Below are 57,671 nucleotides of genomic sequence, written 5' to 3'. Positions count from 1 at the left end.
ATCTCACCGCCCTCGCGGAGCGGCTGGGCATCGGGCTCCCCACGGCCAGTCGGCTCTGCGACCGGCTGGAGGCGGCCGGCCTGCTGGAGCGTTCGCCGCGTTCCCGCGATCGCCGTGAGGTGCGCCTGGAGCTCACGGCGCACGCGCGGCGCGTCCTCGGAGACGTGGCGCGACGCCGGGCACGGGCACTGGCCACGGCCCTCCGGCGCATGGGGCCGGACGACCGGGCGGCGCTGACGCAGGGCCTGCGGGCGCTGCGGGCGGTACTGGACGGGGGAGCGCCGGTGCGGGGCGCCGAGGCGGAGTGACCGGCCGGGGCGGTGCCGGGCGGGGGCGTCGCTCGCGAGTCCGGACCGCCGCGTCAGCGTCCGTGCCAGTCCAGGCACACGATCAGGGCGTCGTCGTCCGGGGCGGGCCGGCCGCGGTGGCCGGACAGTTCCCGCAGGATGGCGCGGGGAACGTCGGCGGCGGGCAGCAGGCGCGTCGACTGGATCGCCCGTGCCAGCGCGGTGTCCCCGTACGCCTCGCCCTGGGCATCGGCGACGGCGTAGACCCCGTCGCTGACGAAGACCAGCCGGTCGCCCGGCCGCACGTGGAACTCCTGGGCCACGTAGTCGGTCTCCTCGAACATGCCGAGCGGCAGCTGGGCGTCGAAGACGACCCGCTCCACGGTCCCGCCCCGCAGACGCAGCATCTGCGGGGATCCGGCGTCCACCACCGTCACGCGTCCGGTGGCCAGCTCGAAGTCGAACATCAGCACCGACAGGTAGCAGCGGCCACGGTAGTGGGCGTAGACCGCCTGATCGGCCAGAGCCGCCTGGTCCGCGAGGGAAATGCCGGCCCGCCGGGCGTTGCGCAGGGCGTTGATGGCCAGGTTCGTGAGCAGGGAGGCCTCTATCCCCTCGCCCATCCCGTTGGTGACGTACAGCATGAGGTGGTCGGCGGTCGCGGACCAGTCGAAGTTGTCACCGAAGATCCCGTAAGCGGGCTCCAGCTGGGCGCCCAGCTCGTACTCGGGGCGGGCGCACGACGCGCCGGGCAGCAGCTGCCACTGCATCTCGGCGGCCAGGGTGAGCCGGTCCTTGCGGCGCGCCCGCAGGTACAGGTCGGTGTCGCGCCCGGCGACGACCACCTCATGGGCGAGCACTTCGGCGATCTCGGCCAGCTCCGTCAGCCCGTCGGGGGTGAGTGCGCCCTCCGGCAGGGTCACCGACAACACGCCGAGCCGGTCGCCGCGCACGGTCACGGGCAGATGGACCCGGGCCAGCCCCTCCGGCTCCGGCTCGACGAACGGCTCCTGAGCGCCGAACGCGCGGCCGGCCGCGCTGCCGTGGACCGCCAGCGGCTCCAGCGCATGCGGCGGCACGGGAACCGGCTGGAGCACCGTCATTCCGTAGTCCGCCATGAACAACTCGGCGGACCGGGCCGCGTACTCCTCGGTGAGCACACGGCGCAGGGCGTCGAGCAACTCGTGCGGTGCCGCCGTCCGCAGGGCGCGTTCAGCGGCCACAAATCTGTTCACGATGGAAAGAACACCAATCCTTCGGTCGGACCTCGGTCGCACGCGGCACTCGATGTCTGCGCGCCGGCCGTGGGGGACATCTGTCATCTGTCCGCGTCCCTAGTAGGCTGCCAACCGTCCCGAAGCCTGCGAGAGTGTGACAGTGAGCGCCTTCCGACACCAGCCACAGCCCGATGAGGTCGCCCGGGTGACCTCCACGGCCGGTGAGCTGCTGGAAGTGCTCTGGGGTCGTGCCTCCACCGCGCCCGCCTCCGCGTCGCAGCTGCGCGTGCTGCTCATCCTGGAGCACCACGAGGGCATCAACCTGCGCACCCTGGCCGATTCCCTGGCGTCCACCCCGCCGTCCACCAGCCGGCTGTGCGACCGGTTGCAGGCCGCCGGTTTCGTCGACCGCGTGGTCAGCGCCACCGACCGGCGAGAGGTGCGGTTGTACCTGAGCAGCCGGGGGCGAGCCTTCCTCGACGACCTGCGGGCGCGCAGGGAGAGGGAGCTGCAGGAAGTCCTGACACTGATGCCCGCCGCCAAGCGGGCCGCGCTCCTGGAAGGGCTGGAGGCGTTCTGCGCCGCTGCGGCCATGCAGATACACGACGACGCCGAGGGGTCCGGAAGCCGGACCGCCTGATGCGCCGGGCGCCCTACCGGGCCCGTCGGCGCCATGGGGCGCCGGCGGCCGGGACAGGCAGCGGCCCGCGTCCACCGGAACATCACAGATCCTTCCCCGTGCCCGTCCGACACGGTTACTTTGTTGCCTCGTGGCTATAGTTGTCAAACGGCAACTGCCACTCTCGTTCCTCACACTCTTCTTCCTCTCCGTTCACGGATACCCCGAACGCCGCCGAGCCTGTCCGGGCCGACGGCTGCCGGGTGGCCGTCGCGCCGGCGCGACCGGATACCCTTGAGCGGCGCCGGGCATGTCCGGGCCACCGGCGGGTAGACGTGGGCCCATGAACGGGGGAACGCGTATGGACCCGGTCACATCGGGACCCGGTGGTGACGGTGTGACCGGTCCCGAACCGATGCACGAGATCGTCCCGCTGGACGGCCAGGGTGGCTGCATCGCCGAGGCACGTCGCCACGCGGCCGACTTCCTCGCCCGGGTGCAGCGCGAGTACGGGTTGCCGGTGTCGGACCGGGCGATGGACCTGACCCGGCTGGTGGTCAGCGAGCTCGTGACCAACGCACGCAAGTACGCGCCGGGTCCGGTGCTGCTGGAACTACGCCTCGTCGGCGGACTCGTCGAGGTGGTCGTGTGGGACGGTGATCCGACGCTGCCGATGGCGCGGCCGGCCGACCCGGGCCGGGTCGGGCAGCACGGACTGGAGATCGTGATGGCGGTCGTCCAGGGCTTCGAGGTGCAGAGGGACACGGTGGGCAAGCGCGTCACCGCCCGAATCGCCCTGGCCGACGACCCGGACGACACCCGCACCGGCCGCTCCCCCCGCTAGCCTCACGGCGCGCCGTCCGCGCGCAGGGCCCTGGCGCGGGAATCGGTGAAGGTGAAGTGCTCCCGGGTGCCGGTGAGGGCGAACAGCCGCTCGACCGTCGGATGGAGGGGGCCGAGCAGGAGCAGCGCGCGGTTCGTCTCCCGGTGGCGGCGCCAGGCGTCGAGGAGGGCGTTGAGCAGTCCGCTGTCGGCGAAGGTGACCTGGGAGATGTCCACCAGGGTCACGGGGCGCGCCGAGTCGTCGGCCTCGGCCCAGGCGGCCTGCAGCAGATCGCTCTCCTCGTAGTCGATCTCGCCGCGCACCGTGATCTCGAAGACTCGGTCATGGCAGGTCAGCCTCACGGTAGCCCTGCGTTCCCACTGCATCGCGTAGTCCCCGTGCGCCGTCGGTCGGTGGCCCGCGCGGCGCGGTGCCGCCAGGCATTGCGTGGTTCTCCTACCCAGCCCCGATCATAAGTTGCCTACCGACAAGTATTCGCCGTGGAGACGGGACGGTCGGTCAGGGCGGCGGTGCCGCGCCGGAGCAGGTGCAAGGAGCGGGGGAAGTCGCGCAGTTGGTGTCCCAGGGCACCGAGTGCGGCGACCACGGAGCGGGCCGGCACGCCCCGCGCCTCAAGGACGCGTGCGGTCCAGTCCAGGAACGTCGTGAAGAGCGCCGGGTCGTCGACGTACAGGGCGGTGGCCAGGAAGTCCACGATGTGGGAGAGGTCCTCGGCGGTCCGCTCGCGCTGCTCGTCACCGTAGGCGCGCAGGGGCGGGAAGAGGTCCTCCAGGGCTGTCATGGTCTGCCTGACGAGAGGGACGCGGGACCGGGCGACGAACGTGTACTCCTGGTCGGCCAGATGGGGCAGGTCGTCCACCACCTGCCGGGCCGCCGCCGGGTCCGGCGCGGGCAGGCCCTCGGCGAGTACGGCCGCCGCGGCCCGGGCGTCGGGCGCCCATCTGTCGGCGCCCAGCGCGTGGGCGTAGCGGCCGTCCGGCCCGAAGGCCCGCCCGCCGGCCATGACCGGGACGCCTATGGCCTGGCAGGCGGTGACGGCGGCGTGCGCGGCGGGCAGGCGCGTGGCGAGGGAGCCGGACAGCAGCACTGCCTCGGACCCGGTGCTGTGCAGGTGCGAGACGAGGTGGTGGGTGGGGGTCTGGGCACCGAGGTAGTCCACGCGCCAGCCCCGCAGGCGCAGCACCTCGGCGAGCAGACGTGCCGGAAGGGCGTGCCACTCACCGTCGACACAACTGACCGTGACACGCCCCCGGGGCGTCCCGCCCGCACCGGTCCCGCGGTGCCTGTCGTGCGTGAGGCCGCTGATCACCCGTTCGTTGAGCGCGGTCGCGGCATGCTCCTGCGCCACGGTGAGGCGGTCGGCGACCCACTCCCTGCCCACCCTCTCCTGGACCGCGGCGATCACGTCCAGCAGCAGCGTCTCCTCGCCGACGCCGTCGGCCCGGGCACGGCGGACGACGTCGACCGCCCCGTGCTCGTCGCCGTGGACCACGGCCTGCCACAACGCGTCCACCAGGGCGAGCGTCGTCGCCGGGGGAGCGGTCACGGACTGCCCCGGTAGGTCGTGGAACGGGCGCGACCCCGGTCGTCCGCCACCGTCCGGTCCGTCGCGCGGGGCGCGCCGATGGCCACGGTGGCGATGTCGTCGTGGCTGCCCGGCCCCAGCCACTGGGCGGTCAGCATCTGGACCCGCTCGACCACCGCCTCGGCCGGCAGCCCCGCGCACTCCGCGAGGACCCGCTTGAGCCGGTGCTCGCCGAACAGCTCGTCCCCCAGGGGACCGCCGCGGGCTTCGGTGACGCCGTCGGTGTACAGCAGACAGGTCTCCCCGGGGTGCAGCGTCACCCGGGCGGTGGCGGCGGTGACCTTCGGGAGGGCGCCGATGAGCGATCCGCGCGTGGCGGCCTCCTCGACGCTGCCGTCGGCACGGACGATCAGCGGGGGGAGGTGCCCCGCGCTCGTGAGCCGTAGCTCCACCTCACTGCCGCGCCGGCGGACGGACGCCAGGACCAGGGTGGCGAACCGGGTGTGGGGGGAGGACAGCAACGCCTTGTTGAGCAGGGTCAGCATGCGGACGTGGTCGGTGGCCAGCGGCAGCAGCGCGTGCAGCGTGTTGCGGATCTTGCCGGTCAGCACCGCCGCGTCCAGGCCCTTGCCCGCCACGTCCCCGAGCGTGACCAGGCTCTCCTCGGCGGGGCCCGCGCCGGGATGGACGTCGTAGAAGTCGCCCCCGATGTGTTCGTTGTCCCGCGCCGGGCGGTAGGCGCCCGCGTACTCCACCCCGTGCACGCTCTCCAGCCGTGGCGGCAGCAGCTCCCGCATCAGCGTGGCGGTGATCGAGGACTGTTCCGTGTACAGACGGGCGGCCGACAGCGCGGCCCCGGCCCGGGCTGCGAAGAGCCGCGCGAAGAGTTCGTCGTCGTCGCTGAACGCCTGTTCACCGCTGGAGCGGAGGAGGACCAGCGCACCGGCGGACACGCCGTGCCCGGGCAGCGGGGCGACGATGACGGAGCCCACCGGCTCCCGGAAACCCGCCGGACGCGACCAGCCGGGCAGGCGGGCCGGGTCGATCCAGCGCGCGGGTACCGGCGGGAACCCTTGCAGGGCCTCGGCCAGACCGGGGAGGTCGCACACATCGACCGACGCGGTCACCCGGGTCACCGGCCCACCGCGGAAGGCGTACGTGAGCGGGTGCCGGCGGCCCTGCGGAGGGGCGACGAGCACCGCCGCCTCGGCGAGGTGATCGGTGGCCATGCGGGCCGTGGCCTCCAGGCACCGGGTCAGGTTCAGCGTCGACAGCAGCTGGCTGGAGACGTCGGCCAGGAGGGCGGTGCGTCGGCGTGTCCCGGCCAGGGTGGCCTCCGCCAGCCGGCGGTCGGTGTCGTCGACGAGCCACCACACCACGTCGCCCTCGTCCGTCGGGGTCGGGTGTGCCTCGAAGAACCGGTCCGCGACGGCGCCGGACGTCAGGACCGTGGCACCGGACGCCCCGTCCGTGAACCGTCCGTGCGCCTCCGCCAGCCAGGACGGCACGGTGTCGCGGAGCTTGTCCCCGCGGGCGGCGTCGGACCACAACTGCCGGGCCGCGCGGTTCAGTTCGACCAGGGCGCCGTCCCGGTCGGCGACGAGCACCGGGTACGGGGCATGCGCCCAGGCCGCACCGGGGCCGGCCGCGACGCACTGAGGATCGACGGGGGAGCCGCTGGAACCGAGCACACGCGGGGGCGCCGTCCGGGACGCGCCCCACCACCTCTCTGCGACGGAAAACAGATGTCTTATGGCAACAGTCCCGCATGACGCCCCCCGGCGCAAGCAGCCCTCGTCGTTCCCGGTTGACGCGGCCCGGGCGGCGGAGCCCGGCGGTCGTGGGCGGAGCGGGGTGGCTGCCCTCTGGAGCGCGGTCCCCTCATCCCGAGGGGTGAACAGGGCGTGAAGGGGTGCGGCGGGGGAACCCGGCCGTGCCGACGAACGGATCGGAGGACGGCCATGACGGGACACAGTGACGAGCCCGCCGAGCGGTTCGCCCGGGCCCGCGACGAGGAGGAGCCCGGAGCGCACTCGGGCAGCGAGAGCCAGGCCCGCGACCGCACGATTCCGGGCACGGCCAGTGCCAAGGAGGGCTACCAGCCCGACGAGGGCACAGCGGCCGGCGAGCCGCTGCGAGGCGTGCGCGCCGAGGACCGGCCCGGGGAGCGCCGGCCGGGAGAGGAGACCGGCTCCGACCGGTAGGGAGGACGCACCACGCCGGACGGCGCGGTGTCACTCGGCGGGGCCGCCCACGGTGGCGGTCCCGCTGTGCTCACCGCTGTCTGCTCCGCCGCCCGCGCCGGGACGCCGTACGACGAGACTGCTCACCTCGAAGCTCATCTCGGTCGTGCCGGGATCGGGCGGCGGGTGGTAACGCCCCGCGCTCACCGAGAGGTTGACGATGAGGTAGGCGTGCCAGGCGCGGCCCACGCCCCGCCCGTCCGAGAACACCCGCGTGCCGTTCAGCCACCAGACGACCGAACGGCGCCCGAAGTCGGTGCGCAGGTCCACCCAGGCGCCGGGGCCCACGGCGTCGTCGTGCACATAGCGCTCGGCGCCGCGCACATGGTTGGTCAGTTCCAGCAGGTCCGGGTGGTCCGGGTGGTATTCGAAGACGTCGATCTCCTGGTCGCCGTCCCGCCAGGTCCAGATGGCCGGCCAGGCGCCGATCTCCAGGGGGAGCCGGACGCGGGCCTCCAGCACGTCCCCGGGCCGGACCGTGAACCCCTCCTCGCTCCCCTCGGTGGTCAGCAGCCCCGTGTTCCATCTGCCGTCCGGCCGGCGCGTCGCCCGGAAGACCCCGGAGCGGCTGTGGTCGGCGTCGGGCACCAGGTAGTCCAGTTTGTCGTCGCCCGGATTGACCGGGCCGCCGTCCGGGTAGGCCCACGAGCGGCCCGCGACCCACTGCGTCTGCGAAGCGAAGTCCGCCGTGAACACGACGTCGGATCCGGTCGGGCGGCGCGGAGCCGGCAGCGGGCCGCCCGGTGCGTGTTCGTCCATGCCCGATGTCTCACCGGCGGTCGCCCGGTCATGCGCCCGGGCCCCGATCCGGCGCCGAGATTGATCCGTCCGGGTGAACGGCAGTTCAGCGCGGACTGGCGCCCTGGGCGCGCAGCTCCCGCTGGACCGCGTTCACCGGGACGTCCCGCGGCTGTCGCCCCTGGGTCGCGGCCAGGGCCGCGCAGACGCCCGCCGCCTGCCCGGTGGCCATGGAGATCGGCATGACGCGGTAGGAGGAGTGGGCCACGTGGTCGCCGGAGATGCAGCGGCCCGACGAGCGCCGGACGGAGCAGCCGGTCGCGGATCCGTCCGGCGGCTGACCGGCCCGGACGCCCCCGTGACCGGGTCCGCCGAGGGGCGACGCCCCCGGGCGGGTCGGCTGCGGGGTCGCCTCGGACGGTCAGCGGACCACGCGGTGGCTCCTGCCTCCTCGGCGGAAGTGCACCGCCGCGTAGACGAGGTCCAGGACGAGTACGACGGCGCCGATGATCAGGAGGTAGAGCAGACCGTGGACGACGAATCCGATGATGCCCAGGACGACGGCCACGAGGATCAGGAACAGGAACACACTCATCGGGTCTCCCGGCGTTCTTCTGTGCGTCAACGGCGGGCCAGGCGCCGCTCGCCGCCGGCCCCCGGGGTATAGGTCAGCTCGTAGTGGGCGAAGACGTCCGGCTCCTCGGCGACGGGCAGTTCCCCGTCGGTTTCGATCGCCGGGGCCTTCTTGACCTGGTCCTTGCTGTGGGTGACCTTCAGGTAGCCGGGACCGACCGTCGCACCGGGGAGCGGCACGAACACCAGGCGGCGACGGGTGGGCATGCCCACGGTCACCGTGGCGAAGAACGGCTGGTCGGTGGCTGTGTCCACATAGACCGACTCCAGGACGCCGATCTTGTGCCCCTTGGGGTCGACGACGTCATGACCTCGCCACTCGCGGATATCGGATGCCTCGAACATCAGAACCTCCTCTGCGGGGGTACCCACGATCGGGCCGGTGATGTGGCCGCGCCATCCGAATGCCTCAGAAGGCGTACCGGATGCGCAGCCAGGGGACGTGGGACGTCAGGAGGTCCCGCAGGGTCCGCACGGCCTCCGCTTTGACACCAGTGGCGTAGCGGACGTTCAGCGCGCCGTTCTCCGAGCGTTTGCCCTCTTGCAGGGCGGGCTGCCACAGCACTTCCTCGGCGCGGGGGTGCCACCCGAGATTGACCTCGTGCAGCTCCCGGTTGTGCGTGAGCATGATCACTTCGGCGGCCGCCTGCCGCTTGACCCTGTCAGGCAGGGCGTCGTCGAGATGCCGTAGCAGTTCGGTCCAGGCTTCCTGCCAGCCCGGGCGCACCACCACGGGGGAGAGGTTGAAGTGGACTTCGTATCCCGCGTCCAGGAAGTCCGCCGCGGCGGCGATCCGGTCCCCGACCGGGGAGGTCCGCAGGTCCAGCAGGATCGAGTCCGCCGAGGGCATCAGCGAGAAGCGGATGCGCGTGCGGCCCCGCGGGTCCAGGGCCAGCAGGTCGGGGTTGACGAACTTGGTGGCGAACGACGCCTTGGCCGTGGGCCACTGGCGGAAGGCGCGGACGAGATCCGCGGTGTTGTCGCTGACGAGCGCGTCCACCGAACAGTCGCCGTTCTCCCCGATGTCGTAGACCCAGGCCGACGCGTCGCACTGGTTGGGCTCCCGTTTCCGGCCCTGCCGTGCGATGTGCCGTGCCAGGTGGGCGATGATGCCGTCGATGTTGGTGAAGACGGTGATGGGGTTGGCGTATCCCTTGCGCCGGGGCACGTAGCAGTACGCGCAGGCCATCGCGCACCCGTTGGAGGCGCCGGGGCCGATCCAGTCGGCGGACCGCCCGTTGGGCCGCGTCGTCAGTGTCTTCTTCTCGCCCAGGACCAGTGTCTCCCCCTTGACCCGCACCCAGCGCTCGACGTTCCCCTCGTTGCCGTGCAGCCCGGGGATGCGCCAGTGGGACTCCACCTCGATCACCTCGGCCCGCGGGAAGCGGGCGAGGATCTGGCGGCCGCGCGCGGAGGCGGCGGCGCCCGGCTCGGCGTAGACGGTCCGTACCGGCAGGAGGCGGTGGGCCGCCGCGGAGTCACGGAACGGGCAGGGGTGCTCCGGCCCGTGCCCGGGAGCCGTGCCGCCCCGGCCGGTCGTGGGCGCGCCGGGCGCGGCCGTGCCCAGCGCGTCGACATCGAACAGGGTGTCGGGGCCGTCGTCCGGTCCGGCGGAGGGGTACCGCATCTCTGCTCCGCTCGGGAAGGTGCCTGGTGGAGTCCTCACTCCACTGTAGGCATGCGGCGCAGCGGTGGTTCCGCGCGCCGGGCGGGCACAGGAGCAGGTGTCGGTGCTCTCCGCCCGCCACTCCCGGGAACAGGGGTTCCGGCGTGCCGGTGGATTCCGGTGCGTCCTCCTGCCGCCGTGCCGGGAGAGGGCGCGGTCCGCACTCGTGGGCCCGGCCGGCCCTCTCCCGGGCCGCAGAGGTCAGGAGAGCTTGCCGACCGCCGTCCGGGTCGTCGTCTTGAAGGCCTTGACCGGGGCGTCGCGGAACGAGCCCATCTGGGACCACTTCACGACCGTCACGGTCCTGCCGGCGCGGCCGACCGAGAACAGGGCGATGTCGGAGGCGCCCCAGGTCGCGGTGGTGTGGACGCCGTAGACGTGGGCGCCCTCCGCCACCTTGACCTTGCCGTAGTACTTCTTGGCCGCCGTGATGTCCGGGAACTGCGACCGGAGCTTCTTCGCGCAGCCCGCGAGGTCCTTGCGCAGCAGGGCGGCGAAGCCGGCGGCGCGCTGTGCGTCGCGCTCCACCACGGTGACCTGCAGGGCGTTGGTGTCGAGGTCCGTCCAGTAGGCGCGGTGCACGGACACCGACGGCAGGGCGTCCCCGACGCAGATCGGCAGCGGGTCCGGCTGGCCTGCGGTGACCGGGCCGGCGTACCAGGGCGACGACGGGTGGGGCGGCAGGTCCGCCGGGTCGAGGAAGGCGGGTGCGTCGGCGGTACCGGCGGCAGCCGTCGCCGGCACCACCGCCAGCGCCAGGGCGGTGCCGGTGGCCAGGGCCGTCAGAGTGTTACGGAAGCCACGCGTCCGGATCGTCATGCTGTCCCCCTGTGCGGTGTGATGCGCTGGATGCCGGTGAGGACGGGTTCCTCCCGGCCGTCATGTGGAGTACGACCCGTCACGGGAGCGGTTCGTTGTGCGCCCGTGTGGCACGGAACGGTCACGGACGTCACCGTTCGGTGGTTACGCCCGGTTCTCGTCCCGGCCCAGCCGGACGGGCAGGCTCCGGATGCCGCGGGTCACGCGAGCGGGGCTGTACGGCACCCGGTGACCGGCCGGGGCCGGCGGGCGACCCCCGTCCCCGGCTCTACCGACCGCCGGTAGGCGCGCTCACGGCGAGCGGTTTGTTAGGCTCCCCTTGCCTCCCGTGGGGGAAGTCCGGTGGGAGTCCGGCGCTGACCCGCAACGGTGTGCGCGGGGACCTGTGGTCCTCGCGCGAGCCCGATCGCCCGCGGAGGGGTCAGCGACCCGTTTGACTGCTCGCCGCGGACTGCGAGAGGGGGGCCGCGCGGCCGGCACGGCCGTACGGGCTGTCCCTGTCCGACGTCCCGCGGCAGCCCGTGCGAAGGACGGCCCCCCCGTGCGTCGAAGAACGGCCCCCGGCCGGATACCCGCGCTGCCGCTCGGCCTGGGGCCGGCAGCGCTGCTGCTGCTCTCCCTCCTGTGCGGTGTCGCACTCGGGGCCGCCGGAATCGGCTGGGCCGACGTGCTCCGCCTCCTGTGGGCCGGGCTCACGGGCGGCACCGTGCACACGAACGACGCGGCCCCCTACACCATCGTCTGGGACATCCGGCTGCCCCGGGTCCTGCTCGCCGCCGTCGTCGGGGCGGGGCTCGCGGCGGTCGGCGTGGCCGTGCAGGCCATGGTCCGCAACGCGCTGGCCGACCCGTTCGTCCTGGGCATCTCCTCCGGCGCGGCGGTGGGTGCCAACGCCGTCATCCTGCTCGGCGCGCTGGCGGGACTCGGGGTGTGGGCGCTGTCGGTGTCGGCGTTCGCCTCGGCGCTCGCGGCCATGGCCCTCGTGTACGCCGTGGCCCGCTCGCCGCACGGACCGACCCCGCTGCGGCTGATCCTGACGGGCACCGCGCTGGCCTACGGCTTCGAGGCCGTCACCACCGTCATGGTGTTCGGCGCCGCCCGGGGCGAGGCGGCCCGGTCGGCGATGATGTGGCTGCTGGGCAGCCTCGGTGGCGCCACCTGGGCGCAGGTGCCGCTCGCCGCGGTGACCGTGGCCGCCGGATGGGCGTGGCTGCGATGGCGCGCGGAGGCGCTGAACGCGCTCTCCATGGGGGACGAGACCTCGGCCGCCCTCGGCGTCCCACCAGCCCGGCTGCGGCGGGAACTGTTCCTGGTGACCGCGGCCGTCACGGGAACCGTCGTCGCGGTCAGTGGGGCCATCGGCTTCGTCGGGCTGATGGTGCCGCACGTCGTGCGCATGCTGGTCGGTGCCGACCACCGCCGGGTGCTGGCGGTGGCCCCGCTCGCGGGAGCGGTACTGCTGGTGTGGGCGGACGTGCTGTCCCGGCTGCTGCTCGCCCCGGCCGAACTGCCGGTCGGGGTCATCACCGCGGTGGTCGGGGTGCCCGCGTTCCTGCTGCTGATGCGGCGGGGCGGTTACGCGTTCGGAGGGCGCTGAGCGTGCGACTCGACATCGACCAGGTCACGATCGATGCCGCCGGAACCCGGCTGGTCGACCGGATCCTGCTCGCCGTGGACAGCGGGACGTTCGTCGGGCTCGTCGGGCCCAACGGCAGCGGCAAGTCGACCTTGCTGCGCACCGTGTACCGGGCGCTGCGGCCGACCGCCGGGACGGTGCGGCTGGACGGCGACGACCTGCACGCCCTGGACCCGCGGGCCGCCGCCCGGGCGCTCGCCGCGCTGCCCCAGGAGTCCTCGGCCGAGTTCGACTTCACCGTCGCCGAGGTGGTCGCCATGGGGCGGCTGCCGCACCGCGGCCGCACGGCCGCCTCGGACCGGGAGATCTGTGCGCGGGCGATGGACCGCACGGGCGTCGCCCACCTCGCCGACCGGGGGTTCGCCGGCCTGTCCGGAGGCGAGAAACAGCGGGTCCTCATCGCCCGCGCGCTGGCGCAGCAGCCCCGGGTGCTCGTCCTCGACGAACCCACCAACCACCTCGACATCGCCCACCAGTTGGACGTCCTCTCCCTGGTCCGGGCGAGCGGCCTGACCGTGCTGGCCGCGCTGCACGACCTCAACCTCGCCGCCGCCCACTGCGACGTCCTGTACGTCATCGACGCGGGCCGGATCGTCGCCGCCGGACCACCGCACGAGGTGCTGCGACCCGCCCTGCTCGCCGAGGTGTTCGGCGTCCGGGCGCACCCGGTACGGCACCCGGTGACCGGTGCGGTCCAGCTCCTGTTCGACCTGCTCCCGCCCACGACCTGAGGATCACCATGCGCACGCTGCTCACCGCCGTCCTCTGCCTCGCCGCGACCGCCACCGGCTGCGGCGCCACCGTCGAGTCCGCCGAGGACGCGCGGTCCCCGGCCGTCACGCTCACCAACTGCGGTCGTGAGGTGACCTACGACAAGGTCCCCGAGCGCGTCGTCACCAACGACGTCGGCATCACCGAGCTGATGTTCGCGCTCGGCCTGGAGGACCGCATGGCCGGCTTCGCCATGCCCGACGACAAGGGCGACCTGAGCCTTGTGCCGTGGAAGGACGGGTACGACAAGGTGCCCTGGCTGTCCAAGGACCAGCTCACCAAGGAGAACGTCCTCGACGCCCGCGCCGACCTGGTCGTCGCCGGCTGGAACTACGGCTTCCGCGAGGACGGCGGCTTCACCCCCGACGCCCTGGAGAAGCTCGGCATCCCCTCGTACGTCCTCACCGAGTCCTGCCGCAACGGCCGTACGAAGACCTCGCGGGGCATCATGCCGCCCCTGGACGCCCTCTACACCGACCTCACCAACCTCGGCAGGCTGTTCGGTGTCGAGAAGCGGGCCGAAGCGCTGATCGACGGCTTCGAGGAGCAGATCGCCGACGTGCGGGCGAAGGCACCCAAGGGCGCCGGCCGTCCCTCGGTCTTCCTCTACGACAGCGGCCAGGACACACCCTTCACCTCCGGCCGCTACGCCGCCCCCGAACAGATCATCACCGAGGCCGGCGGCGTCAACGTCATGCACGACGTGGCGGACTCCTGGACCACGGCCGGCTGGGAGAGCGTCGTCGAGCGCGACCCGGACGTCATCGTGGTCTGCGACTACGGCGACGTGAGCGCCGAGCGGAAGAAGGAGTTCCTGCTCTCCTACGCCCCGCTGCGCGGCGTCTCCGCCATCAGGCACCGGCGGATCATCGCCCTCGACTACGCCGACCTCGTGGAGAGCCCCCGCAACCCGTCGGCGATCACCCGGCTCGGCGCCTATCTGCGGACGGTGACGGGGGAGGGGTGACCGCCGTCGGAGTGTGGACCGGCCTGTACGACGGCGGTACGGACCGCGGCATCACCGAGCCGCGGTCCGTACCGGGGTGAATCGGCTGGGGCTGTGTGGGGTCAGCCGGTCCGGTTCACCTTCGCCAGGGCCTTGGCCAGGCCGTTGGCCCACAGCTGGTTGACCCGGGAGCGCTCGGTGGCGTTCGGGTACCGGTTGGTGCAGGACGGGCCGGGGCCGCCGCCCGACATCAGTTCGCTGCACGGACCGCTGTAGTGGTCGGGCAGGCCCAGCACGTGGCCGGTCTCGTGGGCGGTGACGCGGATGGAGTCGTACTGCTGGTTCTGCGCGTAGTCCAGGAAGATGTAGCCGCGGCCGTGGCCGTTGGTGGAAGCGTAGGACCCGCGCGGGTCGTTGCCCTCGTAGTAGGTGAAGTCGCCGCTGCCCGAGGTCGCCTGGAGCTTGACGTTCGACACGGAGCTGTTCCAGATGGAGGCGGCGCTCGATATCTGGGAGCGGAAGCTCGGGGCCTGGGAGGCGTTGTAGTAGACGGTCACCACCTTCAGCGAGGGCTGGTCGGCCTGCCGCTCGGCGACCGACTTGAGCACCGCGTCGAAGAACGCCTTGCTGCCGGCGCTGTCGGCCGCGCCCACGAATCCGACGGTGGCGGTGCGGGCCGGTGCCTCGGCGGTGTTCTGGGCGCTCGCCGGGCTCGCGGTACCGAGCGCGGCCGAGGCCAGACCGAGACCGAGGGCCAGGGTCAGGAGTCTTCTGGTCCGCTTCGACCCGGTGCTGCTGCGGAACGACGCCATGGGGGGGCTCCTTCTCGTTCTGTGGGGTGGAACGATCGGTTGCCTGTGAGTCTCGGGCAGCCCAACGGGGCGGGGGATGATGGCAATCGGGGATAGCCCGGGGCTATCGCGGGCCGACTCGTCCCTGTTCGTTGGCACTTGAACATCTGGTGCGGTGCCGTGCGCCGTCCTACGCTCCCCCCATGGAGCTGGAGGTGAGGCACCTGCGCGTCCTGTGCGCCATCGCCGACACCGGCAGTCTGCACAAAGCCGCACGAGAACTCGGCCTGGCGCAGCCCTCGTTGAGCACCCAGCTGCGGCGCATCGAGCGCGCCCTCGGTGCTCAGCTCTTCGTACGCACCCGGACGGGCTGCCGTCCCACCCCGCTGGGGCTCGCCGTGCTGAGCCGGGCCAGGCCCCTGGTCGCGGAGTTCGCGGCGATCGTCACCGAGACCCGGGCGGCGGCCGCCCGCGCCGCCGGCGGGTTCCGGCTGCGCATCGGCGCCACCGCGAGCCGGGCCATCCCGGGCTGGTTACGCCTGCTGAGGGCGCGCGGACCCGGATCCGGCCCGACACTCCAGATGAACGTGTCCGCCAACGCCCTGCTGGCCATGGTCGCCGCCGGCCGGCTGGACATGGCGTTCGTGCACGAGGTGGAGGGCAGCCCGCTGCGCGTCCCTCCCGGCCTGAGCCTGCGGGTGCTCGTCGAGCGCGAACCGCAGTTCGTCACCCTCGCCGCGGACCATCCGGCCGCCACGCAGCAGGAGGTGAGCCTCGCCGACCTGGCCGGTGACCGCTGGATGGTCGACTCCACGGTCGACGGCGAGTGGGACGGGCTGAGCCGGGTCCTGCGGGCCGCGGGCCTCAACTCCGAGATGCTGCACGGCGACTACCTCACCGCCTACTCACTGGCGGCCACCGGCGAGGTCGTCACGGTCAGCCAGCCGACCGCCCACCCCCGTCCCGACCTCGCGATCCGCCCGCTGAAGGGCGACCCGATAGGGGTGCGCCTGCTGCTGGCGGCCCGCACCGAGGCCGAACTGGACGAGGCCTACCCGGAGCTGGAGGAGGCCTACTGGGCCGTGGCCCGGGAGGCGCCGGCCTACCGGGAGTGGCTCAAGCGCGCGGACCCGCGCGGCGCCCGGGGAGGTCTCGCCGTGCCCGCCAGGTGTACCACCGCCGCGGGAACCGCCGACGCGCTGACGTGAATCACCTGCCCGGCGGTCGGAAGGCGAGCGTGTCGCCACCAAGGAGCACGGCCCTCACGCTCATCCGCTGCCTCACCTTCCCGGCGACAGGCGCGAGCGCGGACCGGTCGTGTGCGGGCCGGGACCGGCGTCGTCGATCCCACGCCGTCGTCGGCGCCCGCTCACACGTCCGGCAGCACCAGCCGGACGTCGGAGAAGGCCGGGCCGTCGTCGGCGCCCGCTCACACGTCCGGCAGCACCAGCCGGACGTCGGAGAAGGCCGGGCCGTCGCCGGCGCCCGCTCACACGTCCGGCAGCACCAGCCGGACCTCGGAGAGGGCCAGGCCGTGGGCGCGGATCACGGTCCCGCACGGGCAGCCCAGCGAGATCAGGGACCAGTCGCAGGTCACCGTCCACGGCCCGGTCGTACCCCCGCATCCCGGGCAGTGGACGGTCCGGGCCGTCCACACACCGGGAGCGGGGTGGCCGTGGCGCCGGAACCGGCCCTCGTACCGGATCTGCCAGGGCTCGGCCGGCGGTGTGAGCGGGCCGGCTCCCGGCGGGCTCGGCGCGGCCACGGCGCTGAACACCGTGACAAGACCGGGGAGCACGGCCTCACCCGCCTCGGTCGGCGTGCGTGCCAGGTCGTCCGACGCCCCCGGCCCGGCCCCGTGTCTCGGGGCCGCCGCCGCGGCCGGCGGATTCGGGACGCCGTGCCAGGGCATCAGCGCCCGCGCGCCGGCCGCCGGCAGAGCGGCGGCCGGCGGGCTGACGGCGCCCGCGTCCAGGTGGTGCAGGACGGTACGCAGGACGCGCTGGAGCCGGCGGTCCCGGTCCATGGCCCGGGTCCGCGCCGCCGCGGCCCGCCGGACCGGAAGCGGAGCGGTGAGACGGTCCGGGACGGCCACCGCCGCCCCGGCGTCCTCGTGGGCGGGGCACCACTGTCCGGCAGCCACGAGCCGCAGCGCACGCGCGGACTCCCGTGTCAGGGCTCGCGTCGGCAGCGGGCCGCCGCCGGAGCCGCCCACGGGGGCACCGTGCCTGTCCGTCATGGCATCCAGTCTCCCCGGCCCGGTCTCCGCGCTCCGCCCGGGGCTGACGTGATCCGTCGTCGGTGGTGGGTGCCCTGCCGGCGCCTGGGGGAGCTTCGGGTGCGGGCCACCCTAAGGTGATCAAGTGACGAACTTCAACATCCTTGACGACCACAGCACTTGGCAGAAGGACTTCGAGCTGCGCCTGCACGCCCCCTACACGGCGGCCGGGTTCAGCGTGGCCGCGGCCGAGCGCCTGGTGGCGGACATTCGCGCCCGCGTCGGCGACTGGACCGTCGCCGAGATCACGGACGCCGGGAGCCGGGTCGGCCCCGTCGCTGTGGACGTGGCCGACGACAACGGCGTTCTCGCGGGGAGCATCCGTGACCTCCGCGTCGACCCGCCCCACACCGGCCGAGGGTACGAACAGGCCGCCCGGGACTGGGCCGAGGCGTGGTGCGCGGAGCGGGGCGCGCGCCGGCTCGGCATACGGCTCACCGGGCCGGCCGGTGACCTGTTCGCCGGTTACGGCCTCCGGGGCCAGCTCAGGGCGCGGCGCATCGGCTCGCCGCCCGAGCCGCTCGACGGCGTCACCGCGCGGCCGATGACCCCGGCCGAGTACCCGGCCTGGTACGCCTCCGAGACGGCCGCCTACGTCGCCGGCATCGTCCGGTCGGGGGCCATGGCCGAGGAGGAGGCCGCACGCAAGGCCGACCGGGACTTCGAGGAACTGCTGCCCCAGGGGCTGGAGACGCCCGACAACAGCGTCCTGGTGCTCGAAGCGGCGGGCGAGCCGATCGGCACCGGCTGGTTGAAGCACGGGCATCTGCCGGGGGTGACGTACGGCTACTCGCTGCACGTCCAGGAGCGCCACCGCGGCAAGGGGTACGGGCGGGCCGCGATGGCGGCCGGCGAACGGGTCGCGCTCGCCGCCGGTGACTCGATGCTGATGTTCACCGTGTGGGGCGGCAACGAGGTGGCCATGAACCTGTACACGAGCGCGGGGTACCGCGTCGTGGAGGAACGGCGCTCCCTCGACCTCCCCCACGGCCTTCCCCGCGGCGCGGCCTGACGCGATGCGGCACGGCCCTGCTCCCCGGCCCCGTCCATGGGCGAGGGGCAGGGCCTGTATCCGCTCCCGTTGCTCCTAAATTAGTAATTAATATTGACAGGGTTTCGGCCACGGGCCACAGTCTTCGCCGTGACGTCGGCCTCCCCCAGGGACCCGCCCGGCTCACACCTTCCCGCTTCCCAACCCCCGGGAGAGGCACGTGACTTCCCAGTCGCCCACGCACAGCCCCCCGCGCCAACGGGCCACCAAGCTGGTCCTCGCCGCGGCGATCACGGTCGTCCTCACCGCGGCCGCCGTCCCCCCGGCCACGGCGGACCCCGCGGTGGACCAGGGGGCGCCCGACTTCTACGACAGCGGACTCGCCCCGACGCCCTACATGGGCTGGAACACGTACTACGGACTCGGCGCCCCCACCGAGACCGAGGTGCGCGCGGTCGCCGACAAGCTGGTCGGCAGCGGTCTGCGCGACAGCGGCTACGACATCGTCTGGCTCGACGGCGGCTGGCAGGCCGACAATCCCCGTGACGCGCAGGGCCGGCTGGTGGCCAACCCGGACCGCTTCCCGTCCGGCATCCCGGCCCTCGTCACCTACCTCCACCAGCGTGGCCTGCGGGCCGGCATCTACACCGACGCCGGTACCTACGACGGCGGCAAGAGCTGCGGGCTCGGCAGCCGCGGTCACTACGCCGAGGACGCGCGGCAGTTCGCCGACTGGAAGATCGACGCGATCAAGGTCGACTTCCTGTGCGGCATCGGTGAGAAGCTCGATCCCGGGCCCGCGTTCAAGGAGTTCGGCGACGCCGTCGCCAAGTCGGGCCGGAAGATGCTGCTGAACCTGTGCAACCCGCTCACCGACGACTGGGGCCTGCCGCACACGCCCGAGCAGGACGCGCACAACACCTACGCCTACGCCCCGACGATCGCGGACTCCTGGCGCACCGGCACCGACATCGCCTGGGGCACCCCGAGTCCGGGGCAGTGGCCCAACGTCCTGCGCAACATGGACGCCAACGCCTGGCACCCGGAGGCCCAGGGACCCGGTCACTACAACGACCCGGACTACCTCATCCCCATGCGCCGCATGGCCGACGGCTCCCTGGAGCTGACGCAGGAGGAGTCCACCACCCAGTTCGTGATGTGGGCCGAGATGGCCTCCCCGCTCGTCCTCGGTTCCGATCCGCGCACCCTGACGCCGTCGATGATCGAGACGCTCCGCAACCCGGAGATCGTCGCCGTCGACCAGGACCCGCTCGGCATCCAGGGGGTCCGGGTCGCCACGGACTCCGTCGGCGACGTCTACAGCAAGGTCCTGGTTGGACACGGCGAGCGCGCGGTCGTCCTGCTCAACCGCTCCGACCAGCCGGCCGAGCGCACCGTGCGCTTCGCCGACGCCGCCCTCGGCGGGTCCGTCAAGGTGCGCGACCTGCGCGCACGAGCCGACCGCGGCACGCACACCGGGTCGTACACCGTCGAGGTCCCGGCCCACGGCACCGCCTTCCTCAGGCTCACCGGTCAGGACGCGCTGCCCGGCACCAGCCTCGGACGGAAGGCCTCGGCGAGCCCGGCCGTGGTGCGCGACGGCGACACGCTGACCACCTTCTTCCGCGGACCGGGCGGAACGCTCGTCCAGCACACGGCGGACGGCACGGGTCCGGCGCGGACCAGGGACCTCGCGGGCCCGGCCGGCGGACGGATCCTCGGCCAGCCCGCCGCCTACGCCTCCGCCGGCGGCCGTATCGACGTCTTCGTCCGCGGAACCGACGACCGCGCCTACCGCAGGGTCTTCTCCGGCGGGCGCTGGGGTGACTGGCAGGACCTGGGCGGGCGGCTGACCGACGCGCCGACCGTGGCCTTCACCGATCCCGCGCACTGGATCCTCGTCGCGCGCGGCGGCGACGGGAGCGTCGTGCAGCGCGGCCCCTCGTCCGGCTGGTCGTCACTCGGCGTCCCCGGAGGCCGGCCGGTGTACGGCAGGCCGTCCGCGGCCGTCGACGCGGACGGGCGCGTCCACGTCGCCGTACGGGCCGCCGCGGACGACATCTGGACCAGCTCGCGGGACGGGTCGGGACAGTGGTCGGCGTGGAGTTCGCTCGGCGGCACGGTGAGCGGCAGCCCGACGCTCGTCACCGTGGGGGACGCCGTGGTGCTGTACGCGAGGGCGGGTGACTGCACCCTGTGGCAGCAGCGGTACGAGGGCGGCGCGTGGCGGGGCTGGACCAAGCGCCAGGAGTTCCCCAGCGCGGCCTTCGACGGCTCGCTCGGTGCGGTCGCCGGCCCGGACGGCTCGGTCGACGCGGTGTTCCGCGGTGTCGACGGCTACGTCCACAGAACCCAGTTCAAATAAATTAGTAATTAATATTGACGTGGCGGGATCGCCACGCGACTCTGGATCCGCCGTGAACGGGGCCCGGCCGCCCCCAGGGGCCGGCCCCGTCGCGCGCATCCACAGGGAGCCTCCATGACGAACCACCTGCCCGGCCGCCGGCGCTTCCTCGCCGGACTCGGAGCCGCCGGAGCGACCGCACTGCTCAGCGGCTGCGTCACCTCGACCTCCTCCGCGAAGACCTCCTCCAAGGGCCCGGTGACCCTCCAGTCCAACCTGTCCGCACCGCAGGCCAAGGCCGCGATGGAGGACCTCGTCGCCGCCTACGCCAAGAAGGGCGAGGGCCGCGCCAGCCTGAACACCGTGGCCGCGGAGACCTTCCGCACCCAGCTGCCGACCTACCTGACCTCGGCCAACCCGCCGGACGTCTACACCTGGTACCCCGGCTCCGTGGCGGACGCCTACGCCAGGAAGAAGCTGCTCCTCGACCTCGACGACGTCTGGAACACGTCGCCCGACCTCAAGCGGTACTCCAAGGCGCTGCACAGCCTGTGCACCGCGAGCTCCGGCAAGAAGGTCTTCGTCCCGACCACCTACTACTGGTGGGGCATGTTCTACCGGAAGTCGAACTTCGCCAAGTGGGGCGTGAGCGCGCCCTCCTCCTGGGACGAGTTCCTCGACCTGTGCGACAAGCTCAAGTCCAAGGGCGTGGCGCCGATCGGACTCGGCGCGGGCGGCAACACCCCCTGGGTCGCCTCGGCCTGGTTCGACTACCTCGACATCCGCGTCAACGGCGCCGACTACCACCGTCAACTCCTCGCGGGCAAGCACCGCTTCGACGACCCCGAGGTGCGCAAGGTCTTCGACCGCTGGCAGGAGGTGCTGCCGTACTTCGACCCCGACGGCACCGCCCTGGCCTTCCAGGACGCCGGCACCGCCCTGCTCAACGGCCGCACCGGCATGATGCTCATCGGCACCTTCTTCGCCGACGCCACCCCCAAAAAGGCCCTCGACGACATCGACTTCTTCCGCTTCCCCGTCATCGACCCCAAGGTCCCGCTCGCCGAAGAGGCCCCGACCGACGGCTACTTCGCCAGCGCCCGCACCGGACGCGGCGACCAGGTCGCCGACCTGATGAAGTACCTCGCCACCGCCGAGGCGCAGGAGATCTACGTCAAGGGCTCGTCCGGAACCGTCCTGCCCTGCAACCCCGACGCGAAGGACGCGGGCACGGCGCTGGTGAAGAAGGGCCGCGAGCACATCGAGCAGGCGGCCGAGCTGACCCAGTTCTTCAACCGCGACTCCAGCGACGCCCTCCAGCCCACCGCCGACACCGCGCTCACGAAGTTCATCGCCAGGCCGAAGGACATCGCGGGCATCCTCCGGGACTGGCAGCGCGACGCCGAGAAGATCTGGAAAGCCTGACATGGCCGTCCTGACCGCCCCGCACCGCGAGTCCCCGGTCCCGGCGCCGCCCCGGGGGCGCCGGGACCGGGGCCCCCGCCGCACACCGCCGCTGGTCCTCGCCTTCGTCCTCGTCCCCCTGCTCGCCGAGGCCGTCTGGGTCTTCTGGCCCGCGCTGCAAGGCTTCTACCTCGCCCTGACCAGCTGGGACGGCGTCTCCGCGCCGAAGTTCGTCGGCCTCGGCAACTTCCGCGAGATGGCGGGCGACGACGTCTTCCGCAGCGCAGCCGGCCACACCGTCCTGTGGCTGCTCCTCTTCGGCGGCCTGTCCGCCGTACTGGGCCTGGCCGCCGCCCTGCTGCTCCAGCAGGAACGCCGGGGCATCGGCTTCTACCGCGCGGCCCTGTTCCTGCCCGTCGTGTTCTCCCTGGTGGCCACGGCCCTGGTCTGGCAGGCCATCTACCAGCCCGACGGCGTCCTCAACCGCCTCCTGGAGTCCGTCGGCCTGGACAGCCTGCGGCACGCCTGGCTCGCCGACCAGGACACCGCCCTGTACGCCGTGATCGTGCCCGCCCTGTGGCGGCAGATCGGCTATGTGATGGTCCTCTACCTCGCCGGTCTCAAGGGCATCGACCCGGCCCTGTACGAGGCGGCCAAGGTGGACGGCGCCGGCCGGTGGCAGCGCTTCCGACATGTGACGCTGCCTCAGCTCCGCGGCGTCAACGCCGTCGTGGTGTCCGTCATCATCATCGACTCGCTGCGCTCCTTCGACGTGGTCTGGTCGCTGACCCGCGGCGGCCCCTACCACTCCTCCGAACTGCTGAGCACCTACATGTACTCCACCGCCTTCCAGTCCCTCCGCCTCGGATACGGCTCCGCCCTGGCCGTCGTCATCTTCCTGCTGGCCTTCGGAGTCATCGCCTCCTACCTGGTCCGGGCCTTCCGGGAGGCCGACTGATGTCCGCCGCGGAGACCCACACGTCGGCCCGTGCGCTGCGCCGCCGACGGGCCGCCACCGCCGGCTTCCACCTCGGCGCCGGAGCCCTGGCCGTCCTGTGGCTGCTGCCCATCCTCCTGGTCGTGGTCACCAGCCTGCGGTCCTTCAACGACATCGCCGTGCACGGCCTGGGCAGTTGGCCCCGCTCCCTCACCCTGGACAACTTCCGGCAGGCCTGGGTCGACGGCGGCCAGCAGCGCGCCCTGATCAACAGCCTGATCGTCACCGTCCCCTGCGTCCTGGTGACCCTCGCCCTGGCCGCCATGGCGGCGTTCGCCCTCAGCCGCTACGCGATGCCCTTCCGCCGCTCCCTGCTGCTGCTCATGCTCGGCGGCAACCTGCTGCCCCCGCAGATCCTGCTCATCCCGGTCTCCAAGCTCAGCGAGATGATGGGCATCTACGACACCCTGCCCGCCCTGATCGGCGTACAGATCGGCTTCGGCGTCGGCTTCTACGTGTTCGTCCTGCACGGCTTCATGCGCGCGATCCCCGCCGAGATCCAGCAGGCCGCCGTCGTCGACGGCGCCGGGCCCTGGCAGATCTTCTGGCGCGTCATCCTCCCGCTCACCCGGCCCGCGCTCGCCGCGCTCAGCGCGCTGTCCTTCACGTGGATCTTCAACGACCTGCTGTGGGCGATCACCGTCCTGCGCAGCGACAGCAGGATGCCGATCACCGCCGCGCTCATCGGCCTCCAGGGCCAGTACGTGTCCATGTGGAACGTGATCGCCGCCGGATCCGTCATCGCCGCCGCGCCCACCGTGGCCGTCTTCCTCCGCTTCCAGCGCCACTTCGTGGCCGGCCTCAACCTCGGAGCAGTGAAGTGACCCCGCACCAGCGCTGGACGCTGCGCACCGAGCACACCAGCTACACCGTCCGGCTCTCCCCGGACGGCCCCTGGGCGGAACTCCACGCCTGGGGACCGCACGGCGTCGAGGACGGGCCGTCGGCACTGGACTGGTCCCACCGCACCCACTTCATCACCCCGGCGGACGCCGCCCCCGCGGAGTACCTGCCGCACGGACTGCGCCCGTTCACCGGCGCCGACCTCGTCGCCGCCCGGCCCGGCTCCGACCGCGGAGTGTGGTGGAGCTTCCAGGACGCCCGCGAGGAGCCCGGAACGCTCCGGCTCACCTTCACCGACGACCTCCTCGGCCTGCGCACCACCCTGTGCTACGCCACCGTGCCGGGCACCGACGTCCTGCACCGCTGGACCGAACTGACCTGCACGGGCGAGGAGGAACTGCGGCTGGAGCGGCTGGACTCCGCCGCCGTGAACATCCCGGTCACCGCCGCCGCCCGGCTGACGTACCTGACCGGCCAGTGGTCCCAGGAGTTCCAGCACACGCGACTCGACCTGGCCCGGGGCACGTTCACGATGGGCAGCACCCAGGGCGTGCCCGGTCACGCGTACGCCCCCTGGCTCGCCGTGCAGGACGCGACGGCACCCCACGAGGCACCCGCCCCCGCCTACGGCATCGCCCTGGAATGGCCCGGCAACTGGCACATCACCGCACAGGCCGAGCCCGGCGGCGCCGTACGCGTCCGCGCCGGACGCGTGCCGCACGAGGGCGCGGTGCGCCTGGCACCCGGCGACACCCTGACCACGCCCCGCCTCGCCTGCGCCTTCAGCCCGGACGGACTCGACGGACTCTCCCGCGTCTGGCACCACTACGAGCGCCGGCTCGCCGGCGAGCGCCTGCACCGCCCCCGCAAGGTCCTGTACAACTCCTGGGAGGCCACCGGCTTCGACGTCGACGCCGAGAGCCAGCTGGAGCTGGCGAAAGCGGCGGCGGACCTCGGCGCGGAGCTGTTCGTGGTGGACGACGGCTGGTTCACCGGCCGCTCCGACGACACCGGGGGGCTGGGCGACTGGTACCCCGACCCGGCGGCCTTCCCGCACGGCTTCGACCGGTTCGTCGACGACGTCCGCGCCCTCGGGCTGGACTTCGGGCTGTGGATCGAACCCGAGGCCGTCAGCCCCGGCAGCCGCCTGCACGCCGAACACCCGGAGTGGGTGTACCGGATCGACGGCCGCCCGGCCCGCCGCGTCCGCAACCAGCTCCTGCTCGACCTCGGCCGCACCGATGTGCAGGACTTCGTCCTCGCCACCCTGGACCGGCTGCTCACCGGCCACGCCATCGGCTACCTGAAGTGGGACATGAACCGCCCGCCGACCGAGCGCGGCCGGCCGGGCGCAGGTCCCGCGGACCGGCTCGACCTCGACGCCGAGCACGTCCACGGCTACCTCCGCGTCCTGGACCACCTGCGCACCGCGCACCCCCACGTCACCGTCGAGGGGTGCGCGGGCGGCGGCGGCCGGATCGACCACGCCACCCTCGCGCGCACCGACGTCGTCTGGCCCAGCGACAACACCGCGCCCCTGGACCGGCTCCGCGTCCAGTACGGCTTCCTGCACGCCCACGCCCCGCACCTGATGAGCTCCTGGGTCACCGACGCCCCCGGCGTCTTCGACCCCCGCCCGCGCAGCCTCGCCTTCCGGTTCGTCACCGCCATGTGCGGCGTCCTCGGCATCGGCGCCGACCTGCGGGCCTGGACGCCCGGGCAGCGCGCCGAGGCGGCCGGGTGGATCGCCCGGTACAAGGAGGTGCGGGACGTCGTCCACCACGGCGAGGCCCGGCTGCTCGGCTCGCCCGGGGACGCCACCTGCGGAGTGCAGTACGACGCCCCCGACGGGCGCCGTACCGTCGTCGCCGCCTTCAGCACCGGCCCGCTCGACGGCGCCCCGCTCGTGCCGGGCCGCCCCGCCCGGCTGCGGCTGCGCGGCCTGGACCCCACGGCGGTCTACCGGGACGCCGCCACCGCGACCACGTACAGCGGCGCCCATCTGCTGCACTACGGGCTGCCCTGCGCGTGGACCGCCGACCATGACGCCGACCTGGTGGTACTGACACGGCAGTAGCCGCACCCCCGCCGGAAGCCACCCAGACGACAAGGAGCCCCGCCCCATGGATCCCGCACGACGGCACGGCGCCCGCTTCACCGGCCGCACGGCCGTGATCACCGGAGCCGCCTCCGGCATCGGGGCCGCCACCGCCGAACGCCTCGCCCAGGAGGGCGCCGCCGTGGTCCTGGCCGACATCGCCGAGGAACGCGGCGAGGCCGTGGCCGCACGCATCACCGAGGACGGCGGCCGGGCCCGCTTCGTGCCCGCCGACGTCTCGGCCGAGCAGGACTGGCAGCGGATCGTCTCCGCCGCCCACACCTACGGGCCCGTCGACGTGCTGGTCAGCAACGCCTACACGGTCGACGTGACCCCCGCCCACGAGATGACCCTCGCCTCCTGGCAGCGGCAGCTCTCCGTCAACGTCACCGCCGCCTTCCTCGGCTTCCGGGCGGTCCTGCCCGACCTGCGCTCCCGCCGGGGAGCGGTCGTGCTCACGTCCTCCGTGCACGCCCACGCCGGCATCCCCGGTCATCCCGCCTACGCCGCCTCCAAGGGCGCGCTGCTCTCCCTGTGCGGCCAACTCGCCGTCGAGTACGGGCCCGAGGTGCGCGTCAACGCCGTCCTTCCGGGACCGGTGCTGACCGCGGCCTGGGACCGGGTGCCGCCCGAGGAACGCGCGCTGAGCGTCGCCGCGACCGCGGTCCGCCGCTTCGGCACCCCCGAGGAGGTCGCCGCGGCCATCGCCTTCCTCGGCGCCGACGAGGCCTCCTTCATCACCGGCGCGCACCTCGTCGTCGACGGCGGCTGGAGCGTCATCAAGGCGTCCGCATGACCGCCGCCGTCCGCACACGCGGCCCGTGCGCATCCGGCCATACTCGTCCGACACGTGCGCATCCGAACCAGCCCGACCTGTGCGCATCCCGAGAGAAAGGCTGTACGACATGACGCCCTACGCCCGCCGCGGCGTGCACGGCCAGACGGTGGAGGCGCTGGCCCGCCGCATCCTGGGCGGCGAGATCCCCGAGGGGGCCACGCTCGACCTGGTGGCGCTGCAGAGCGAACTGGACGTCAGCCTCACCGCCCTGCGCGAGTCCCTGAAGGTACTGGCCGCCAAGGGCATGGTCGACGCCCGGCAGAAGCGCGGCACCTTCGTCCGGGCCCGCGCCGACTGGAACCTCCTCGACGCCGACGTCCTGCGCTGGCAGTTCGAGGGCGGCGGCGCCGACGGGGCCGACCGGGCGCTGCTGCGCAACCTCGCCGAGGTGCGGGCCATCATCGAACCGGCCGCCGTCCGCCTCGCCGCCGAGCGCCGTACCGACGACGATCTCGCGGCCCTGGACGCCGCCCTCACGGCGATGGGGGAGCACGACACCGACCCCGCCCACGCCGTCGAGGCCGACCTCGCCTTCCACCGCGCCCTGCTCGCCGCCACCCACAACGAACTGCTGGAACGAATGGAGATGGTGATCGAGTCCGGCCTCGCCCACCGCGACCGCCTGGTCCACAGCTCCCCGCACAGCGAGGACCCGGTCCCCGCCCACCGCGCCGTCCTGGACGCCGTACGCGACCAGGACCCGCGGGCCGCCGAGGCCGCCATGCACGCCCTGCTCGAACAGGCCGGGCGCGACCTGGACCGGATCGACGGCCCCGACGACACGAAAGGCACCGGCGGCAAGTGAAGATCGCCCGCATTGAGACGTTCCTGGTACCGCCGCGCTGGCTGTTCTGCCGGATCGAGACCGACGACGGCGTGGTCGGCTGGGGCGAACCCGTCGTGGAGGGGCGCGCCGAGGTGGTCCGCGCCGCCGTGGACGTCCTCGCCGAACAGCTCCTCGGGAAGGACCCGCTGCGCATCGAGGACCACTGGCAGGTGCTCACCAAGGGCGGCTTCTACCGCGGCGGCCCCGTGCTCTCCAGCGCGGTCGCCGGCCTCGACCAGGCCCTGTGGGACATCGCCGGCAAGACCTACGGCGCCCCCGTGCACGCGCTCCTCGGCGGACCCGTGCGCGAACGCGTCCGGGTCTACGCCTGGGTCGGCGGCGACGAGCCCGCCGAGCTCACCGACCAGATAGCGGCCCAGGTGGAGGCCGGCTTCACGGCGGTGAAGATGAACGCCGCCGGGGCCACCTCGCCGCTCACCACCCCGGCCGAGACGGCGGCCGTCGTCGCCCGGGTGGCGGCGGCCCGCGAGGTGCTCGGCCCCGACCGGGACGTCGCCGTCGACTTCCACGGCCGCTTCACCGCCGCGAGCGCCCGCCGCGCCCTCGCCGAACTCGCCCCCCTGCACCCGCTGTTCGTGGAGGAGCCGGTCCTCCCCGAGCACAACCACCTGCTGCCCGGCCTGGTCACCGCCGGCCCGGTGCCGCTGGCCACCGGTGAACGCCTCTACTCCCGCGGCGAGTTCCTGCCCGTGCTCACCGCCGGGATCGCCGTCGCTCAGCCCGACCTGTCCCACGCGGGCGGCATCTCCGAGGTGCACCGCATCGCCGCACTCGCCGACACCTTCGGCGCCCAGCTCGCCCCGCACTGCCCCCTCGGCCCCATCGCCCTCGCCGCCAGCCTCCAGATCGCCTTCGCCACCCCGAACTTCCTCATCCAGGAGCAGAGCCGCGGCATCCACTACAACAAGGACGCCGACCTCCTCTCCTACCTCGCCGACCCCGAACCGTTCCGGTTCGTCGCCGGTCACGCCCGCCGCAACGACGCCCCCGGCCTCGGCATCACCCTCGACGAGGCGGCCGTACGCGCGGCGGACCGCAGCGGGCACGCCTGGCGCAACCCCGTGTGGCGGCACCCCGACGGCTCCTTCGCGGAATGGTGACCCGCGTGCTCGACGTCGTCACCGACCCCGCCCACGGCGGCCGTTGGACCTCGCTGCGCGCGGACGGCCGCGAATGGCTCTGGCACCGCCCCGCACCGCAGCGGGACACGGCCGCCCCCGGTGACGCGTTCGTCGACGCCGGGGGACTGGAGGAGTGCGTGCCCACCGTCCGCGGCCGCCCCGACCACGGCGACGCCTGGTCCCGCCCGTGGACCCGGGACGGCGACACCGAACGCGTCCACTGCGACTCCTTCACCCTGACCCGCACCCTCCGCGCCACGCCCGACGGAGCCCGGGCCGACTACACGCTGACCGCCGAACCGGGCTTCCGCTTCGTGTGGGCGGCCCACGCCCTGCTCGACCTCTCCGCGCACGCCACCCTCCACATGACCGGCGGCGCGACCACCCGCCTGTTCCCCGAGGCCGCCCCCCTGCTGACGGAGCCGTGGCCCGACGGCGCGCCCTGGGTCGAGGGCGCCTGGCCCACCCCGCGCGGGCTGGCCCTCGACCGGCTCGGCCCGGACGACGGCACAGCGGTGGGAGCCGTGGTGGACACACACCTGTGCTGCGTGCACGACGGCCGCGACCGGCTGTCCTTGAGCGTGCAGGTCACCGGACACCCCGTGACCGCTCCACCGGCCGGCGGGGGCTTCGCAGTCGAGCAACCCGTGTCGATCGCCCTGTGGCGCAACCTCGGCGGCTTCCCCGAGGCGAACCCCTACCGCAGCACGGGCGTCGAGCCGATGCTCGGCCGTGTCTTCGACCTCGCCGACGCCGGCCCCGGGGACGCCGCCGAGGTGCCCGCCTCGGGCGAGGCGCACTGGCGACTGACGCTCACCACCGCCTGCCGCTGCCCCTGAACCCCCAGCAAGGAGAACCGGTTCGTGGATCTGCCCGCCGCCCTCGCGGCCCACCGTCTGCTGGCCATCGTCCGTGGACGCGACGCCGACGCCGCGCTGCGCACCGTACTGACCCTGGCCGAGGAGGACATCGACCTCGTCGAGGTGTCGCTCACCGGCACGGACGCCCTCACCGTCATCGCGCGCGCCCGGGAACTCCTCGGCCCCGACCGCCCGTTGGGCGTCGGCACCGTCCTGACCGCCGACGACGCGCGTGCCGCCCACCGCGCGGGGGCGGCCTTCGTGGTCACACCCGGCCTGGGCGAAGCCGTACCCGCGGCACACGACCTGGGCCTGCCGGTGCTCGCCGGGGTGTTCACCCCGACCGACGTGATCGCCGCCCGGGGCATGGGCGCGGCGGCGCTGAAGATCTTCCCGATCGCCCAGGCCGGGGGAGCGGCGTATCTGAAGGCCCTGCGCGGCCCGTTCCCCGACACCGCGTTCGTCCCCGTGGGCGGAGTCGACGAGGCCGCCGCCCGCGCCTGCCTCGCCGCGGGCGCGGCCGCCGTCGGCGTCGGTTCCCCGCTCGTCGGCGACGCCGCCGACGGCGGCAGCCTCGACGCGCTCAGGACCCGCGCCCGCGCCTTCCGCACCGTCGTACGAGAGGTGGCGCCGTGACCGAGGAGCCCCGCCCCACCCGCCCCGACCGCCTCGAACTCGGTGAGGGCATCCGCTGGACCGGCACCGGGATCGTCCTCGTGGACCTCCTCGCCGGTCGCCTCCTCGCGGCCCCCGACGACCCCGCGGCCCCGCTGCGGACGGTCGCGCACCTCCCGGTGCCGCTGGGGGCCGTCGCCCCGGTGGCCGGTCACCCGGGCACCTGGATCGCGGCCGCGGGAACCGGCGTCTGCCTCCTGCGCCCCGACGGTGCCACCCACTGGCTGGCCCGCCCGGAGGACGGCTCCGCGCCGCGCACGCGCATGAACGACGCCGTGGCCGACCCCTCGGGCCGGTTCTGGGTGGGCAGCATGGGCTACGACGCCGACGACGACGCCGGTGCCCTCTACCGCGTCGATCACGACGGCAGGGTCGAACGCGTCCTGGACGGCATCACCGTGCCCAACGGCCCGGTGTTCACCCCGGACGGCCGCTCGATGTACCTGGCCGACAGCGCCCGGGGCGTCGTCCGCCGCTATCCGGTCGACCCCGTGACCGCCCGGCTCGGCAGCCCCGAGGTGTTCGTCACCGTGGACGACGGCAGCCCCGACGGGATGGCGATCGACGCGGAGGGCGCCGTGTGGATCGCCGTCTGGGGCAGCGGAACGGTACGCCGTCACCTTCCCGACGGCACGCTGGACCGCACCCTGCGGCTGCCCGCGAGCCGGCCGGCCGGCGTGTGCCTCGAAGGAGACGTCCTGCACATCACCACCGCTCGGCTGGGCCTGAACCCGCCCGGGCCCCACGACGGCGCCGTGTTCAGCGTCCGGGTCGAGGTGCCGGGCAGCCCGGCCGCGCCCTATCGACCGACCGCCTCCGCCGTCCCGGCGACACCGGCGGTGGCCGGGGGCGGAGCCTCCGGGAGGGGACCCGCATGACCGGTGCCGCGACGGAAGCCCTGACGGGACAGCCGTGGCGCCCCGCCGCCGGGCGCGTGGTGTGCGTCGGCGAGACGATGGCGGCCCTGGTGCCCGATCCGCCGGAACCACTGGAGCGGGCCGGGCGGTTGAGCCTGTCGGTGGCGGGCGCCGAGTCCAACGTGGCCATGTACCTGGCCGACCACGGCGTCCCGGTCGCCTGGCTGTCGGCGCTGGGGGACGACCCCTTGGGCGGACGAGTCCGCGCCACGGTGTCCGCCGCGGGGGTGGACGTCTCGCACGTCCGCACCGACCCCCGGCACCCCACCGGTCTCCTGGTGAAGAGCCCGGGCTCCACCGGCACACGTGTGCACTACTACAGAACCGGTTCGGCGGCTTCCGCGCTCGGCCCGGAACTGCTGGCCGAAGAGCCCGTGCGCTCGGCGGCCCTGCTGCACTTCACCGGCATCACCCCGGCCCTGTCGCCCTCCTGCCGGGAACTGGTCACGAAGGCCCTGGCCAGTCCCGCGGACGCGCGCTCCCACGCGGTCAGCTTCGACGTCAACCACCGCCCCGCCCTGTGGCCCGACGGCACAGCGGCGACCGTGCTGCGCCGGCTGGCCGACCGGGCCGACATCGTCTTCGTCGGCCTCGACGAGGCGCAGGGCCTGTGGGGGGAGGACCTGACGGTCACCGGCGTACGGCACCTGCTGCCGCATCCCCGCGTCCTCGTGGTCAAGGACGGAGCCCGCGCCGCCACCGCCGTCACCGACCACGGCGTCCACACCGTGCCGGCGCTGCGGACGGCGGTGGTCGAACCCGTGGGCGCGGGTGACGCCTTCGCCGCGGGCTTCCTCGCGGGCCTGCTGCGGAGCCTCACGACGGCGCAGGCGCTCCGACTGGGACACATCACGGCGGTGTCGGCGCTGCGGGTGACAGGAGACCACGGCCCACTGCCCCCTCCGGCCCACATCGCACGGCTCCTCGCCCTGCCCGACCCGGAGTGGGAGGCACTCGGCCAGGCTCCGGAGGGAACCGCTCCGCGCACATCAGCGTGAGCCCGATCGTGGTGGCGACGGCGGTCCCGGTGTGTCCTGGTCCCACCGCACGGGCAGGCGGCGGGGCCCGCCGCACGGGGCAGGCCGTGCCATCCGGCCGGGGAATCCGGGTATACACCCCTGGACAGTGACAAACACGTACATACGGTCGCTGCCTGTTCCGGGAGGCACGATGAGCCAGCAGCCAGCCCTTCTCCCTTACGCCGACCCGGCCTTCGTGGCGGATCCCTTCCCCCTCTACCGACGGCTCCGCGAGGAAGGCCCCGTCCGCCGCGCGATCATCGCCGGCGGCCTGGACGCCTGGCTGGTCACCCGCTACGAGGACGGACTCGCCGCCCTGTCCGACCCGAGGCTGAGCAGCGACGTCCGTGACGCCTCGGATCCCCGCCTCGTCGAACAGCTGCCCGAGTTCGAGCGGGAGTCGATGGTGAGCACCATGCTGCGCTCCGACCCGCCCGACCACACCCGGCTGCGCCGCCTGGTGTCGAAGGCGTTCACGGCACGCCGGGTCGCCGGGCTGCGGCCCCGCATTCAGGAGATCACCGACCGGCTCCTCGACGCGGTCGTCCCCACCGGCCGGGCGGAACTCGTGACGGACTTCGCCCTGCCGCTGCCGGTCACCGTCATCAGCGAGCTGCTGGGCGTACCGGTGGACGACAGGTACGACTTCCAGCGGTGGACCGACGCCATGCTGGTACGCGGGGAGAGGATGCCCGACCCGGCCGTGGTCGACGAGGCGTGGCACCAGATGCGCGCCTACGTGACGAAACACCTCGAAGCCAAGCGTGCCCGGCCGGGGGACGACCTTCTCAGCGCGCTGATCGACGCCCACGACCAGGAGCAGCGGCTGAGCCACGACGAGCTGATCGCCATGACGTTCCTGCTGCTGGTGGCGGGCTACATCACGACGGTCAACCTGATCGCCGGCGGCATCGCCGCGCTGCTCGCCCACCCCGGCCAGCTCACCCTCCTGCGGGAGCGCCCGGAACTGCTGCCGGACGCCATCGAGGAGTTCCTGCGCTACGACGGCCCGGTCAGCCCCGGCATCGCCCGCTTCGCACGCGAGGACGTCGAGATCGCCGGCGTGACCGTCCCGCGCGGCGCGACCGTGCTCATCGCGTCCGCGATCGCCGACCGCGACCCGGCACGGTTCCCGGAGCCCGACCGGCTGGACATCACCCGCCGGGACAACGCTCACCTGGCCTTCGGGCACGGCATCCACTACTGCCTGGGCGCGCCGCTGGCCCGGCTGGAGGGCCAGGTCGCCATCGGAACGGTCCTGCGCCGCCTGCCGGACCTGGCCCTGGCCGTGCCGCCGGCGGAGCTCATCTGGCGCCCCGGCGGACTCCGCGGTCCGGCGCGGCTGCCCGTCACGTTCACCCCCGGCCGGCTGGGCTGAGCACCGCCGGTCACTCCCGTCCACCATGGTCGCCCCGAGGCCGATGGCCCGGCTGGACGGTCCCATCGGCCCCCTGCCCCGTCGCAGTCGCGACCTACGGTGGCCACGAGATCACCCGAAGCTACGGGAGAGGACCAGGTGGAGATCATCGCGTACGGCGTCCTCGCCGACGAGGAGCCCCTGCTGCGAGAGGCGTTCGACAAGGCCTTCGCCGACCGTCACGAGCTGCGGTGTCTGGGGCTCTTCCTGGACCGGGACACCGTGCCGACCGCGCTCGGCCACGAGGTGGTGATCAGCGGCGTCAACGACACCCTGGACGCCGAGGTGCTGCGTGCCCTGGCCGAGGGCGGCACCAGGATGATCGCCCAGCGGTCCACCGGCTACAACAACATCGACCTCGGTACCGCCCGGGAACGCGGCCTGTCGGTGGCCCGGGTCTCGTACTACTCGCCGTACTCGGTGGCCGAGTTCGCCTGGACCCTCGCGCTCGCGGTCGACCGCCGGATCGTCCGGGCCGTGCAGCGCACCCGGGAGTTCGACTTCCGGCTCGACGGGCTCATGGGCCGGGACCTGCGGGGCCGCACGGCCGGGGTGGTGGGCACCGGGAAGATCGGCACCGCGTTCGCACGGATCGCCCACGGCTTCGGCATGCGGCTGCTCGGCTGGGACATCGCCGAGCAGCCCGACTGCCTGGCCCTCGGCATGGAGTACGTGCCGCAGAGGCGGCTGTTCGCCGAGGCGGACCTGGTCAGCCTGCACGTGCCCCTGCTGCCCGACACCCACCACCTCGTCGGCGCCGAGGCCCTGGCGCTGATGAAGGACGACGCCCTCCTGATCAACTCCAGCCGGGGCGGTCTCGTGGACACCGACGCCCTCCTGGAAGCCCTGCGGGCGGGGCGGCTGAGCGGCGTCGGGCTCGACGTGTACGAGGAGGAGGCCGGCGTGTTCTTCCTGGACAAGTCGCTGGAGGTCATGACCGACGAACGCCTCGCGCGGCTGATGACCTTCAGCAACGTGCTGGTCACCTCGCACCAGGCGTACTTCACCAAGGACGCCGTCGGCCAGATCGCCGAGACCACGGTGGCCAACGTCGAGGACTACTTCGCGGGCCGGACCAGTGACAACACGCTGGTACGGCCCGTGACGGCGTGACACGCGGTCTCGTGCGCGGATTTGGCCCCCGCTGGTCCGCCGCCCCGGGAGTGGCGGACCAGCGCCTGCGAAGGCGCCGTCGCGGGGTAACCGGAACCTACGCTTCCAGTCGTTCGCGACGGAAGACCTGAGGGTGTGGTCCGCCTCACACCCACCGGATTGACCCGTCGGCGACGCGCTGACCGGGGGAGACGTACGCGATCACGGCAGACCCGGCGTGGCAGCACACCCGCTCGTCCCACTGTCTGGGCGAGCACTGCGCCCCGCACTCGCCGCCGCCGAACATGAAGCGAGAACACCGCGGTCGCACGGTCGACGCGCGCGTAGGCTCTGGACGTGCACGGCCGGCCATGGTGGCGTCGGGCCGGTGCCCGAGGGGTCGGACGAGGGGAGCGTTCCGCGGTGACGCAGGCTCACGAGGAAGAAGTGCTGGACCGGATCGCCAGGGGGCTGGTCTACACGGAGTCGGAAGCGGCCTTCCAGGCCCCTCGGCGCCGCACGGAGGAGATCTTCGAGTACAACCACACGCCACCGAGCCAAGCCGAGAAGCGCCGTGCGCTGCTCGTCGCGATCTTCGGCTCGGTCGGTGAACGCACGGTGCTGCTGCCGCCGTTCCACGCCGGCTTCGGCAGCAACGTCCACATAGGCGACGACTTCTTCGGGAACGTGAACCTCACCTTCGTCGACGACGTGGACATCCGCATCGGCGACGGCGTCATGATCGCGCCCAGCGTCACACTGACCACGACGGGACACCCGGTGCACCCCTCGCGACGCGCCGACTTCGGCCGGTTCTCGGAGCCGATCGTGATCGAGGACAAGGTCTGGATCGGCAGCAACGCGGTGGTCCTGCCGGGTGTCCGCATCGGATACGGCTCGGTCATCGGCGCGGGCAGCGTCGTCAGCCGCGACATCCCCCCGATGACCGTCGCGGTCGGAACGCCGTGCCGGGTGGTCCGCCCCATCACCGAGGAGGACCTCACCACACGCACGACGGGGCATCGGTCCGCCGCCGGGTGCCACCCCGGGACGGACGGCCGTTCTCATCGCCCGTAGGAGCTCCCCCGGCGCAGGGGCCCGACGTCGGCGTGGCGGCCGGGGCGCAGGGCGGCGTGCCGTCGGCCCGGACCGGGACCGTCGCCGGCCGCGAGCCGGTCCGCGACGGCTCCGGTGACGAAGGCGTAGACGGTCTTGTGCAGGACGTCGAGCACGAGTTCAGCGCGGGGCCAGGTGGCGGGCGGAGCGCCCACCCCGGTGGCGTTCTCCAGGATCTGGTCGTTCGTGAGACGCACGACGGCGAACTTGGCGGAGGCGAGCGGTCCGCGCAGACCCGCCTGTGCCATGACCGAGCGCAGCACGCCGAGCGCGGCGGCCTGGCCGTAGTGCATGGCCCAGTTGACCGGCAACGGCTGTGTGCCGGAGCGTTCCGGCAGGCCGGTCAGGCGCTGGAGAACGCGCGCGGGCACATGGGAATCGGGCCGGCCGGTGAGCGCCTGCTCGGCCTTCTCCCCGAGAGTCATCACGACCCCACCGGCGATACCGGCGACCGAGCCCTGCCACAGCGCGCGCCTGATCATGCCCCGACGAGTACCCGAGAGGACCGCGCTCACCCACCCGGGGCGGCCGGCCGACCGCTCCGCCCGGGAACGGGATCGTCAGGACGTCCGCCGCCCACCCGTGTGACCGGTCCGGCTCCCCGTGCCCCGTCAGAGCGGCACGGCAGACGAGTCCAAAACCAAACTTACCTACTCCCAAGGGGTCGGCATGCCCGATTCAGCTCCACGCCACGTCAGCACCCCCCCGGAAACCGGAACCGCCAGGGGCCCTGCCCCCGAGGTGTGGCCCGCGACCGACGGCCCCGTGCGTATCGACGGCTCCTGGACGTCCTGGTCCGGCGCCCACGGCGGATACGTGGCCGCCCTGACGCTCGGCGCCCTGCGCGACTGCCTCCCCGGACGGACCGGTCACCCGGTTCCGGTCCGCACCGTGGGCGCGCACTTCCTGGCCCCGGTGGACCAGCAGCCACTGCGCTTCGCGGCCCGGGTCCTGCGCGAGGGGCGCCGCACATCCATGTCCGCCGTCACCGCGTCCCAGGGCGGCGTCCCTGTCCTGACGGGTTCCGCGGTGTTCGGACGGGGCGGCAGCGGCCCCGCCTACACCGACCTGCCCGCGCCCGCCGTACCGCCCCCCGGGGACTGTCCGCCCTTCGCCCTCCCGGCTGACCTGGCACTGTTCGCCTCTCACCTGGAGATCCGGCCGGCCACCGAGGCCCGGCCCCTCGGCGGTGGAGAGCGCGCCGAACTCCTGGCGTGGATACGCTTCGCCGACCGCAGGCCGCTGGACGCCCGGTCACTGGTGGTCCTCGCCGACGCCCTTCCGCCCGCGCTCTTCGCCCTGTGGACCGTGCCGAGGCCCGTGCCGACCGCCGAACTGACCGTGCACTTCACCGACGCCGTGGACGCCGGCCTCACCTCGGACTGGGCCCTGGTCCGTATCCGCACCGAGCACGCCGGCGGCGGCTGGGCCATCGAGAACAGCGCGCTGTGGTCCACCGACGGCCGACTGCTCGCCCTCGCCCGCCAGGCGCGCGCCGTACGTGAGGGGTCCGGCACCCCACGGCTGGGCTGACCTCGAAGGGGCCGATGCCGCATGTCCCCGACCGCGGGGAAGTGTGTGAGCCGTGGCATTGCCATGCCGCGCGACAAACCATCACGATGAGGTGATTACGGACGTCAAGGAGAGCAGTCCCTCATGGGTGATCATGTGCACGTGCGGCTCAGCCAGGGCTTGAGTGTGTCGGAACAAGGTGAACTGATCGAGCACTCGCGCTGCCGGTGCGGGGCCACATGGACGAAGGTCTTCGAGGCCGACGGCGAGGATCCGGACCGCCCGAGTTCTTCCTGACCCGACGCGGGGGCCCTTCCGGGTCGGGGGGCCATGTGCACGCCAGACACCGGGGCGGAGGGCCGTCGTCGCTGGTGGTGTCGCTGGTCATGCGGTCGCCTCCGGTGCGGGTCCGGTGACGCTCGCCGGGACGTGGCGGGAGCGGGCGGGGGACTGTACGGCCACCATGGCGAGGTCGTCGTGCAGGCGCGGGCCCGCATAACCGCTCAGGTCCTTGCTGATGTCCTGCAGGAGGTCGTGCGGACACTGCCACGCCCAGGTGGCGGCGCGTTCGAGGACGGGGTAGAAGCCCCCGGTCGCGTCGCGGGCCTCGATGAGCCCGTCGGTGTAGAGCAACAACGTGTCCCCTGGCGAGAACGCGAAGGTGGCGAGGGGGAATTCCTCCGCCGTGCTGCCGGCCAGGCCGAGCGGCGGAGCGGGTCGGGTCACGGGCAGGGCGGTCACGGGGCCGCTTCGGTTCACCAGAGGCGGGGGATGTCCGCAACTGACGATCCGGACGGTCTCCTCCGCGTCGGGAAGTTCGACCAACAGGGCTGTGATGAAGCGCTCGGCGCTGTCGGACGCCAGCTCGGCCATCTCGTCCAGGTGTCTGCGGACGCTGCGCTCCAGGGCGGCCGCCAACTCCGGGAGCGTCGCGTGCCGATGGGCCGCCTCGCGGAACGCGCCGAGCAGGGCGGAGGCGTCCTCCAGGGCGGGGAGACCCTTGCCGCGGACGTCGCCTACGAGGATGCGGGTCGCCCGGCCGGTGCGGGCGGCGGCGTACAGGTCACCGCCCACCTGGGCGTGCGCGGTGGCCGCCCGGTACGCCGACGCGATGCGCAAGGAGCCCAGTCTGCGGGGGAGGGGCCGCAGCAGAACCCGTTGGGCCGCCTCGGACACGGCCCGTACCTGCGTGAGTTCTCTCAGGTCACGATCGTGCAGGGCGCGAGCGACGATCACCGAGGCGGAGACGGCCAGCAGGGCGCCGATGTGAAGGGGCAGCAGAGGCGAACGCACCAGCCCGTCGTGCCAGTCGGCGACCACCACAGCCGCGCTGGCGACGATCGCTATGACGACGGTGTACGGGGTCCGCGCGACTGCCGCGGTGAAGGTGGGGGCGGCCACCAGGAGGGGTGAGAGGTGAACGGCGAGCGGGGCGAAGGACGCCGCGAGGGTGATCGCCGCGATCAGCAGGAGAGGTAGGGCGACCTGGGCTCGGGCCCCGTTGACAAGGGGCCTGCCGGTACCTGGGGGACCGAGCCGGAAGCGATGTCCCCACCGGTGCCGGGGCGCCCGCCACGGACGGCCCTCCCTGCCCTCCGTACCCGGTGCCGGGACACCGCGCGAAGGAGATTTCATGAGGGGTCCTGTGAGGGCTCGGACCTCATGGGCGCCCGGGAATCCCTGGCGATGCGGCCGAGCCGTTCCGACGCGTGGATCACGGATCCACCGTCCTTACCGTATTCATGGCACATTCTTGCCGTATTGCGAGAAATGGTTTCCGCTATGCGGACTCAAATGTGCGACGCCCGACGGCGCGAGTCAAGCGCCTGGCCCGCATCGTGGTCTGCCGTGCGCGCACCCCATAACACCCCGGCTCCTTCATGACAAGACTGTACGCATTCGTGAAGTTTGAAGTAGCTTCATGCCACTTAAGTCATCTGTCCATAAAGGTGATGATTTGGAGAGGCAAAGGCAGCAGGCCGAAAGCCTGCCGTCCCACGCGTGCATCCTGGCCGCCGCTCGCGCGGTGGGCCGGGGAGCGTCCCTGCTGTGCGCCCTGCTCGGTGCGGTGGGCCTGTCCGGTTGGATCTCCGGCATCGCGGTACTGAAGGGCGCCCTGCCCGGCGGTACCCCGGCCATGAAGCCGAACACCGCCGTGGCCCTCCTCGCGGTCGGTCTTTCGCTGTTCCTGGCGGCTCGCGGGCCCATGACCCGGCAGACGACCGCCGTGGCTCGCGCGGCCGCGGGCCTGGCCGCCCTGATCGGCGGGCTCACCCTGCTGGAGTACGTCACCGGGACCGGCCTCGGCATCGATCAGCTTCTCTTCGGCGACGACAGCGTCCGGCTGGTGACCGGGGCGCCCGGACGGATGGCACCGAGCGTGGCCGCGGCGCTGACGCTCGCAGGCGCGGCATCCCTGGGCCTGAGCATGCGCCGACTGCCCGCCTGGGCGAGCCAGATCTCGGGCCTGTCCGTCCTCGGCCTGGGCCTGCTGCGCCTCTACGGACTGGCCTACGACGCACCCGAGATGGAACGGTTCGGCGCCTACATGGCCCTGCCCACCGCGCTGGCCCTGGTGCTGGTCGGCATCGCCGCGTTCCTGGCCCGGCCGGACGAGGGCCTCGCGGGACTGCTGATGAACGCGGGCATCATGAGCCCGCTGGGGCGCCGGCTGGTCGCCACCAACCTGATCGTCCCCCTGCTGCTGGGCTGGGCCGTCCTGGCCGGTCAGGACGCCGGGCTGTACGGAGGGCGGCTGGGTACGGCAGTTCTGGTGTGGGGACACGTGACCGTCTTCACCGTGGTCGTCTTCGTCACCCTGCCCGTGGGCCGCCGAGTCGAACTGGCACACGCCCGGGCCGAATGGCAGGTGCGGCAGAACGAGCTGCTGCAGGCGTTCATGGACCACACGCCCGCGACGGTGTTCATCACCGACCTGGACGGCCGCTTCCTGGCGGTCAACTCAAGGTTCGAGGAGAACACCTGCCTGTCGTACGAACAGGTCCTGGGCCGGCGTGCCGAAGACGTTCTGCCGGCCGACCTGGCCCGCCATATGAGCTCCGACGACTTCGGCACGCGGGTGTGCGACACCGCCGTACAGCGGGAGGAGCGTCTGCTGCTGCCGATAGGCCCCCGGGACGTCCTCACCACGTTGTTCCCGCTCACCGACCCGACCGACAGACCCTACGCCGTCTGCGGTGTGGTCATCGACGTCACCGAACGGGTCGCGGCCCAGCGCGAGGTCCAGCGGTCCCACCAGCGGTTCCGCGCGCTCCTGGAGTCCGCACCCGACGCGACCCTCATCACGGACGGCGACGGCAGCATCGTCATGGCCAACGCACAGGTGCAACGGCTCTTCGGCCACAGACCGGACGACCTCGTAGGCACCAAGGTCGCCGACCTGGTGCCCGGCGCCCGGCGCCGCCGACACAGCGCGCTGCTGGGCGCCTACCTGCGACGGCGTGATCCGCAGCCGATCGTCCTGGACCGGGACCTGTACGGCTTGCACCGCGACGGGGCCGAATTCCCCGTCGAGGTCAGCGTCAGCACCCTCCAGGACGAACAGGAGGCCGTGATGTTCATGGCCGTACGGGACATCACGGAACGCCGACAGACCGAAGCGGAACGAGCCGGACGCTACGAGCAGCAGCGACGCATCGCCTACACCCTGCAGCACAGTCTCATGGGCGAGCCGCCCCGGCTGCCGCACCTGCCCAGCGCACACCGTTACCTGGCGTCCGTGCAGGACCCCGGGGTGGGCGGCGACTGGTTCGACATCATCCCCCTGGACGCCCACCGCACCGGCATCGTGATCGGCGACGTCATGGGCCGGGGCCTGGAAGCGGCGGCCGTCATGGGCCAGCTGCGCGCCGCCTCCCACGCACTGGCCCGTACGGGCATACCGCCCAGCCGGCTCATGACCGGCCTGGACGCGTTCGTCGGTGACCTGGCGGACCAGCTCGTCACCTGCGTCTACCTGGTGATCGACCAGGAAGCCCACGAAGTCACCCTGTGCTCGGCCGGACACATGCCGGTCATCGCCCGGCCCCCTGACGGGCCCGCCCACCGGCTGCCGGCACCGGTCGGTGTGCCGCTGGGCGTCAACGAGCTGTCCGGCGCCGCGGTGCCGTTCGAGGAGACGACCCAGCCGCTGCCCCCGGGCAGCACCGTCGCGCTCTACACCGACGGACTCGTCGAGAGGCCCGGCACCGACATCGAGGTGCAGATCGATCTCCTCACCCACACCCTCGACGGCGTGTTGAAGGACGCTCCCACCGACTCGGACACCCTGGACGCGACCGCGGCCCACCTGGTCGGCAGCCTCATCCCGGACACGGCCACCCACGACGACGACGTGACACTGCTCCTGCTCGGGCTGCCCGCACCCCAGCAGTGACACCGTTCAACGGCTCGCCGCGAAGCGCAGTCTGATCGTTCGGGCCTCGGGACGAAGAGCGAACCCGGGCCGCACGTCCGGTCCGCAGGAGCGCGAACCGAGTCCGTGCTGGGCCGCATCGATGATCAGGTGGCTCGTCGTCGACTCGGGAAGCTCGAACGGGTGCCTGGCCCGGGCGGTCTGCCGGGGGGTGTGGCGGCTGAGGGTGAAGCCCGGACGACGCCCGGCCCTGTCCGGGACCGCCTCGACGCGCAGCACCTCGGTGCCGCCGCTCAGCAGCGTCAGCCGGCGCAGTCCCGAGCGGTGCCCGGTCTCCTGGGGGCGCGCGTAGCCGACCGAGAGGTCGCGGACGCCCGCGGTGAAGCGACCAGCGCGCGCCGCACACAGGCTGTCGGGATAGGACTCGAACGGACCGAGACCGAACCACTCGGCGCCGTCGACCGGAGCCGTGCCGTCGGGAAAGCCGAAACGGATCCCGATCCGTGGCCACACCGTGCGCCAGCCTCTCGACGGCTCGATCTCCACGAGCAGTTCCAGCCCGTCGTCGTCCAGGGACCAGACGGACTCCACCGTCACCGAGGAGGCGGAGCCCGCCGCGGCGACCTTGTCGACCGTGCGCAGGGACCGCGGGGCCTGCTCCACGCACACGCGTCGCGTCATCAGCCGGTCCAGGCCGTCGCGGCGCCACAGATCGGCGTGGGACACCCCGGCGATGGCGGCGTCGCTGTCCTCGACCCGGTCGGACGCACTCTCGTCGTTGTCGGTCGGTGCCCGGAACAGTTCCAGCCGTGGGCCCGTCACGGCGCGGCCGGCGAGTCGTACGAGGGATCCGTCGACGAACTCGGCGATCCCCAGCGTCAGGGTCCCGTCTCCCGGCCGCCAGTCGGTCCGGGGCCGGCCCGCCGGAACGGTACGAGGTGCCGAAGCGTCCCGTTGGGCCGTCGCGATGACGTGCCCCTCGGGAGCCCAGGCCGTTCCGGCCGCCAGCACCGCGTCGACCGTGAGCCATGTCTCGGCGTCCCGCGACACCCGGACCGGTGGCAGCGGCACCCGCGCCGAGTCGCCCGGCCCGATGAGCGGGACCTCCAGGTCACCACTGTCCACGGGCACCCCGTCGTGTTCGACCCGCCAGCGGAAGCGCAGGTCGGAGGTGTCGGCGGAGTGCCGCAGGTTCGTGATCGTGACGCCGTCGTCGCCGAAGCCGAAGCGGATCGGCTGCACGACCGCCTTGAACTCGTGGAGGCCGGGCGTCGGCACGTCGTCGCTCAGCAGCATCCCGTCCATCACGAAGTTGCCGTCGTGCACCACCTCCCCGAAGTCGCCGCCATAGGCGTAGTACGGCGTTCCGTCCGGGGCGGATGCCAGGATGCCGTGGTCACGCCACTCCCAGACGAAACCGCCGTGCACGCGCGGGTACGCGTGCACCAGTGCCTCGTACGCGTCGAGTCCTCCCGGCCCGTTGCCCATCGCGTGCGCGTACTCGCACAGCAGGAACGGCTTGGCGCGCTGGCGGGCGCTCTGGGCCGGAGTGCAGTGCGCCAGCGTCGAGCGGGCCCCGTCGGCGCCGATCCGCTCGATCTCCGGCACCGACGCGTACATGCGTGAGTAGACGTCGGTGTACTCGCCGGTGTGGTCACCTTCGTAGTGCACGGGGCGTTCGGTGTCGCGGGCGTGGACCCACGCCGACATGGCGGCGAGGTTGCTTCCCGTCCCCGCTTCGTTGCCGAGCGACCAGATCACGATGCTGGGGTGGTTCTTGTCCCGTTCGACGGTGCGCTGGATGCGGTCGAGGAGCGCCCCGCGCCACCGCGGGTCGTCGGAGGGATTGCCGGCCCAGTCGGCGTCTTCGAAGCCGTGTGTCTCCAGATCGCATTCGAGGACGACCCAGAACCCGAGTTCGTCGGCGAGGTCGAGCAGCCGTGGATGCGGTGGGTAGTGGCTGGTGCGGATGGCGTTCACGTTGAACCGCTTCATCCGGGCCAGGTCCGCTCGGGCGTGCTCCTCGTCGAAGACGCGCCCGCGCTCGGGGTGTGCCTCATGGCGGTTCATCCCGTGGAACACGACGCGGCGGCCGTTGACCAGGAACCGGTCGCCCCTGATCTCGACCGTGCGGAACCCCACGCGCAGGGAGATGCTCTCGGCGGCCGTCGACACGATGGCGTCGTAGAGGCGGGGCCGTTCGGCCGACCAGGGCTCCACGTCGGCGACGCCGAAAGGGGCCACGTCGGCGGGCGTCGTCCAGACCTGCTCGACACCGAGTTCGGGGATGCGCAGGGTGACCGGGAACGCCGCCGCCTCGGCCGTGACCTCGGGGTCGATGCGTCCGCGCCCGTCGTCGATTCCCGTGCGCAACCAGACGTCCTCGATGCCTCCGACAGGCCGGGCGATCACGGTGACGTCCCGGAAGATGCCCGGCAGCCACCACTGGTCCTGGTCCTCCAGGTAACTGGCTGCCGACCACTGGTGCACCCGTACGGCGACGACGTTGTCGCCCGGGCGCACCGCTGAGGTGACGTCGAACTCGTGGGCGAGCCGGCTGCCGCCGGCGCTGCCGATCTCCACGCCGTTCACCCACACCCTGAAGAACGACTCGACCCCGTCGAACCGCAGCACGACGCGCTCGGCGTCCGACCAGTCGGTGGGCAGGCCGAAGTGCCGCCGGTAGTCGCCGGTGGGGTTCTCGTCCGGCACGTGGGGCGGGTCGAGCGGGAACGGGAACCGGATGTTGGTGTAGAGAGGCCGGCCGTAGGCTCCGTCGCCCTGGAGCACCCAGTGGGAGGGAACGGGGATGCTGTCCCAGCCGTCGTCGTCGAACTCCTCCGCCGCGAAGTCCTCGGCCGCCGACGCCGTGGGCGACAGACGGAACCGCCACGGACCGTTCAGCGACTGGGAGGGAGCGTCGGAGTGCAGCCACGACCGCGCGGGACGCAATGCCCCGCGTCCGGGTGCGAGGTCCTGGACATGGGCGGAAGGTCTGGAGGACAAGAGGTCACAACTCTCTCTCGACTGCGAGTGTGCGAGTGTGCGGGCGCTGGGTAGCGGGCTCTGGGTGTGTGGGCGCGTCGAGCGCCGGCGGCGACCGGTCAGCGCACCCTGACGGTGCGGATCTCCCAGGGGGCGAGGTCGAGTCCGAGCCCGTCGCGCACCGGCGTCCCGGACAGGGGCCTGCCCAGCAGGTCAACCGTGGTGGCTTCCGTGAACGGGCCGGTGACGCGGACGTACGACCCCGTGTCGCTCATCGCTGTCAGCCGGATCTCGGTACCGGCTCCGCGATCGGCGTCGGTGACCCGGCGAACGGCCGAGACGAGGACGTTCGTGCCGTCGACCCGGATGCCGGTGGCGTCCGGGGGCAGGTCACCCCCGGCGGGGGCGGTCCCACGGGTGACGAGGACGTCGTTGCGGAACTCCTCGGCGCGCGCGACCGCCTCCGCACCCTCCCAGCCGGCCGCAGAGGGCAGCACCGCGAGACGGTTCTCGATGCGCATGCCCAGGTCCTGTGCACCCGGTGCGGGGATCTCGCTCGCCGCGGGCTCGTCACGGAGAGGATGGATGTTGACGCTGATCGAGCCGATGGCGCGCAGCAGGGTCAGGGCGAGTTCGGAGCCGCCGTCGACGAGTTCGTACTCACTGGAGTGGGCGAGCAGGACGTGTGCGGCGCCGGCCGACACGAAGGTGCTCGCGGGGAAGGTCGGGATCGGGAACTCGCCCCAGCCGCCTTCGGCACTGAGTCCGCGTTCGGTGACGGCGAACTGCCCGGCGGAGGCCGACGTGTCCACGGGTTCGGGCAGCGGCACGTGGAAGCGCAGCCGGTGGTCGGCGGACTGGTTGAGGAACGCGGTGGAGACACGGACGAACGGCTCTCCGGCACGCACTTCGACCAGCGTCTCGACCGGAGTCGGCACGGTCCGGCCGCTGCGCAGGTCGCGGTCGCAGGAGAGCTCCGCGGGCCACTCGTAGACACGGGTGACGCGCGCTCTCGAACGCAGCGGGCCGCTCTCCAGGAGCTCGACGCCGATCTCCGCGGGCTCCGACACGAGCACGTCCCGGGCCGGAGGAGCGTAGTTGTAGCTGTCGCCGCGGTCACCGCCGTCGACGAGCCGGCCGACCCCGCTCAGCACGGTGCCGTCGGCTCCGGTCACCTTCAGCGTGCCGTCTTCGGCGACTTCGACCTCGACCAGCCCGTTCGACAGTGTGCGGGCCGTCGCCGTCGCCGGTGCGGGTGTCGCCGCGGGGGCGGCAGGCCGCTCGCTGGGCGCGACCCGGAAGCTCGCCAGCCCGCAGGCGGGGACACGCACGGGCACCAGCGCGGTGGCGCGCGCCTCCTCCAGCGTCAGCACCCGCCACTCACCCGGATGCGCGGCAGCGGCGGCGGCGACATCGCGGCGCAGGATCAGCAGGTCGAACGGTCCGCTGGTCGGCACCTCGGCGAGGTGGAAGACGAGTGAACCCGGGGTGAGTTCGTAGCGGTCGATCAGCCGGCCGAAGAGTTCCCGGCGATGGATCCGGCGCAGCACGCGTTCGAGCTGCGAGGCGTCCACGCGTTCGTCGCTGAGTACGGTCGGGGCCTCGGAGATCAGTTGCACGGGGCGTTCGCAGCCGTCCGCGGTGGTGGCGACCAGGGTGGTTCCCCGGGGCGGGGCCGCGACCTCCACCTCGACCAACGCCTCGCGGGGGAACGGCAGCGGATTGGCGGCCAGGTGGCCGTCGCTCGGCACCAGGGCGGCGGGCTCGGCGAGGGCCGCGTCCCGGACGGCGCGCGCGATCTGCGCGGCTTCGGCGAGCCGGGCCTCGACCTGGGCGCAGGTCTCGTCGGTGCCGGAACCGACCACCGAGTCGTGGGCCGTCGACTCGATGATCTTGTGCCAGGCGAGCGAGAGGAACGGCGAGTCGTCCCGCCCGGACCACAGCGCGTTCACCCGCTCGGCATGGTCGATGGTGCGCTCGGCCACGGCCATCCGCTGCTTCAGCCCGAGCCGGACGGACAGCACGCCCGGCAGGATGTTGCCGCGCACATGACTGCGCAGTTCACCGGTGACGACGGTGGTCACCTCGTCGCGGATGTGCACGCGGACGTACTCGTCGAGTGTGGCGAGGGTGATGGCGCGGTCCGGGCCGGCCGCTCGCCGCAGCCAGGCCGCGAGCCGCGGGTCGGGCGCCGAGTGGTCGGTGCCGGCCATCGCCAGCACCGGGTCGTCGCCCCATCGCCGGGCCGTCATCTCCGTGTACTCGCCGAGCGCGCGGCCGATCCGGTCCGGTACCAGCAGGAGGTCGAGGCCGTTGTCGTAGCCGTCGAAGAGGAACTCGGTGCGCACTTCGGAGCCGTCGGGAGCACGCCAGCGGAACGCGTGGCCTTCGACGGCACCGGGCACCCCGCGCCACAACGCCGCGTGCTCGATGCCGGCACGGGCCAGGATCTGCGGCATCTGCGCGATGTGGCCGAACATGTCCGGCAGATAGCCGATGGGCGTCGCCCCGCCCAAGCGCTCGGCGGCCGCCCACCCGAGCTGGAGGTTGCGGACGATGGTCTCGCCGGAGCAGAGGAACTCGTCGAGCAGGATCAGCCACGGCCCGATGGCGAGCCGGCCCTCCCCGACCAGGGCCGCGACACGATCGCGGTTCTCAGGACGCATCTCCAGGTAGTCCTCGACCGCGGCCATCTGACCGTCGACGGTGAACCGGAAGTCCGGGTCCGCCTCGGCCGTCTCCAGCACGGTGTCGAGGGCGGTGACGAGCCGGTGCCGGAACACCTGGAAGGGCTCGTACCACTCACGGTCCCAGTGGAAGTGGGGCACGAACACGGCCGGTTTGGGCATGGCGGCAGACACCTTCTGTGCGTGGGGGACGGACGTCACTTGAGGGATCCGGCGGCGAGCCCGGTGCGCCAGAACCGCTGGAGGAGCACGAACACGATGATCACGGGCACGATCGACACCAGCGAGCCGGTGATCACGGACTGCTGGAGCAGCGGAGCGCGCGCGGTCTGGCCGTTCCACTCGTACAGGCCCAGCGTGATCGGGAACAGGGACTCCTTCTGCAGCATCACCATCGGCAGGAAGAAGTTGTTCCAGATGGCCACGAACTGGAACAGGAAAATGGTCACGAGGGCCGGTGTCATCAGTCGGAACGCCACCGAGAAGAACGTGCGGAACTCACCCGCGCCGTCCAGCCGCGCCGACTCGATCAGCTCCTGCGGGACGGCCGCGTTCGCGAAGACGCGCGCGAGGTAGACGCCGAACGGGCTGACGATGCTGGGCAGGAACACCGCGAGACAGGTGTTGACGAGCCCGGTCGCCGAGAACAGCAGGAACAGCGGCAGGGCGAGCGCGGTGGTGGGTACGAGGACGCCGCCGAGGACGACGGAGAACAGCACCTCCCGGCCGCGGAACCGGAACTTGGCGAGGGCGTAGCCGCACAGAGCGGAGATCAGGGTGCCCACGGCCGCGCCCAGCACCGCGTAGACGACGGTGTTGAGGGCCCAGCGGCCGAAGACGCCGTCGCTGCGGGTGAACAGGACGCGGAGGTTGTCCAGCAGGTGGAAGTGCGAGAACACCAGCCCGTTGGTGGAGGCCAGGTCGCCCTGCGGCTTCGTCGCCGCGACGACGAGGAAGTACACGGGCAGCAGGAAATAGACGGCCAGGAGGAGCATCAGGGCCATGGCGGCCGTACGGCTGACGCGGCTCTCCCGGATCACGGAGGGGTTGCTCACAGTCCGGCCCTCTTCGCGGTCAGTCGCATGAACCCGAAGCTCAACACGAAGGTGATGACGGCGATGACCACGGAAACGGCCGCGGCCTGCTGGTAGTTGTTCCCGGAGGCCACCGTGTACGCGAGCATGTTCGGCGTGAAGGTGCTGGAGATGTTCGAGGAGATCTGGCGCAGCACGGCCGGCTCGGCGTACAGCTGGAGCGTGCCGATGATCGAGAACACCGAGGTCAGGACGATCGACGGAGCGATGATCGGCACCTTGACCCGCCACGCGATCGTCCAGTTGCTCGCGCCGTCGATCTTCGCGGCCTCGTAGAGCTCCTGCGGGATCGACTGCAGCGCCGAGAACATGATCAGCATGTTGTAGCCGGTCCACAGCCAGGTGGAGACGTTGGCGGTCGACCACAGCACGGCGCCCGGACCGAGGAAGTCCGGCTTGAGGCCGACGCCGTTCAGCAGGTCGACGACAGGGCTGAGCTGGGGCGAGTACAGGTACGACCACATGATGGCGGCGATGACTCCGGGCACGGCGTACGGCATGAACGCGGTGATGCGGAAGAACGCCTTCAGCTTCAGCAGCGGAGTGTCCAGCAGCAGCGCGATGATGAGAGCGACGCCCAGCATGACCGGCACCTGCACGACGCCGAACAGCCCGATGCGGCCGATGCTGGACCAGAACTCGGTGTTCCGCAGCACCTGCGCGTACTGCTCGAAACCGCCGAAGGTGGTGTACGAGGTCCCGTACTGCCCGCCGGTGCGGCGCACCACCCGGAGGCTCTGCCAGAGCGCGTAGCCGACGGGCACCAGGTAGAACAGCAGGAACGGCAGGAAGAAGGGGGTCAGGAACGCGGCCACGGTGCCCGCCCGGGGCCCGCCGCCGTGGAGGCGGCGGCGGACGCGGGTCGGCGCCGCCACGGATGCCGCGGGGGCTGCGGTGTCGGTCATGCCGCGGTCACTTGCCCGCCGTGACCGGGATCGCCTGGTCCTTCATCGACTTCAGCGCGGCGTCCTGGGCGGCCGAGAGCGCGTCGGTGAGCGTGCCGTCGCCGGCCGCCGCCTTGGCCATCGCGTCCTGCAACGCCAGGTTCACCGTCTTCTGCGTGGGACCCCAGGCGAAGCTGGTGTCGATCTTCTTGGACGAGTCGGCGAAGACATCGAAGATCTTCTCGTCGCCGTAGTACGGAACGCCCTTCGTCAGCGAGGGGAGTCGGAGCCCGGCCGTGGCGGCGGGGTACAGGCCGCCCAGCTTGTTCTCCATGGCGAGCGCCTCCGGATCGGTGTTCAGCCAGGTGTTGAACTCCACCGATTCGTACAGGTGCTTGCCGCCCTTCATGAACGCGACGGTCGACCCGCCCCAGTCACCGGACGCGCTGTTCGTCCCCCAGGTCGGCATCGGGACGACCGACCACTTGCCGGCCTGCTTGGGCAGGTTGTCGCGGAACATGCTGTAGCCCCAGGCGGCACCGACGTAGCTGGCGATCCGGTCCTTCTGGTACGCGGCGTACATCTGCGTCGAACCGTTGGCGAGGTCGGTGCGCACGAGCTTGCCGGAGATCAGCTTCTGCCAGTACGCCGCCACCTGCCTGCTCCGGTCCGAGTCGACGGTGACCTGCCACTTGTCGTCGGAGTAGCCGTACATCTTCGCGTCGTTCTGCCAGAGGAGCCCGTTGAACCACTCGGCGTTGTTCGGATCGAAGAACGTGATGGCGAGGTCGGGGTCCGCCTTGTGCAGCCGCTGTGCCGCGGACGCGTACTCGTCCCAGGTCGTGGGGATCGCGATGTGGTACTTCTCGAAGAGGTCGCGGCGCACGAAGAGGGCCATCGGGCCGGTGTCCTGCGGTAGGGCGAACACACCGGTGCCGCCGAAGCTGGTCTGGGACCAGGTCCACGGGACGAACTTCGACTTGGCGGCGGTGGCTGCCTTGCAGGCCGAGGCGTCCACGAAGGCGTTCTGGGTGCGCAGGTTGGGGAGTTCGTCGTAGCCGACCTGCGCCAGATCGGGCGCCTTCCCCGCCTTCAGAGCGTTTCCTATGGTGCCGTACTGGTCGTTGGAGATGTTCTTCGTCTCGACCTGGATGTCCGGATGCCGCTGGTTCCACAGGTCCACGACCTTGTCCATGCCCGGAACCGTGTTCCAGTACTGGAGGGTGACCTTCCCCTCGGCGGGCGTGCAGGCCGCTGCCGATGCCTCGCCCGACGGAGCGGGCGAGGAGCATGCGGCGAGTACGGCGACACCGGCTGCCGCGGCGACGGTGGCGAGGCGGGTGCGCATGACTGTGCTGCTCATGTTTTCCGTTCCCGAGAACGACCGGCGACTGGGGCCGGCCGGGTCGACGTTGACTCACTCAGGCGGGATGCCGCGGTGGACATGGACGGGCGCGACGGTGACGGTTCTGGTCCCGAACACCGTGGCGAGAAGGGGGCGAGCTGCTGTAACTTCCGTCCGTGAGCGTTCACGGGAACGTTCACGGGCGCTGTGAAACGTTCGGAAGTGTGCGCTCGGGTGCGGTTGAGTGTCAAGACTCTCGGATCACGATGGGGAGGTGAGCGACAGTGCCGTCCGGGACCGAGTCCCGCAGGGTGACGATCCATGACGTCGCCCGCGCAGCCGGGGTGTCCCGGCAGACCGTGTCACGCGCGCTGAACGACAAGGGGGAGATCGACGGCTCCACCAAGCAGCGTGTGCTCGAAGCCGCGCGGACGCTGGGATACCGGCCGAGCCGGTTCGCCAGGGGGCTGGTGCGCCAGGACACCATCAGCGTCGGTCTCGTGATCCCCGACCTGCTCAACCCGTTCTTCACCGAGGTCGCCGCGGCGGCGCTGGAGGCGGCGCGGGCCCGCGGCTGGCACGTCCTGGTCTACGACACCGCGGACAGCGCACAGGAGGAGCTCGGCACACTCCAGGTGATCGCCTCCCAAGTGGACGCGGTCGTCGGCTACTTCAGCCGGTCCGAGAGCGAGATCGAGCAGTGGACCCGGGGGCTGCCGGTGGTACTCATCGACCGGGGCGAGGACGCCGAACGCTTCAGCTCCATCCGGATCGACGGAAGGGACGGGGTCAGGGCGGCCGTCTCCCACCTCGTCCAGGCCGGGCACCGGCGCATCGGCATGCTCGACCACGCGGCTCGGGCCGAACCGAGCGTCCGGCACGCGTGGTTCGCCGACGCGCTGACCGCCTGCGGACTCGGTGAAGCGCCGGTGTGCCGCGCGGAGCAGAGCGTGGAGGGCGGTGAGAGGGCGCTGGAGAACCTGCTCACCCGGCATCCCGACGTGACCGCCGTCTTCGCCTTCAACGACGTCATCGCCATCGGCGCGCTCCGTGCCGCGCGCCGGACGGGACGCCAGGTGCCCCGCGACCTGGCCGTGATCGGCTTCGACGGAGTGAAGCTCGGCACCCTGGTCGAGCCCCCGCTGTCCAGCGTGGCTCTGGACATCCGCCGGCTCGGAGCACTCGCCGTCGACCAAGCGGCCCGCCTCCTGACCGGCGACAGCCCCCTCGCGCCGGACGACCTCGTGGCGCGCGCGGAACTCCGGCTGCGCGAGTCCACGTAGGGCCGCCAGGAGGCCGGTCAGCGAACGTCGGGGCGGAGCGCACCTCCGCCCTCGTCACGGTGATCATCCTCTCCCGCGGCCACTCCGTCCGAACGCGCGGTCGTGTTCCAGCTGGTGTTCGTCGGCGCTGATGTCCAGGCCCACTCGGCCGGGAACGCGGAGCACCCGTCCTGCCGCTGCCCCCTCAGCCACTGCTCTGCCATGCCGTGCATCCCCCCGGCAGCGGTTCCCTCAGGCGCGGTCGGAGCGCAGGCCGACCGCTCGGAGGAGGGCCTTCCGGCACGCCAGCACGGCAGGGTGCTGGCCGCGGCCGCGGCGTACCACGGTGAAGACGCGGCGCGTGCGCTGGCCGCGGGGGAGCGGACGCAGCGTGACGGTCGGGGACTGCCCGGTCCAGACGAGGCCGGGCAGGAAGGCCGCGGCGTGCTTCTGCTCGACCAGGCGGAGGTGGAGCAGGAGGTCGGTGGTCTCGAACCGTACGTCCGGTTCGAAACCGGCGTCGCGGCACAGGGTCACGGCCCATTGCCGGGCGGCGGTGCCCTCGGGTTCCATCACCCAGGGGTGGTCGGCCAGGGAACGCAGCGCCGCGGTCGGGCCGTCGGCTTCCCCTGTCCCGGCCGGCGTCGGCAGGGCGAGGTGCAGGGGGTCGTCGAGCAGGTCTTCCTGTTCGAGTTCGGCGAGCCGCGGGTTGGGGTTGCCGGGGTACTCCTCAGCGAGGACCAGGTCGAAGTCGCGGGCCTGCAGCGCCGGCAGGGCCCTTTCCGGTTCCATGTGCGTGACGTGGACGCGCAGGTGCGGGTGCTGGTCACGCAGCAGGCCGAGCGCGGTCGGGACGAGGACGAGGGCGGCTGTCTGGAACGAGGCGACGCGCAGCGTGCCGGTCAGGTCGGACAGCGAGGCGGCGATGTCCGCCTCCGCGCGCTCCAGACGTTCCAGGACCGCTTCGGTGTGGGCGACGAGGATCTCGGCCTGCTCGGTCAGCCGTACCCGCCGTCCGACCGGTTCCAGCAGCGGGACGCCGACCTCGGTCTCCAACTGGGAGAGCTGCTGGGAGACGGAGGAGGGGGCGTAGGACAGGGCGGCGGCGACGGCCGCCAGGGTGCCGCGGTGCTTGAGCTCCCGGAGCAGGCGCAGTCGGTGCAGATCGAACATGGCACGCCCGCCTCCCCTCGTCCTCGCGGACCGGCAGCCGATCGGGGCCATGCACCCATCGGTCGGTTCTCCCGACGAGCATAGGTCGAAAACATTCGCTGGACCGATCATACGAGCGCACCGCACTCTGAACCTGTGCCTGACAACACTCGCTCCTCCCGTACGCTGCCGTGGTTCGCGCGCTCCGAAGCCCGTGCCTGGCGGTGTGAACCCGCGCCGGCCGAGGTGCGGGCCTTCCATTTCTCCCTGCCCGACTACGCGCCCACCCCGCTGAGCGAACTCCCGTCACTCGCGCACGCGTGGGGAGTCGGCCGGGTCTTCGTCAAGGACGAGTCGTGCCGTCTGGGGCTGCCCGCGTTCAAGGCCCTGGGTGCGTCCTGGGCGGTCCACCACATCCTTGCCGAGCGGGCGGCGAACGGCGGAGAACCGGCCCCGGTCACCCTCGTGACGGCCACCGACGGCAACCACGGTCGCGCAGTGGCCCGGATGGCACGCCGCCTCGGCCAGGAAGCCCACGTCTTCGTCCCGCAGGGCGTGCATCCCCAGGCCGTGGCGGCCATCGTCGCCGAACAGGCGAAGGTCACCGAGGTCTCAGGGCCGTACGACGAGGCCGTACGCCTGGCGGCCGAGGCGGCTGCCGCACCGGACACGGTCCTGGTCCAGGACACCGCCTGGCCGGGTTACGAGCGGATCCCAGGGTGGATCGTCGAGGGTTATTCCACCCTGTGCGCGGAGATCGACGAGCAGTTGACGGTCGCGGGGGTCACCGAAGGCCCCGACCTCGTGTCCATACCGGTGGGCGTGGGATCCTTGGCACAGGCCGTGGTCACCCACTACCGCAGCCGCCCCTCCGGGCACGCCCCGGCGCTGCTGTCGGTGGAACCGGAGAGCGCGCCGTGCGTCCTGGAGAGCCTCACCCGCGGCGCACCCGTCAGTGTCCCCACGGGCGGGACCACCATGGCCGGGCTGAACTGCGGCACCCCGTCCAGCATCGCGTGGCCCCCTCTGCGTGACGGTCTGGACGCCGCGGTCGCCGTCGCGGACGCCGAGAGCGCCCGCGCGGCCGGTGTGCTGGCCGCTGCCGGTGTCTCCTCGGGCCCCTGCGGGGCCGCGTCGCTCGCCGGTCTGCGCGCGGCGCTCACCGGCGTGGGGGCCGAGGAACGCCGTACGGCGCTGGGACTGGGGCCGTCCTCGGTCGTCGTGCTGCTGAGCACCGAGGGCACCGCCGCCAACCCGCACGCGGGCGCGAACAGTTCAGCCGGCCCGACGGGCTCTACCAGTCCAACCGGTTCGACCGGTTCAACCGGCTCGCCCAGGGGGCGGTCGGCAGCGTGCTGACCCACCTCATGGCGGCGATCGGCGTCCTGGGGCTGCTGACCATCGTGCCCGGCCCGGACATGGCGGTGGTGACCCGGCGCGCGCTCGTGGCCGGCCCCGGGGACGGGCTGCGTACCGTGGGCGGGATCGTGACCGGGCTGCTCCTCTGGGGGGCGTTGACCGTGGCGGGGCTCGCGGCCGTGCTCGCCGCTTCGCCCACGGCCTATCTGACCGTCAAGCTCCTGGGCGCCGGCTACCTGGTGTTCCTGGGCGCGCAGACGCTCTGGCAGCACCGCCGCTCGGCACCGGCCGGTCCGACGGATGCCGGTCCTGGCGCCGTGGGGAGCCCCTGGCGGACCGGCCTGGTCAGCAACGCCCTGAACCCGAAGATCGCCGTCTTCTACACCGGGCTGCTGCCCACGCTTGCCCCGCCTCGGCTGCCCGCCCCCTGGGCCATGACGCTCCTCGTGCTCCTCCACGCCACGCTCACCGTCGCCTGGCTGAGCAGTTACGTGCTCCTGCTGTCCAAGGCCGGGCGGGTCCTCCACAAGCCACGGATCCGCCGTGCGCTCGGGCTGACCACGGGCGTCGCACTGATCGGCCTCGGCCTCGCCGTCGCCGCCCCTACCGGCTGACCAGCGCCGGGAGGGTACGCGGGTACGCGGGTGTCGCCGGGTCGCAGGCCGGGGCTCGACGCCGCTCGGTGGCCTCCTACGGCCGGACGTAAGGACGCGTCATGATCTCCATGTTGTGGCCGTCCGGATCCGCGAAGTAGGCGCCACGGCCACCGAACAGACGGTTGATCTGGTGGGGCTCGGTGTGACGGGGGTCGGCGTAGTAGGTGACGCCGACCGTCTCCAGGCGGGTGATCACGGTGCTGAACTGGTCGTCGGGCACGAGGAACGCGTAATGCTGCGACTGGATCGGCTCGTCGCGCTTCTCGTAGTAATCGAGGGTGACGCCGTTGCCCAGGTCGACGGGAAGGAACGGCCCGAACGGTGCGCCGACCCTCAGACCGAGGATCGCGGCGATGAATTCGGCCGACAGTTGACGATCCGTGGCGTAAACGGCGGTGTGGTTCAGCTGGACGGTGGCCGGCGAGGCGACTTCGTGCCGACGCTGCTGATCATGTGGCATGTGTGGATGTGTCTCCGTGTCTTGGATCCGCTGTGGGGCGCCTCGTGCGGGCGCTGGAGGGAAGACACGGAGAAGTGGCGGGGCTCGCGCCCGCCTCGGGCTCACGCCGAGGCCGGGTGCCTCACTCGTGTATGGCCCATGGCCGACCCGGCAGTCACATGATCGACTCTAGTGCCTCACCGTCCGTCACGGCAAGGCGAATCCGTGGTCCGCGGACAGCCGGAGTACCGCCTGGTGGGCCGGAGTTCCGGCAGGCGGCACCTGCGAGCGTGTGCCGTCGGCCGGTCGCCGCCCGGAGGAAGGGGGAAGGCGGACGGCGACCGGCCGGCAGGTCGAGGCAGTATTGCCCCGGCTCCTCCCGTGGTGGCGGGGGAACGGCCTACGGCCTCGACAGAGCCGTACACTCCGCCTTCTCCAGCCAGTCGGTGTACCAGCGGGCGAACCTCACCGGCGTGCCGTCGTCGTCGAGGAGCGGGGCGAGGTCGACGTCGTCCACCCGGCAGTCGGACCAGATCGTGCCGCGGTGGCTGCCGCTGATGATCAGCCACTCCCTCTGGGCGCAGCCGAGGTGGGAGATCACGATCGCCCCGGCGGTGCGCTCCGGGGCGAACATGACGGCCTCCCACCGCTCGTCCCACGCCTCGATGGCGTCGTCGAAGTCCTCGATGGCGTCGAAGTCCTCCTCCTCGGGACGCTGGGCGAGAACACCGTTGAGCAACTCCGGGTCCGGACCCTGGTCAGGAAACGGCTCGGCGAGCGTCGACAGGTCGGCAAGGTCCGCGCCGTCACCCTCCCAACGCCAACGGCCCTGTACGCGACGGACCGGGAACAGGCCGTGGGCGGGGCCGGCCCCACCCGCGCCGACGTGGAGCAGGAACGCCCGGTACTCCTCCGGCAGCCGCACGCCCGCCTGAGCTTCCAGTTCGGCCAACTCGCCCGGGGTGAGCGGGTCTTCCAGGACCCACTTGTGCGTCAGTGCCCCGAACACCGCGCTGCCTCCGGGCCCCGCACCCGCCGCCTCGACCCGCCGTCGTACGTCCACCCACCACTCATCAGTCATGCGCTGACCGTACGTGCCGCCACCGACACCCAGGTCACGAGGCCCATGGTCACCGCGGGAACGGTCCGGTTCACGTGACGGCCCACCCGGTCGGCCGGCGAGGTGTCCCGGTACGAGGCGGCGACGCGGCCGGTCGCCCACCTGGCGGCCCCACGCGCACGCTCCTGCTCGTGTGGCGTCCGGCAGGAGTCCGGCTGGTGACGGCTCACGCACAGTGGCGGGCGGCCGGGATCAGCCCGGACGGGCGGAGCAGGGCAGTCAGGGGCTTTCCCAGCGGTCGCCGTGTGCGTGAGCGGCCACCGGACCAGGGTCGCGGAACCACCGACGCCGGCCGGACCCGGTCAGTGCACGCGTTCACCGCACACCGCCGGGAACAGGACGGCGCCGGGCGGTAGTTCGCCTGGAGGCCGTTCCCTCACCCGCAGACACGCTTCAGAGGAGCCGTCCGCAGGGGGGTATTCGAGGGTCACCTCGTCCAGTACGGCGATCTCGCCGCCGAGGTGCAGTTCCACCGCGTGCACACCGGCCGGGAAACGGCCGGCCAGGGTCCCGAAGGCTGCCGTGTCGTCGCCTTCGGCGACGCACTCCCGGACCTCGAAGCGCCAGTGCTCGGCCGCATCGGCGAGCAGTGCCCTGGTTCGCTTGCCCAGTCCGGTGAGGAGAGCCGCGCGGGCCCGCAGATGGTCGGCGATGGCGCAGCAGATCGGGACCGCTGTGCCGTGGGGCGTCGTCACTCGCGAGTACCCGGCGTGCGGATAGGACGACAAGGCCTCGTCGATCAGCCCCAACGCGGTGCTCCGCGCTGCCGGGTGCCCCTGCTCAGCCATCTCCAGCAGGAGAGGGGCCGCGACCGCAGCCGCCGGAAACACCGCCGCACTGTGGCCATGGACGATCCCGCCGCCACCGAGCAGTGAGCCGGCCTCCGCCGCCTCCACCAGGTTCGCCGCACCGGCCAGGGCCCGCAGACCCCGGGCGGCACGGGTCGGTTCGTACCAGTCGGGAGGGCCCGGTACGGCAGACCAGTCCACCGCATCGATCGCATCCAGCACGACAGCATCCTCGCAGGCGGCCAGGCCGTCGTACACCGAGGCGAGTGCGGTGACATCCACGGGGTGGTCCGTTCTCTGCGAGGGGAGCAGTCAGCGGGGTGGGGTGGGCCTGGACCGCACCCCCCCCCCCCCCCCCGCAACATTAGAGGCGGAAGTTTAATAGGGGGGCGCGGGGGCGGGTGCCCACCCGGTGGGGCAC

Annotated in this window: 52 protein-coding genes and 1 riboswitch (1 of these 53 cut by a window edge); of the genes, 29 read left to right on the top strand and 23 right to left on the bottom strand. The window is 72.5% G+C overall.

Annotated features, from left to right (window positions below; genetic code table 11):
* Positions 1-308 carry the 3' portion of a MarR family transcriptional regulator gene (locus tag ACH4LD_RS26860; RefSeq protein ID WP_132789846.1) on the top strand. 193 nt of this gene lie to the left of the window's left edge, so the window shows 308 of its 501 coding nt (coding positions 194-501); the start codon falls outside the window, past its left edge; the stop codon is at positions 306-308.
* A 53-nt stretch (positions 309-361) separates the two neighbouring features.
* On the opposite strand, the gene ACH4LD_RS26855 is transcribed toward ACH4LD_RS26860, so the two are convergent.
* Complete coding sequence (locus ACH4LD_RS26855) at positions 362-1,522, bottom strand: PP2C family protein-serine/threonine phosphatase (protein ID WP_398056626.1); 1,161 nt, start codon at positions 1,520-1,522, stop codon at positions 362-364.
* A gap of 136 nt (positions 1,523-1,658) precedes the next feature.
* On the opposite strand from ACH4LD_RS26855, the gene ACH4LD_RS26850 reads away from it, so the two are divergent.
* Together ACH4LD_RS26850 and ACH4LD_RS26845 are read left to right on the top strand one after the other, a co-directional pair.
* Positions 1,659-2,144, top strand: a complete 486-nt coding sequence (locus ACH4LD_RS26850; protein WP_398056627.1) for a MarR family winged helix-turn-helix transcriptional regulator — start codon at positions 1,659-1,661, stop codon at positions 2,142-2,144.
* A 394-nt stretch (positions 2,145-2,538) separates the two neighbouring features.
* Positions 2,539-2,967, top strand: coding sequence for an ATP-binding protein (locus ACH4LD_RS26845; RefSeq protein ID WP_398056859.1), 429 nt, complete (start codon positions 2,539-2,541; stop codon positions 2,965-2,967).
* A 2-nt stretch (positions 2,968-2,969) separates the two neighbouring features.
* On the opposite strand, the gene ACH4LD_RS26840 is transcribed toward ACH4LD_RS26845, so the two are convergent.
* The 3 genes from ACH4LD_RS26840 to ACH4LD_RS26830 all read right to left on the bottom strand — a co-directional run bounded on the left by ACH4LD_RS26840 (position 2,970) and on the right by ACH4LD_RS26830 (position 6,099).
* Entirely contained in the window at positions 2,970-3,308 is a 339-nt protein-coding gene (locus ACH4LD_RS26840) for an STAS domain-containing protein (RefSeq protein WP_398056628.1), read from the bottom strand.
* Between the two features lie 119 nt (positions 3,309-3,427).
* Positions 3,428-4,513: a B12-binding domain-containing protein gene (locus ACH4LD_RS26835; protein ID WP_398056629.1), complete on the bottom strand. Its 1,086-nt coding sequence runs from the start codon at positions 4,511-4,513 to the stop codon at positions 3,428-3,430.
* Positions 4,510-6,099, bottom strand: a complete 1,590-nt coding sequence (locus ACH4LD_RS26830; RefSeq protein ID WP_398056860.1) for a PP2C family protein-serine/threonine phosphatase — start codon at positions 6,097-6,099, stop codon at positions 4,510-4,512. The genes ACH4LD_RS26835 and ACH4LD_RS26830 overlap by 4 nt, the downstream gene beginning before the upstream one ends.
* A gap of 354 nt (positions 6,100-6,453) precedes the next feature.
* Between ACH4LD_RS26830 and ACH4LD_RS26825 the strand changes: the two genes are divergently transcribed.
* Entirely contained in the window at positions 6,454-6,696 is a 243-nt protein-coding gene (locus ACH4LD_RS26825) for a hypothetical protein (protein WP_398056630.1), read from the top strand.
* 30 nt (positions 6,697-6,726) lie between these two features.
* On the opposite strand, the gene ACH4LD_RS26820 is transcribed toward ACH4LD_RS26825, so the two are convergent.
* The 6 genes from ACH4LD_RS26820 to ACH4LD_RS26795 all read right to left on the bottom strand — a co-directional run bounded on the left by ACH4LD_RS26820 (position 6,727) and on the right by ACH4LD_RS26795 (position 10,591).
* Positions 6,727-7,494 carry a beta-glucanase gene (locus ACH4LD_RS26820; RefSeq protein WP_398056631.1) on the bottom strand — a complete coding sequence of 256 codons (768 nt, stop codon included), beginning with the start codon at positions 7,492-7,494 and terminating at the stop codon, positions 6,727-6,729.
* 85 nt (positions 7,495-7,579) lie between these two features.
* Positions 7,580-7,756, bottom strand: coding sequence for an FAD-dependent oxidoreductase (locus ACH4LD_RS26815; RefSeq protein ID WP_398056861.1), 177 nt, complete (start codon positions 7,754-7,756; stop codon positions 7,580-7,582).
* Between the two features lie 138 nt (positions 7,757-7,894).
* Entirely contained in the window at positions 7,895-8,068 is a 174-nt protein-coding gene (locus ACH4LD_RS26810; RefSeq protein ID WP_398056632.1) for a hypothetical protein, read from the bottom strand.
* A 26-nt stretch (positions 8,069-8,094) separates the two neighbouring features.
* On the bottom strand, positions 8,095-8,451 hold the full coding sequence (locus tag ACH4LD_RS26805; RefSeq protein WP_132789836.1) for a PRC-barrel domain-containing protein: 357 nt from the start codon (positions 8,449-8,451) through the stop codon (positions 8,095-8,097).
* Between the two features lie 64 nt (positions 8,452-8,515).
* Positions 8,516-9,733: a spore photoproduct lyase family protein gene (locus ACH4LD_RS26800; protein ID WP_398056633.1), complete on the bottom strand. Its 1,218-nt coding sequence runs from the start codon at positions 9,731-9,733 to the stop codon at positions 8,516-8,518.
* Between the two features lie 240 nt (positions 9,734-9,973).
* Complete coding sequence (locus ACH4LD_RS26795; RefSeq protein WP_398056634.1) at positions 9,974-10,591, bottom strand: hypothetical protein; 618 nt, start codon at positions 10,589-10,591, stop codon at positions 9,974-9,976.
* Between the two features lie 331 nt (positions 10,592-10,922).
* Positions 10,923-11,003: riboswitch (cobalamin riboswitch) on the top strand.
* 129 nt (positions 11,004-11,132) lie between these two features.
* Here ACH4LD_RS26795 and ACH4LD_RS26790 point away from each other — a divergent pair.
* The 3 genes from ACH4LD_RS26790 to ACH4LD_RS26780 are packed head-to-tail and all read left to right on the top strand — an operon-like array spanning position 11,133 to position 13,965.
* Entirely contained in the window at positions 11,133-12,188 is a 1,056-nt protein-coding gene (locus ACH4LD_RS26790; RefSeq protein WP_398056635.1) for a FecCD family ABC transporter permease, read from the top strand.
* A 2-nt stretch (positions 12,189-12,190) separates the two neighbouring features.
* On the top strand, positions 12,191-12,958 hold the full coding sequence (locus tag ACH4LD_RS26785) for an ABC transporter ATP-binding protein (protein ID WP_398056636.1): 768 nt from the start codon (positions 12,191-12,193) through the stop codon (positions 12,956-12,958).
* Positions 12,959-12,966: 8 nt separating this feature from the next.
* The gene (locus ACH4LD_RS26780; protein ID WP_398056637.1) at positions 12,967-13,965 is read left to right on the top strand and encodes an ABC transporter substrate-binding protein; all 999 of its coding nucleotides are present in this window, start codon (positions 12,967-12,969) and stop codon (positions 13,963-13,965) included.
* Positions 13,966-14,066: 101 nt separating this feature from the next.
* Here ACH4LD_RS26780 and snpA read toward each other — a convergent pair whose 3' ends face one another.
* Positions 14,067-14,756, bottom strand: coding sequence for a snapalysin (gene snpA, locus ACH4LD_RS26775; RefSeq protein ID WP_398056638.1), 690 nt, complete (start codon positions 14,754-14,756; stop codon positions 14,067-14,069).
* 182 nt (positions 14,757-14,938) lie between these two features.
* Between snpA and ACH4LD_RS26770 the strand changes: the two genes are divergently transcribed.
* Positions 14,939-15,943 carry a LysR family transcriptional regulator gene (locus ACH4LD_RS26770; protein ID WP_398056639.1) on the top strand — a complete coding sequence of 335 codons (1,005 nt, stop codon included), beginning with the start codon at positions 14,939-14,941 and terminating at the stop codon, positions 15,941-15,943.
* Between the two features lie 281 nt (positions 15,944-16,224).
* On the opposite strand, the gene ACH4LD_RS26765 is transcribed toward ACH4LD_RS26770, so the two are convergent.
* A complete protein-coding gene (locus tag ACH4LD_RS26765; protein ID WP_398056640.1) occupies positions 16,225-16,974 on the bottom strand; it encodes a hypothetical protein in 750 nt (249 codons plus the stop codon).
* A 124-nt stretch (positions 16,975-17,098) separates the two neighbouring features.
* Between ACH4LD_RS26765 and ACH4LD_RS26760 the strand changes: the two genes are divergently transcribed.
* The 16 genes from ACH4LD_RS26760 (at position 17,099) to ACH4LD_RS26685 (ending at position 35,553) form a co-directional block, all read left to right on the top strand.
* Positions 17,099-18,025, top strand: a complete 927-nt coding sequence (locus ACH4LD_RS26760) for a GNAT family N-acetyltransferase (RefSeq protein ID WP_398106192.1) — start codon at positions 17,099-17,101, stop codon at positions 18,023-18,025.
* Between the two features lie 199 nt (positions 18,026-18,224).
* Entirely contained in the window at positions 18,225-20,369 is a 2,145-nt protein-coding gene (locus ACH4LD_RS26755; protein WP_398056642.1) for a glycoside hydrolase family 27 protein, read from the top strand.
* Positions 20,370-20,483: 114 nt separating this feature from the next.
* Positions 20,484-21,773: an ABC transporter substrate-binding protein gene (locus ACH4LD_RS26750; RefSeq protein WP_398056643.1), complete on the top strand. Its 1,290-nt coding sequence runs from the start codon at positions 20,484-20,486 to the stop codon at positions 21,771-21,773.
* Position 21,774: 1 nt separating this feature from the next.
* Positions 21,775-22,710, top strand: a complete 936-nt coding sequence (locus ACH4LD_RS26745) for a carbohydrate ABC transporter permease (RefSeq protein ID WP_398056644.1) — start codon at positions 21,775-21,777, stop codon at positions 22,708-22,710.
* Positions 22,710-23,573 (top strand): carbohydrate ABC transporter permease, encoded by an 864-nt coding sequence (locus tag ACH4LD_RS26740; RefSeq protein WP_398056645.1) that lies wholly within the window; start codon positions 22,710-22,712, stop codon positions 23,571-23,573. Before ACH4LD_RS26745 ends, ACH4LD_RS26740 begins: the two co-directional genes overlap by 1 nt.
* A complete protein-coding gene (locus ACH4LD_RS26735; RefSeq protein ID WP_398056646.1) occupies positions 23,570-25,669 on the top strand; it encodes an alpha-galactosidase in 2,100 nt (699 codons plus the stop codon). The genes ACH4LD_RS26740 and ACH4LD_RS26735 overlap by 4 nt, the downstream gene beginning before the upstream one ends.
* Positions 25,670-25,715: 46 nt before the next feature.
* Positions 25,716-26,486, top strand: a complete 771-nt coding sequence (locus tag ACH4LD_RS26730) for an SDR family NAD(P)-dependent oxidoreductase (protein ID WP_398056647.1) — start codon at positions 25,716-25,718, stop codon at positions 26,484-26,486.
* 109 nt (positions 26,487-26,595) lie between these two features.
* A complete protein-coding gene (locus ACH4LD_RS26725) occupies positions 26,596-27,333 on the top strand; it encodes a FadR/GntR family transcriptional regulator (RefSeq protein ID WP_398056648.1) in 738 nt (245 codons plus the stop codon).
* Positions 27,330-28,475 carry a galactonate dehydratase gene (dgoD, locus tag ACH4LD_RS26720; RefSeq protein ID WP_398056649.1) on the top strand — a complete coding sequence of 382 codons (1,146 nt, stop codon included), beginning with the start codon at positions 27,330-27,332 and terminating at the stop codon, positions 28,473-28,475. Before ACH4LD_RS26725 ends, dgoD begins: the two co-directional genes overlap by 4 nt.
* A 5-nt stretch (positions 28,476-28,480) precedes the next feature.
* Complete coding sequence (locus ACH4LD_RS26715) at positions 28,481-29,335, top strand: hypothetical protein (protein ID WP_398056650.1); 855 nt, start codon at positions 28,481-28,483, stop codon at positions 29,333-29,335.
* 24 nt (positions 29,336-29,359) lie between these two features.
* A complete protein-coding gene (locus ACH4LD_RS26710) occupies positions 29,360-29,992 on the top strand; it encodes a bifunctional 4-hydroxy-2-oxoglutarate aldolase/2-dehydro-3-deoxy-phosphogluconate aldolase (RefSeq protein ID WP_398056651.1) in 633 nt (210 codons plus the stop codon).
* Positions 29,989-30,909, top strand: a complete 921-nt coding sequence (locus tag ACH4LD_RS26705) for an SMP-30/gluconolactonase/LRE family protein (protein WP_398056652.1) — start codon at positions 29,989-29,991, stop codon at positions 30,907-30,909. Before ACH4LD_RS26710 ends, ACH4LD_RS26705 begins: the two co-directional genes overlap by 4 nt.
* Positions 30,906-31,946, top strand: coding sequence for a sugar kinase (locus ACH4LD_RS26700; protein ID WP_398056653.1), 1,041 nt, complete (start codon positions 30,906-30,908; stop codon positions 31,944-31,946). Before ACH4LD_RS26705 ends, ACH4LD_RS26700 begins: the two co-directional genes overlap by 4 nt.
* Before the next feature lie 172 nt (positions 31,947-32,118).
* On the top strand, positions 32,119-33,345 hold the full coding sequence (locus ACH4LD_RS26695) for a cytochrome P450 (RefSeq protein ID WP_398056654.1): 1,227 nt from the start codon (positions 32,119-32,121) through the stop codon (positions 33,343-33,345).
* Between the two features lie 138 nt (positions 33,346-33,483).
* Positions 33,484-34,497: a 2-hydroxyacid dehydrogenase gene (locus ACH4LD_RS26690; RefSeq protein WP_398056655.1), complete on the top strand. Its 1,014-nt coding sequence runs from the start codon at positions 33,484-33,486 to the stop codon at positions 34,495-34,497.
* 402 nt (positions 34,498-34,899) lie between these two features.
* The gene (locus ACH4LD_RS26685) at positions 34,900-35,553 is read left to right on the top strand and encodes a sugar O-acetyltransferase (RefSeq protein ID WP_398056656.1); all 654 of its coding nucleotides are present in this window, start codon (positions 34,900-34,902) and stop codon (positions 35,551-35,553) included.
* On the opposite strand, the gene ACH4LD_RS26680 is transcribed toward ACH4LD_RS26685, so the two are convergent.
* A complete protein-coding gene (locus tag ACH4LD_RS26680) occupies positions 35,541-36,074 on the bottom strand; it encodes a hypothetical protein (RefSeq protein ID WP_398056657.1) in 534 nt (177 codons plus the stop codon). The two genes, ACH4LD_RS26685 and ACH4LD_RS26680, sit on opposite strands and share 13 nt — an antisense overlap.
* A gap of 283 nt (positions 36,075-36,357) precedes the next feature.
* Here ACH4LD_RS26680 and ACH4LD_RS26675 point away from each other — a divergent pair, with 283 nt between their 5' ends.
* Entirely contained in the window at positions 36,358-37,125 is a 768-nt protein-coding gene (locus ACH4LD_RS26675) for an acyl-CoA thioesterase (protein ID WP_398056658.1), read from the top strand.
* A gap of 363 nt (positions 37,126-37,488) precedes the next feature.
* Here ACH4LD_RS26675 and ACH4LD_RS26670 read toward each other — a convergent pair whose 3' ends face one another.
* Positions 37,489-38,505, bottom strand: coding sequence for a PP2C family protein-serine/threonine phosphatase (locus tag ACH4LD_RS26670; RefSeq protein WP_398056862.1), 1,017 nt, complete (start codon positions 38,503-38,505; stop codon positions 37,489-37,491).
* A gap of 556 nt (positions 38,506-39,061) precedes the next feature.
* On the opposite strand from ACH4LD_RS26670, the gene ACH4LD_RS26665 reads away from it, so the two are divergent.
* Complete coding sequence (locus ACH4LD_RS26665) at positions 39,062-41,500, top strand: SpoIIE family protein phosphatase (protein WP_398056659.1); 2,439 nt, start codon at positions 39,062-39,064, stop codon at positions 41,498-41,500.
* A gap of 6 nt (positions 41,501-41,506) precedes the next feature.
* On the opposite strand, the gene ACH4LD_RS26660 is transcribed toward ACH4LD_RS26665, so the two are convergent.
* The 5 genes from ACH4LD_RS26660 to ACH4LD_RS26640 form a co-directional block, all read right to left on the bottom strand.
* Entirely contained in the window at positions 41,507-44,485 is a 2,979-nt protein-coding gene (locus tag ACH4LD_RS26660; RefSeq protein WP_398056660.1) for a glycoside hydrolase family 2 TIM barrel-domain containing protein, read from the bottom strand.
* 98 nt (positions 44,486-44,583) lie between these two features.
* Positions 44,584-47,313, bottom strand: a complete 2,730-nt coding sequence (locus ACH4LD_RS26655; protein ID WP_398056661.1) for an alpha-mannosidase — start codon at positions 47,311-47,313, stop codon at positions 44,584-44,586.
* A gap of 35 nt (positions 47,314-47,348) precedes the next feature.
* A complete protein-coding gene (locus ACH4LD_RS26650) occupies positions 47,349-48,206 on the bottom strand; it encodes a carbohydrate ABC transporter permease (protein WP_398056662.1) in 858 nt (285 codons plus the stop codon).
* A complete protein-coding gene (locus ACH4LD_RS26645) occupies positions 48,203-49,150 on the bottom strand; it encodes a carbohydrate ABC transporter permease (protein WP_398056663.1) in 948 nt (315 codons plus the stop codon). Before ACH4LD_RS26645 ends, ACH4LD_RS26650 begins: the two co-directional genes overlap by 4 nt.
* Positions 49,151-49,157: 7 nt before the next feature.
* Complete coding sequence (locus ACH4LD_RS26640) at positions 49,158-50,492, bottom strand: ABC transporter substrate-binding protein (RefSeq protein ID WP_398056664.1); 1,335 nt, start codon at positions 50,490-50,492, stop codon at positions 49,158-49,160.
* A 266-nt stretch (positions 50,493-50,758) separates the two neighbouring features.
* On the opposite strand from ACH4LD_RS26640, the gene ACH4LD_RS26635 reads away from it, so the two are divergent.
* Positions 50,759-51,757, top strand: a complete 999-nt coding sequence (locus tag ACH4LD_RS26635) for a LacI family DNA-binding transcriptional regulator (protein ID WP_398056665.1) — start codon at positions 50,759-50,761, stop codon at positions 51,755-51,757.
* 231 nt (positions 51,758-51,988) lie between these two features.
* Here the strand turns inward: ACH4LD_RS26635 and ACH4LD_RS26630 are convergent, their stop codons facing one another.
* The gene (locus ACH4LD_RS26630) at positions 51,989-52,909 is read right to left on the bottom strand and encodes a LysR substrate-binding domain-containing protein (protein ID WP_398056666.1); all 921 of its coding nucleotides are present in this window, start codon (positions 52,907-52,909) and stop codon (positions 51,989-51,991) included.
* Between the two features lie 135 nt (positions 52,910-53,044).
* Between ACH4LD_RS26630 and ACH4LD_RS26625 the strand changes: the two genes are divergently transcribed.
* Both ACH4LD_RS26625 and ACH4LD_RS26620 read left to right on the top strand, forming a co-directional pair.
* Positions 53,045-54,247: a diaminopropionate ammonia-lyase gene (locus tag ACH4LD_RS26625; RefSeq protein WP_398056667.1), complete on the top strand. Its 1,203-nt coding sequence runs from the start codon at positions 53,045-53,047 to the stop codon at positions 54,245-54,247.
* Positions 54,241-54,861: a LysE family translocator gene (locus ACH4LD_RS26620; protein WP_398056668.1), complete on the top strand. Its 621-nt coding sequence runs from the start codon at positions 54,241-54,243 to the stop codon at positions 54,859-54,861. The genes ACH4LD_RS26625 and ACH4LD_RS26620 overlap by 7 nt, the downstream gene beginning before the upstream one ends.
* Before the next feature lie 76 nt (positions 54,862-54,937).
* Here ACH4LD_RS26620 and ACH4LD_RS26615 read toward each other — a convergent pair whose 3' ends face one another.
* The 3 genes from ACH4LD_RS26615 to ACH4LD_RS26605 all read right to left on the bottom strand — a co-directional run bounded on the left by ACH4LD_RS26615 (position 54,938) and on the right by ACH4LD_RS26605 (position 57,532).
* Complete coding sequence (locus tag ACH4LD_RS26615; protein ID WP_398056669.1) at positions 54,938-55,363, bottom strand: VOC family protein; 426 nt, start codon at positions 55,361-55,363, stop codon at positions 54,938-54,940.
* A gap of 379 nt (positions 55,364-55,742) precedes the next feature.
* A complete protein-coding gene (locus ACH4LD_RS26610) occupies positions 55,743-56,423 on the bottom strand; it encodes an SMI1/KNR4 family protein (protein WP_398056670.1) in 681 nt (226 codons plus the stop codon).
* A 341-nt stretch (positions 56,424-56,764) separates the two neighbouring features.
* Complete coding sequence (locus tag ACH4LD_RS26605) at positions 56,765-57,532, bottom strand: hypothetical protein (RefSeq protein ID WP_398056671.1); 768 nt, start codon at positions 57,530-57,532, stop codon at positions 56,765-56,767.
* Positions 57,533-57,671: the final 139 nt, after the last annotated feature.

The sequence above is a fragment of the Streptomyces sp. NPDC017676 genome (assembly GCF_044329325.1).
GTDB lineage: Bacteria > Actinomycetota > Actinomycetes > Streptomycetales > Streptomycetaceae > Streptomyces.
The sequence above is the reverse complement of the archived record's forward strand: the minus strand, read 5'-3'. Positions and strand labels throughout refer to the sequence as shown.

Excerpts from the sequence above, each read along its gene's own strand:
- ACH4LD_RS26845 (WP_398056859.1), top strand. The coding sequence starts at position 2,539 with ATGCACGAGATCGTCCCGCTGGACGGCCAGGGTGGCTGCATCGCCGAG.
- ACH4LD_RS26825 (WP_398056630.1), top strand. The coding sequence starts at position 6,454 with ATGACGGGACACAGTGACGAGCCCGCCGAGCGGTTCGCCCGGGCCCGC.
- ACH4LD_RS26820 (WP_398056631.1), bottom strand. The coding sequence starts at position 7,494 with ATGGACGAACACGCACCGGGCGGCCCGCTGCCGGCTCCGCGCCGCCCG.
- ACH4LD_RS26810 (WP_398056632.1), bottom strand. The coding sequence starts at position 8,068 with ATGAGTGTGTTCCTGTTCCTGATCCTCGTGGCCGTCGTCCTGGGCATC.
- ACH4LD_RS26805 (WP_132789836.1), bottom strand. The coding sequence starts at position 8,451 with ATGTTCGAGGCATCCGATATCCGCGAGTGGCGAGGTCATGACGTCGTC.
- ACH4LD_RS26800 (WP_398056633.1), bottom strand. The coding sequence starts at position 9,733 with ATGCGGTACCCCTCCGCCGGACCGGACGACGGCCCCGACACCCTGTTC.
- ACH4LD_RS26795 (WP_398056634.1), bottom strand. The coding sequence starts at position 10,591 with ATGACGATCCGGACGCGTGGCTTCCGTAACACTCTGACGGCCCTGGCC.
- ACH4LD_RS26780 (WP_398056637.1), top strand. The coding sequence starts at position 12,967 with ATGCGCACGCTGCTCACCGCCGTCCTCTGCCTCGCCGCGACCGCCACC.
- snpA (WP_398056638.1), bottom strand. The coding sequence starts at position 14,756 with ATGGCGTCGTTCCGCAGCAGCACCGGGTCGAAGCGGACCAGAAGACTC.
- ACH4LD_RS26770 (WP_398056639.1), top strand. The coding sequence starts at position 14,939 with ATGGAGCTGGAGGTGAGGCACCTGCGCGTCCTGTGCGCCATCGCCGAC.
- ACH4LD_RS26765 (WP_398056640.1), bottom strand. The coding sequence starts at position 16,974 with ATGACGGACAGGCACGGTGCCCCCGTGGGCGGCTCCGGCGGCGGCCCG.
- ACH4LD_RS26750 (WP_398056643.1), top strand. The coding sequence starts at position 20,484 with ATGACGAACCACCTGCCCGGCCGCCGGCGCTTCCTCGCCGGACTCGGA.
- ACH4LD_RS26745 (WP_398056644.1), top strand. The coding sequence starts at position 21,775 with ATGGCCGTCCTGACCGCCCCGCACCGCGAGTCCCCGGTCCCGGCGCCG.
- ACH4LD_RS26740 (WP_398056645.1), top strand. The coding sequence starts at position 22,710 with ATGTCCGCCGCGGAGACCCACACGTCGGCCCGTGCGCTGCGCCGCCGA.
- ACH4LD_RS26730 (WP_398056647.1), top strand. The coding sequence starts at position 25,716 with ATGGATCCCGCACGACGGCACGGCGCCCGCTTCACCGGCCGCACGGCC.
- ACH4LD_RS26725 (WP_398056648.1), top strand. The coding sequence starts at position 26,596 with ATGACGCCCTACGCCCGCCGCGGCGTGCACGGCCAGACGGTGGAGGCG.
- ACH4LD_RS26700 (WP_398056653.1), top strand. The coding sequence starts at position 30,906 with ATGACCGGTGCCGCGACGGAAGCCCTGACGGGACAGCCGTGGCGCCCC.
- ACH4LD_RS26695 (WP_398056654.1), top strand. The coding sequence starts at position 32,119 with ATGAGCCAGCAGCCAGCCCTTCTCCCTTACGCCGACCCGGCCTTCGTG.
- ACH4LD_RS26680 (WP_398056657.1), bottom strand. The coding sequence starts at position 36,074 with ATGATCAGGCGCGCGCTGTGGCAGGGCTCGGTCGCCGGTATCGCCGGT.
- ACH4LD_RS26655 (WP_398056661.1), bottom strand. The coding sequence starts at position 47,313 with ATGCCCAAACCGGCCGTGTTCGTGCCCCACTTCCACTGGGACCGTGAG.
- ACH4LD_RS26645 (WP_398056663.1), bottom strand. The coding sequence starts at position 49,150 with ATGACCGACACCGCAGCCCCCGCGGCATCCGTGGCGGCGCCGACCCGC.
- ACH4LD_RS26640 (WP_398056664.1), bottom strand. The coding sequence starts at position 50,492 with ATGAGCAGCACAGTCATGCGCACCCGCCTCGCCACCGTCGCCGCGGCA.
- ACH4LD_RS26630 (WP_398056666.1), bottom strand. The coding sequence starts at position 52,909 with ATGTTCGATCTGCACCGACTGCGCCTGCTCCGGGAGCTCAAGCACCGC.
- ACH4LD_RS26615 (WP_398056669.1), bottom strand. The coding sequence starts at position 55,363 with ATGCCACATGATCAGCAGCGTCGGCACGAAGTCGCCTCGCCGGCCACC.
- ACH4LD_RS26610 (WP_398056670.1), bottom strand. The coding sequence starts at position 56,423 with ATGACTGATGAGTGGTGGGTGGACGTACGACGGCGGGTCGAGGCGGCG.